This is a genomic window from Gluconacetobacter liquefaciens (assembly GCF_003350405.1).
In the GTDB taxonomy this organism is placed as follows: Bacteria; Pseudomonadota; Alphaproteobacteria; order Acetobacterales; family Acetobacteraceae; genus Gluconacetobacter; species Gluconacetobacter liquefaciens.
Genome location: NZ_QQAW01000001.1, coordinates 1 through 57,671, shown reverse-complemented (window position 1 = coordinate 57,671; position 57,671 = coordinate 1). Strand labels below are relative to the sequence as shown.

At 62.3% G+C, this 57,671-nt stretch carries 47 protein-coding genes and 1 pseudogene (1 of these 48 running past the window's edge); 29 read left to right on the top strand and 19 right to left on the bottom strand.

The genetic code is table 11. The features are described from left to right. On the bottom strand, nucleotides 1–102 hold the 5' portion of the coding sequence (locus tag C7453_RS18800; RefSeq protein WP_170143072.1) for a hypothetical protein. Its footprint begins 69 nt before the window's first position; 102 of the gene's 171 nt are visible here — the first part of the coding sequence; it begins with the start codon at nucleotides 100–102; its stop codon lies beyond the left edge, outside the window. 121 nt (nucleotides 103–223) lie between these two features. Between C7453_RS18800 and C7453_RS00225 the strand changes: the two genes are divergently transcribed. Continuing rightward, nucleotides 224–460, top strand: a complete 237-nt coding sequence (locus C7453_RS00225) for a helix-turn-helix transcriptional regulator (RefSeq protein WP_114724970.1) — start codon at nucleotides 224–226, stop codon at nucleotides 458–460. 71 nt (nucleotides 461–531) lie between these two features. Next, nucleotides 532–1,896, top strand: a complete 1,365-nt coding sequence (locus tag C7453_RS18585) for a hypothetical protein (protein ID WP_147280857.1) — start codon at nucleotides 532–534, stop codon at nucleotides 1,894–1,896. A gap of 137 nt (nucleotides 1,897–2,033) precedes the next feature. Here C7453_RS18585 and C7453_RS00220 read toward each other — a convergent pair whose 3' ends face one another. Then, the gene (locus C7453_RS00220) at nucleotides 2,034–3,314 is read right to left on the bottom strand and encodes a tyrosine-type recombinase/integrase (protein WP_114724968.1); all 1,281 of its coding nucleotides are present in this window, start codon (nucleotides 3,312–3,314) and stop codon (nucleotides 2,034–2,036) included. Between the two features lie 921 nt (nucleotides 3,315–4,235). On the opposite strand from C7453_RS00220, the gene C7453_RS00215 reads away from it, so the two are divergent. Beyond that, on the top strand, nucleotides 4,236–4,484 hold the full coding sequence (locus tag C7453_RS00215; protein ID WP_147280856.1) for a hypothetical protein: 249 nt from the start codon (nucleotides 4,236–4,238) through the stop codon (nucleotides 4,482–4,484). 289 nt (nucleotides 4,485–4,773) lie between these two features. Beyond that, nucleotides 4,774–5,130 carry a response regulator gene (locus C7453_RS00210; protein WP_211310997.1) on the top strand — a complete coding sequence of 119 codons (357 nt, stop codon included), beginning with the start codon at nucleotides 4,774–4,776 and terminating at the stop codon, nucleotides 5,128–5,130. Nucleotides 5,131–5,207: 77 nt separating this feature from the next. On the opposite strand, the gene C7453_RS00205 is transcribed toward C7453_RS00210, so the two are convergent. The 3 genes from C7453_RS00205 to gmk all read right to left on the bottom strand — a co-directional run bounded on the left by C7453_RS00205 (nucleotide 5,208) and on the right by gmk (nucleotide 8,189). Continuing rightward, a complete protein-coding gene (locus tag C7453_RS00205; protein ID WP_245948654.1) occupies nucleotides 5,208–5,843 on the bottom strand; it encodes a LysE family translocator in 636 nt (211 codons plus the stop codon). Nucleotides 5,844–5,904: 61 nt separating this feature from the next. Further along, the gene (locus C7453_RS00200; RefSeq protein ID WP_255318198.1) at nucleotides 5,905–7,428 is read right to left on the bottom strand and encodes a replicative DNA helicase; all 1,524 of its coding nucleotides are present in this window, start codon (nucleotides 7,426–7,428) and stop codon (nucleotides 5,905–5,907) included. Between the two features lie 98 nt (nucleotides 7,429–7,526). Next, nucleotides 7,527–8,189, bottom strand: coding sequence for a guanylate kinase (gene gmk, locus C7453_RS00195; RefSeq protein WP_114725921.1), 663 nt, complete (start codon nucleotides 8,187–8,189; stop codon nucleotides 7,527–7,529). A gap of 104 nt (nucleotides 8,190–8,293) precedes the next feature. Between gmk and C7453_RS00190 the strand changes: the two genes are divergently transcribed. The 3 genes from C7453_RS00190 (at nucleotide 8,294) to C7453_RS00180 (ending at nucleotide 13,875) form a co-directional block, all read left to right on the top strand. Continuing rightward, entirely contained in the window at nucleotides 8,294–9,112 is an 819-nt protein-coding gene (locus C7453_RS00190; RefSeq protein ID WP_114724960.1) for an SDR family NAD(P)-dependent oxidoreductase, read from the top strand. A 79-nt stretch (nucleotides 9,113–9,191) separates the two neighbouring features. Next, nucleotides 9,192–10,535 carry a purine-cytosine permease family protein gene (locus C7453_RS00185; protein WP_245948653.1) on the top strand — a complete coding sequence of 448 codons (1,344 nt, stop codon included), beginning with the start codon at nucleotides 9,192–9,194 and terminating at the stop codon, nucleotides 10,533–10,535. A gap of 37 nt (nucleotides 10,536–10,572) precedes the next feature. Next, nucleotides 10,573–13,875, top strand: coding sequence for an efflux RND transporter permease subunit (locus tag C7453_RS00180; RefSeq protein WP_114724958.1), 3,303 nt, complete (start codon nucleotides 10,573–10,575; stop codon nucleotides 13,873–13,875). Between the two features lie 79 nt (nucleotides 13,876–13,954). Here C7453_RS00180 and C7453_RS00175 read toward each other — a convergent pair whose 3' ends face one another. Next, nucleotides 13,955–14,941, bottom strand: a complete 987-nt coding sequence (locus C7453_RS00175) for a glycosyltransferase (RefSeq protein WP_114724956.1) — start codon at nucleotides 14,939–14,941, stop codon at nucleotides 13,955–13,957. Between the two features lie 11 nt (nucleotides 14,942–14,952). Beyond that, entirely contained in the window at nucleotides 14,953–15,852 is a 900-nt protein-coding gene (gene rfbA / locus C7453_RS00170; RefSeq protein WP_114725917.1) for a glucose-1-phosphate thymidylyltransferase RfbA, read from the bottom strand. Between the two features lie 209 nt (nucleotides 15,853–16,061). Between rfbA and C7453_RS00165 the strand changes: the two genes are divergently transcribed. The 5 genes from C7453_RS00165 to vapC all read left to right on the top strand — a co-directional run bounded on the left by C7453_RS00165 (nucleotide 16,062) and on the right by vapC (nucleotide 21,571). Beyond that, a complete protein-coding gene (locus C7453_RS00165) occupies nucleotides 16,062–18,206 on the top strand; it encodes a hypothetical protein (RefSeq protein WP_170143071.1) in 2,145 nt (714 codons plus the stop codon). Between the two features lie 14 nt (nucleotides 18,207–18,220). Continuing rightward, nucleotides 18,221–18,886 (top strand): histidine phosphatase family protein, encoded by a 666-nt coding sequence (locus C7453_RS00160; RefSeq protein WP_114724952.1) that lies wholly within the window; start codon nucleotides 18,221–18,223, stop codon nucleotides 18,884–18,886. A gap of 233 nt (nucleotides 18,887–19,119) precedes the next feature. After that, nucleotides 19,120–20,769 carry an NAD-dependent malic enzyme gene (locus tag C7453_RS00155; RefSeq protein WP_114724950.1) on the top strand — a complete coding sequence of 550 codons (1,650 nt, stop codon included), beginning with the start codon at nucleotides 19,120–19,122 and terminating at the stop codon, nucleotides 20,767–20,769. Between the two features lie 173 nt (nucleotides 20,770–20,942). After that, nucleotides 20,943–21,167: a type II toxin-antitoxin system VapB family antitoxin gene (gene vapB / locus C7453_RS00150; protein ID WP_114725915.1), complete on the top strand. Its 225-nt coding sequence runs from the start codon at nucleotides 20,943–20,945 to the stop codon at nucleotides 21,165–21,167. Beyond that, complete coding sequence (gene vapC / locus C7453_RS00145) at nucleotides 21,167–21,571, top strand: type II toxin-antitoxin system tRNA(fMet)-specific endonuclease VapC (protein ID WP_114724948.1); 405 nt, start codon at nucleotides 21,167–21,169, stop codon at nucleotides 21,569–21,571. Before vapB ends, vapC begins: the two co-directional genes overlap by 1 nt. A 244-nt stretch (nucleotides 21,572–21,815) precedes the next feature. On the opposite strand, the gene C7453_RS00140 is transcribed toward vapC, so the two are convergent. Continuing rightward, complete coding sequence (locus tag C7453_RS00140; protein WP_114724946.1) at nucleotides 21,816–23,060, bottom strand: PIN domain-containing protein; 1,245 nt, start codon at nucleotides 23,058–23,060, stop codon at nucleotides 21,816–21,818. A gap of 442 nt (nucleotides 23,061–23,502) precedes the next feature. On the opposite strand from C7453_RS00140, the gene C7453_RS00135 reads away from it, so the two are divergent. From C7453_RS00135 to C7453_RS00125, 3 genes are read left to right on the top strand one after another with little or no spacing between them, the layout of a single operon-like run. After that, a complete protein-coding gene (locus tag C7453_RS00135; protein ID WP_114724944.1) occupies nucleotides 23,503–23,799 on the top strand; it encodes an ArsR/SmtB family transcription factor in 297 nt (98 codons plus the stop codon). Nucleotides 23,800–23,801: 2 nt separating this feature from the next. Continuing rightward, entirely contained in the window at nucleotides 23,802–24,218 is a 417-nt protein-coding gene (locus C7453_RS00130) for a YeeE/YedE family protein (protein ID WP_114724942.1), read from the top strand. A 1-nt stretch (nucleotide 24,219) separates the two neighbouring features. Then, nucleotides 24,220–24,666 (top strand): DUF6691 family protein, encoded by a 447-nt coding sequence (locus C7453_RS00125; RefSeq protein WP_211310996.1) that lies wholly within the window; start codon nucleotides 24,220–24,222, stop codon nucleotides 24,664–24,666. Between the two features lie 288 nt (nucleotides 24,667–24,954). Here C7453_RS00125 and C7453_RS00120 read toward each other — a convergent pair whose 3' ends face one another. Then, entirely contained in the window at nucleotides 24,955–26,631 is a 1,677-nt protein-coding gene (locus tag C7453_RS00120) for an alpha-keto acid decarboxylase family protein (RefSeq protein ID WP_114724940.1), read from the bottom strand. Nucleotides 26,632–26,754: 123 nt separating this feature from the next. Between C7453_RS00120 and C7453_RS00115 the strand changes: the two genes are divergently transcribed. Continuing rightward, nucleotides 26,755–27,660 (top strand): LysR family transcriptional regulator, encoded by a 906-nt coding sequence (locus tag C7453_RS00115; RefSeq protein WP_220791121.1) that lies wholly within the window; start codon nucleotides 26,755–26,757, stop codon nucleotides 27,658–27,660. A gap of 194 nt (nucleotides 27,661–27,854) precedes the next feature. Here C7453_RS00115 and C7453_RS00110 read toward each other — a convergent pair whose 3' ends face one another. Beyond that, complete coding sequence (locus C7453_RS00110; protein WP_114724938.1) at nucleotides 27,855–28,319, bottom strand: winged helix-turn-helix transcriptional regulator; 465 nt, start codon at nucleotides 28,317–28,319, stop codon at nucleotides 27,855–27,857. A 122-nt stretch (nucleotides 28,320–28,441) separates the two neighbouring features. Between C7453_RS00110 and C7453_RS00105 the strand changes: the two genes are divergently transcribed. Next, the gene (locus tag C7453_RS00105) at nucleotides 28,442–28,993 is read left to right on the top strand and encodes a flavodoxin family protein (RefSeq protein ID WP_114724936.1); all 552 of its coding nucleotides are present in this window, start codon (nucleotides 28,442–28,444) and stop codon (nucleotides 28,991–28,993) included. A gap of 66 nt (nucleotides 28,994–29,059) precedes the next feature. On the opposite strand, the gene C7453_RS00100 is transcribed toward C7453_RS00105, so the two are convergent. Continuing rightward, nucleotides 29,060–29,503 (bottom strand): Rrf2 family transcriptional regulator, encoded by a 444-nt coding sequence (locus tag C7453_RS00100; RefSeq protein ID WP_114725909.1) that lies wholly within the window; start codon nucleotides 29,501–29,503, stop codon nucleotides 29,060–29,062. A gap of 82 nt (nucleotides 29,504–29,585) precedes the next feature. On the opposite strand from C7453_RS00100, the pseudogene hmpA reads away from it, so the two are divergent. Continuing rightward, nucleotides 29,586–30,796: pseudogene (hmpA, locus tag C7453_RS00095) on the top strand (NO-inducible flavohemoprotein). 66 nt (nucleotides 30,797–30,862) lie between these two features. After that, entirely contained in the window at nucleotides 30,863–31,231 is a 369-nt protein-coding gene (locus C7453_RS00090) for a DUF488 domain-containing protein (RefSeq protein WP_114724934.1), read from the top strand. A gap of 19 nt (nucleotides 31,232–31,250) precedes the next feature. Here C7453_RS00090 and C7453_RS00085 read toward each other — a convergent pair whose 3' ends face one another. From C7453_RS00085 to C7453_RS00075, 3 genes are all read right to left on the bottom strand, one after another. Beyond that, nucleotides 31,251–31,892: an HPP family protein gene (locus C7453_RS00085; RefSeq protein WP_114724932.1), complete on the bottom strand. Its 642-nt coding sequence runs from the start codon at nucleotides 31,890–31,892 to the stop codon at nucleotides 31,251–31,253. 93 nt (nucleotides 31,893–31,985) lie between these two features. Further along, on the bottom strand, nucleotides 31,986–32,888 hold the full coding sequence (locus C7453_RS00080; RefSeq protein WP_114724930.1) for a prephenate dehydrogenase/arogenate dehydrogenase family protein: 903 nt from the start codon (nucleotides 32,886–32,888) through the stop codon (nucleotides 31,986–31,988). Between the two features lie 13 nt (nucleotides 32,889–32,901). Beyond that, nucleotides 32,902–33,948 (bottom strand): lysylphosphatidylglycerol synthase domain-containing protein, encoded by a 1,047-nt coding sequence (locus C7453_RS00075; protein WP_114725907.1) that lies wholly within the window; start codon nucleotides 33,946–33,948, stop codon nucleotides 32,902–32,904. 197 nt (nucleotides 33,949–34,145) lie between these two features. Here C7453_RS00075 and hpnA point away from each other — a divergent pair, with 197 nt between their 5' ends. From hpnA to C7453_RS00025, 10 genes are all read left to right on the top strand, one after another. Then, a complete protein-coding gene (gene hpnA / locus C7453_RS00070; protein ID WP_114724928.1) occupies nucleotides 34,146–35,141 on the top strand; it encodes a hopanoid-associated sugar epimerase in 996 nt (331 codons plus the stop codon). Nucleotides 35,142–35,157: 16 nt separating this feature from the next. Further along, nucleotides 35,158–36,324 carry a glycosyltransferase gene (locus tag C7453_RS00065; protein ID WP_114724926.1) on the top strand — a complete coding sequence of 389 codons (1,167 nt, stop codon included), beginning with the start codon at nucleotides 35,158–35,160 and terminating at the stop codon, nucleotides 36,322–36,324. An 11-nt stretch (nucleotides 36,325–36,335) separates the two neighbouring features. Further along, nucleotides 36,336–37,229 carry a squalene synthase HpnC gene (hpnC, locus tag C7453_RS00060; protein ID WP_245948649.1) on the top strand — a complete coding sequence of 298 codons (894 nt, stop codon included), beginning with the start codon at nucleotides 36,336–36,338 and terminating at the stop codon, nucleotides 37,227–37,229. Between the two features lie 81 nt (nucleotides 37,230–37,310). After that, nucleotides 37,311–38,192 carry a presqualene diphosphate synthase HpnD gene (gene hpnD / locus C7453_RS00055; protein WP_114724922.1) on the top strand — a complete coding sequence of 294 codons (882 nt, stop codon included), beginning with the start codon at nucleotides 37,311–37,313 and terminating at the stop codon, nucleotides 38,190–38,192. Nucleotides 38,193–38,196: 4 nt separating this feature from the next. Then, entirely contained in the window at nucleotides 38,197–39,495 is a 1,299-nt protein-coding gene (hpnE, locus tag C7453_RS00050) for a hydroxysqualene dehydroxylase HpnE (protein WP_114724920.1), read from the top strand. A gap of 135 nt (nucleotides 39,496–39,630) precedes the next feature. Beyond that, a complete protein-coding gene (gene shc, locus C7453_RS00045) occupies nucleotides 39,631–41,556 on the top strand; it encodes a squalene--hopene cyclase (protein ID WP_245948731.1) in 1,926 nt (641 codons plus the stop codon). 53 nt (nucleotides 41,557–41,609) lie between these two features. Further along, the gene (locus tag C7453_RS00040; RefSeq protein WP_114725905.1) at nucleotides 41,610–42,236 is read left to right on the top strand and encodes a phosphorylase family protein; all 627 of its coding nucleotides are present in this window, start codon (nucleotides 41,610–41,612) and stop codon (nucleotides 42,234–42,236) included. A gap of 223 nt (nucleotides 42,237–42,459) precedes the next feature. After that, the gene (locus C7453_RS00035) at nucleotides 42,460–43,662 is read left to right on the top strand and encodes an acetate/propionate family kinase (RefSeq protein WP_114724916.1); all 1,203 of its coding nucleotides are present in this window, start codon (nucleotides 42,460–42,462) and stop codon (nucleotides 43,660–43,662) included. 49 nt (nucleotides 43,663–43,711) lie between these two features. Continuing rightward, nucleotides 43,712–46,093 carry a phosphoketolase family protein gene (locus C7453_RS00030; RefSeq protein ID WP_114724914.1) on the top strand — a complete coding sequence of 794 codons (2,382 nt, stop codon included), beginning with the start codon at nucleotides 43,712–43,714 and terminating at the stop codon, nucleotides 46,091–46,093. 224 nt (nucleotides 46,094–46,317) lie between these two features. After that, nucleotides 46,318–47,745 carry a glycosyltransferase family 2 protein gene (locus C7453_RS00025; protein ID WP_114724911.1) on the top strand — a complete coding sequence of 476 codons (1,428 nt, stop codon included), beginning with the start codon at nucleotides 46,318–46,320 and terminating at the stop codon, nucleotides 47,743–47,745. 100 nt (nucleotides 47,746–47,845) lie between these two features. On the opposite strand, the gene C7453_RS00020 is transcribed toward C7453_RS00025, so the two are convergent. From C7453_RS00020 to C7453_RS18580, 5 genes are all read right to left on the bottom strand, one after another. Beyond that, entirely contained in the window at nucleotides 47,846–49,042 is a 1,197-nt protein-coding gene (locus C7453_RS00020) for a hypothetical protein (RefSeq protein WP_114724909.1), read from the bottom strand. A 536-nt stretch (nucleotides 49,043–49,578) separates the two neighbouring features. Then, nucleotides 49,579–50,682 carry a glycosyltransferase family 61 protein gene (locus C7453_RS00015; RefSeq protein ID WP_170143070.1) on the bottom strand — a complete coding sequence of 368 codons (1,104 nt, stop codon included), beginning with the start codon at nucleotides 50,680–50,682 and terminating at the stop codon, nucleotides 49,579–49,581. 107 nt (nucleotides 50,683–50,789) lie between these two features. After that, entirely contained in the window at nucleotides 50,790–53,738 is a 2,949-nt protein-coding gene (locus tag C7453_RS00010; protein WP_141289128.1) for a glycosyltransferase, read from the bottom strand. 26 nt (nucleotides 53,739–53,764) lie between these two features. Further along, nucleotides 53,765–56,788 (bottom strand): glycosyltransferase, encoded by a 3,024-nt coding sequence (locus C7453_RS00005; RefSeq protein WP_170143069.1) that lies wholly within the window; start codon nucleotides 56,786–56,788, stop codon nucleotides 53,765–53,767. 7 nt (nucleotides 56,789–56,795) lie between these two features. Beyond that, nucleotides 56,796–57,212 carry a hypothetical protein gene (locus C7453_RS18580; protein ID WP_141289122.1) on the bottom strand — a complete coding sequence of 139 codons (417 nt, stop codon included), beginning with the start codon at nucleotides 57,210–57,212 and terminating at the stop codon, nucleotides 56,796–56,798. Nucleotides 57,213–57,671: the final 459 nt, after the last annotated feature.

The following is a 57,671-nucleotide window of genomic DNA, read 5'->3' as shown; positions in this document are numbered from 1 at the left end:
GGCCAGGGCGATCAGGAAAGGGGCGATCAGCGCCGCCAGAATGTGGGCGCGTGACTCCGCTGCCCGCGTTGGTGCGGGTGTGCTATGGGCGTGTTCAGCCATTGCCGAAAGTATCCTTCGGTTGTGGTTAGGTCCGGACTGAAGGTTCCAGCTTCAGTCCGGACCATCTTGATAGCCCTTGAGTCGTATGTCATGTTTCAAGACACTTTCAAGTGGAAATGTCATGAAAAAAGACATTACGCCCGCACAGCTGAGAGCTGCACGTGGACTGGTGGATTGGACCCGTGAGCAACTTGCTGATGCTGCAGGTACAACTGTCAGAACTTTGGCTCGCTTAGAGCGTGGCGAAACAGCCCCGAGGCTTTCGACGCTCTGTGCGATTCGTTCTGCATTCGAATCTGTAGGTGTGGTGTTTATACCAGAAAATGGAGGCGGAGTCGGTGTGCGACTAAAAAAATGACAAAGCGATAATATTTTATCGGTGATAAAGAATAAACGCCACGATAAATTTGCTATTTTGGAGAGATCTCAATGGAAAAATATTATGTTTTTATAGAAACTTCCGGAGAAAATGAAAATAATAAAATAATAAAATGCATAACATCTCAAAGTATTGAAAATATTTTAAGTGATATAGATAGAGAGGAAGTTGGTGGAGAGCAAAAAGTTATCTTGGAAAAAAACAACGATGAATTTCTTGATTTATATTTAAATTATATGAAATCTTCTCAAATACACTTGGATACATCCAGGCAGGTTATCTTTTTGCTCGAGTCGTTTAGGCGGGCTCGGGACGATAAAAAAATACGACGTTATGTAGAGGAGCATGGGGAGCAGGTTTGGATAAGTAAAGATAATGATAAAGAGGTGATTTATTCAGTAAATGAAGATAGTTTGATGACAATATCGCGTAATTTGAGAAAATCATTAGAAGATAAAGAAAAGGCGTCGCATTTTCCTGGAATGTTTCTTTCTGGCCTCATTAGTTCTTATGATGCATATCTATCAGATTTAATAAGAATAATATTAAATATCTATCCGAAAATAATAGATAAGTCAGAAAAAAATATAACTGCCGAAGAAATTTTTAGGTTTTCTAGTATAGATGATGTTAAAGTTTATCTAATCGATAGGCAGATCGATAAGCTAATGAGAGGAAGTCATAAAGATCAGATACGCTGGATATCCGACAAAATGCATTTCAAAATGGAAGATGAAATTGATGGATTGAAGGATTTTATAGAAATTTGTGAAAGAAGAAATTTATATACTCACACAAATTCTATCGTTTCGAGCCAGTATGTTGGTGTGTGTAAGGAGAATTCTATAAAAACAGAATTTAGTATTGGGGATTTTGCAAAAATAGATAGATTTTATTATAATAATTCAGTAAATGTAGTTATTTCGATTTTTATTTCCATTTTTTTTAATGTTTATTCGAAGATAAATAAAACAAAAATACCAGAATTATTTTCAACTATTGATGAAAGTGCGTATGAGCTGATGTTAGAAGGGAATATTAAAACTTCTTCTGCGATATATAGATATATAAATAAAAAAATAGAGAGCAACCCAACAATACCAGACTCCACAAAAAAACGTATCACAATAAATTATGCAAACGCATTGAAGCTCGGCGGAAAAAAAGAAGAAGCTGTTGAAATAATAAATAAAATAGACTGGGAAACTTCGACAGAAAACTATAAAATATGCGTCGCATCTATTAAAGATGATGTGGGCTATGTTATAAAAAAAATGAAAATAGCCGTAGAGTCATGTGATGATTTTGATTTGTCTTGTTTTAAAGAATGGCCAGTATTTAAGTCATTAAGAAAAAACGAAGAGTTTATAACTAAGTTTGAAGAAGTTTTTGGGGAAAAATTACACAATAAATAAAAATATTTTCATAATATAAATATTACGGAATATTCTTTATATTATAATAATATTCCGTAATTTAAATATTTATTTCGGTATATTATTTTTGTTTGTAGTATAGATTTTATTTATATGTGCACGTTATCGGTACCGCTTTACGCCGTTTCGGCCACGGCCTGGACATGCCGAGCCCAAGTATCGAGTGCCGCCGCCCGTTCGGCTTCAAACTCATGGCGCTGGTAGACCGCAGCCACCCCCTGGATCGTGCCCTGCACATGGTTCAGAACCCGGTCCGCAACATGCGGGCCGATCCCCAGTCGCGCCATGATCGTTACGCCCGTTCGCCGCAGATCGTGCAGCCGCCAGTCTGCCCTGGGCGGTGGGGCCGCTGGCTTTCTGGCCTTCTTTCCTGTCTGTTCGGCCCGCATGTCAGCTATCAGGGCTTCAAGCCGCTCCTTGGCGTCGGAAAAGCCGGAAATCGGGGTGCGCCCGTTGCTGGTGAAGACGTAGGGCGACAGTGCGCCAGTCTTCGGGTCGGCTTGACGTGGCAGGCCGGCAAGGATCTGGCGGGCAGGTTCGGCCAGATGGACGATATGCGCGCGGCCGTTCTTTGTCCGGTCGGCCGGGATCAGCCAGGCGGTCAGGTCCGGGGCCAACTCGGCCCATTTCATGTGAGCCACTTCGTCCCGCCGTTGCAGCGTCAGGGCCAGTAGCCGGAAGAACGGGCCAAAGGGGAATGGCTGGCGGCCGGCGGCGTTCCACAGCTCGGCCAACTCGGTATCTGTCAGCACGCGGTCGCGCGAGGTCTCCCGGCCTTCCACGATCACGCTGGCGAACACGTTGGCGGGCACGAACTGCCGTTTCTCGGCCCAGCCGAACATGGCCCGGCCATAGGCATGAATCCGGCGGGCCGTGACCGGGTGCTGTGCCGCTACCTCGTCCAGACGGGCTTGGACCTCGCCCGGTGTGATTGACCGTGCGGGCTGGCCCAGAAGGGCAGGGAAGCCGGTGCGGAGCCGATCCGGGGCTTCTTTACGATAGGACGCGCTCCGGTCCCTCAGTGCCCCGTCACGCCAGCGGTCTATCAGCGCATCCAGCGTCAGGGCATCGGCAGCTTCTTCCGCCTTCTGGCGGGCCATCTCGGCCTGAGCGGCCAGGGCGAGGGTCTTTCTTTCCCCGGCTGGATCGCCACCGGCCCGCACCCGGCCGCGCGCTTCCTCGGCTTCCTTCCGCGCCTGGGCGGGCGTGACCTCGCCATAAGGGCCGATGACCAGGCGCCGGATGCGGCCGGCGAAGCGATACTGGAACAGGAAGACCTTGGACCCGGCCTCGGTCACGCGGATCGCGAAACCCGGCAGCGAATCGTCCATGAACATGGCGTCGCGCTTACCCGGCGGGCAGGCCAGGGCGTCTATTTCCCGTTTTGTCAGCTTCATCCGGCGGTCTCGATTACACCTGTTACACCTTGAAAACCGAAAGGTGTAACCGGCTGGGGAGAGAAAAAGTCAATAAAAACAGTGTATAATATATGTGTGTTACACCTCTTACACCTTTACACCTACAAAAGTGTTTCCCAATGAATGCGCCAGCCCTCCGTCACCCTGTCTGGCGGGCTATCGGGTCGATTCTCCGGACTCTTTCCGGACTCATCTGAAATCGTAATCCCTGCGATTCGCTGCGTCTCGTTGCGTGAACTCTTCATCCAACCCACTGTTTAACCTGTTGTTATTTCGTGTCTTTGCGGCTCTTTGCATCTTACTGCCAATTCTGCCCTTGTGACTACGAATCTGGGGGTTAGAGGTTCGAGTCCTTTCGGGTGCGCCATTCTCCTTAAAATTAGATGTATTGCTTCCTGTTAAGGGGCAAAACTAGCGGATTTCGCCGGTCTCAGGACAGGTTCGTGTCCGGAAACGGCCGACGCGCGTATCCCGGCTTTGGAGCCTGGGTGGTGTCGCTTCCGCTGAGTTTGATCCTGGGTATGTTCTGTTGGAGGCCCAGAGACTGGTACATAGGGAAGCCCTTGTCGGCGCTGCCTTCTGATATGTCAGCCCGCCATTTTCGACGTTGTCGCTGATTTCGTGAATGATGCGGTACGGTGTCCGTTTCTGCGTGGATTACGCACTTGGATGCGATGCTACTGCGCTGCTCTGCGGGCTGACTAGGTAAGTCGCCGGATGAATGCATGTGATCATGCAAGGGCGAAACATTCCAAAATATTCAGGGATTTTTTGAAACAGATATCTGACAGGTATCGCCCTCGGCGTGTGTTGGAAAACGGTGGTAGAACAGGGCTGTGGTGCAGAGGTGTCATTGCTCTAATGAAATGTGTTGCAGTCTTTGTCATGGTCGGAGTCGCCTTGTCCGGCTGTGCCCATCCTGCTGCCCGGCATGATGATCCTCGGGCCGTTCTCTTTCGTCATGTCGGCGGTGATCCGTCGCTGGATGGGGAGGCCTACAAGCCTGACGACGGCAAGATGCATGGGCAGGTCACGGTGGGCGTGGCGGCAAGCCCTGGGCATGGGCGCGGCGCCGTGCCGATGAGTTCGGCCGATATCACGAATGTGCTGCCCGGCCTCAGCATCGGGGAAACGTCATGGGGACGATAGGGGGGGGCAGAGGGGTAGAGGTGGGGCGCTCATGGGGCGGTGATGGAGGCTTTCGGTGGTTGACTGATGGTTGAGAACCCCGTGATACCCCGGCGTGCGTACACCCAATGGGTGGCTCCTGGTGTTCTCGGAGCCCGGGCAGTGTCTGATCCGTGAGGCCTCCTGCCATTTTGATCTGGGGGGAGCGGTCTGGATATTTACCTGCCGTACGCTGCCATCGTGGAACATCTGCGGGCCGATGATCTTTCTTCTGCTGAAAAAGAAGAATGAAGCAGCGGAGCCTGCGACCGTGAAAGACCGGACCATCCTTGTGCTGGAAGACGAGTTCATCATCGCGATGGAGTTGGAAGACGTGCTGGGCATGGAGCATGGGGCGCATGTCCATATCGCGTCCACGCCTCAGGCTGCGCTCGATATCCTGGAGAGATATCCGGTCGATGGGGCCATTCTCGATGTCAATATTGCGGGCGAAAGTTCCTTCCCCGTCGCTCGGGTTCTGTCCGAACGGGGCATTCCGTTCCTGTTTGCCACGGGGTGCGAGGCGGCTTCGTCGGCGGTGGGAGCATTTTCGGAGGTTCCGGTGCTTGCGAAACCCTATACGATGTCAAGCGTTGTCGCCGCCCTGCGGGGCATGATGCGGGCGTGAGCCTTGTTATGCGCGATATACTGGTCTTCCGGATGGAATGGTGCGTCTTTCGATGTGTCCGTCACGTGGCGGCTCGTTCAATGTCGGTCGGTCAGGGCCAGTTTGAGGCCGAAGCCCATGAAAATGCAGCCGGTCAGGCGGTCGAGCCTTCTGACGACGGCGGGGCGTGACAGGATGTGGCTGAACGGAACCGTCAGGGCGACGAGCAGGGAAAGCCAGGACATGGACATGACGGCCTGAAGACCGGCCAGCAGCAGGGAAAAGAGAATCACGTTGACGCCGTGAGGAATGAATTGCGGCAGGAACGTGATGTAGAAAATGCCGACTTTCGGGTTGAGGATATTGCTCATGAACCCCTGCCGGAAGCCGGCGGCGGGAGACAGCCTGCGGGTTGCCGCCGTGGGGTCGCCCGAAAAAGCCGTGCGCGGGCGCAGCAGCATGCCGATACCCAGATAGAACAGATAGGCGGCACCAGCCCATTTCACGATATTGAAGGCGAGCGTCGATGCCGCCAGCAGCGCCGTCAGCCCGAACGCCGCACCGATGCCCCACACCAGAAGGCCGCCCGTGATCCCGAGCGACGCGCTCAGCCCGCTTTTCGTCCCCGATGTGGTCGAGGTGCGCAGGACGGTTGCCGTGTCCAGGCCGGGCGACATCGTGAAAATGGCTGCCGATGCCGTAAAGGCAGCCAGAGACATGGTGATGGTTTGCATGGACATCTCGGGAGGATCGCAGGGAGGAAGGCGGTTGCGGATCAGGTGCGGGTTCTGATGATCAGGAAGGCGGGTATCCGCCTTCATGCACCAGGTCGAGATCGCCGAAGCGGGTGAATTCGCCCTCGAAGAACAGATGCACGGTACCGGTAGGGCCGTGACGCTGTTTTTCCAGGATCAGTTCGGCGCGGTTGTGCGCCAGGTCCATCTTGCGTTGCCAGTCTTCCAGCGCCGTCTGGAATTTGTCGGTCGAATCGTAGGCCGTTTCCTTGGGCTGGCGCTGTTGCAGGTAATACTGGTCACGGTAGACGAACATCACCGCGTCGGCGTCCTGTTCGATCGAGCCCGATTCACGCAGGTCCGACAGCATCGGCCGTTTGTCCTCGCGGCTTTCGACCTGACGCGAGAGCTGGGACAGGGCGATGACCGGTACGCTGAGTTCCTTGGCGATCGCCTTCAGGCCCTGGGTGATCATGGAGATTTCCAGCACGCGGCTTTCCGGCCGGGTGCCGACCGACGGGCGCATCAGTTGCAGGTAATCGACCACTACCAGGCTGAGGCCCTTGGTGCGGGCCAGGCGGCGGCAGCGCGTGCGCATGGCCGACAGCGAGATGGCGGGGGTATCGTCGATATGCAGCGGCAATTGCGCCAGTTCGCGCGTGACGTGGACGAAGCGGTCGAATTCCTTCTGCCCGATCTCGCCCCGGCGGATGCGTTCGCCCGAGACGCTGGCCTGTTCGGACAGGATACGGGTGGCCAACTGCTCGGCCGACATTTCCAGCGAGAAGATGGCGACCGAGCCTTTGGGCTGGGTGCCCGGTGCGGCGTCCTGGGCCTCGCGCATCAGGGCGCGGGCGGCGCTGAAGGCGATCTTGGTGGCGAGTGCCGTTTTACCCATCGCCGGACGTCCGGCCAGGATCAGCAGATCGGAGGGATGCAGGCCGCCGGTCTTCTTGTCGAGGTCGCGCAGGCCGGTCGTCAGGCCCACCACGTCGCCTTCGCGGTGGAAGGCCTTCTCGGCTACGTCCAGTGCATCGGCCAGGGCGCGGTCGAAGCTGGTGAAGCCGCCATCCTGCCCCTTGTCGGTGGCCAGGCGGAACAGTGCTTCTTCGCCTGCCGCGATCTGGTCGACGCCTGTCAGGTCCGGGCGGGCGCCGAAGGCGTTGTTCACGACTTCTTCGCCGACTTCGATCAACTGGCGGCGCACCCAGGCGTCGTGGATCACCCGGCCGTAATCGCCGGCATTGATGATGCCGACCATCGATGTGAGCAGGCGGGCCAGATAGGCCATGCCGCCGACCGGCTCCAGCATGCCGGAATGTTCGAACTCGCCGCGCAGGGTGACGGGATCGGCCAGTTGACCGGCCTCGATCCGCCGGGCAATGGCATCGTAGATCCGGCCGTTGACCGCATCGGCGAAATGGGCGCCGGTCAGGAAGTCCGACACCCGCTCATAGGCACGGTTATTGGTCAGCAGCGCGCCCAGCAGGGCCTGTTCCGCCTGCATGTTGGCGGGGGGCTGGCGTTGGGTCAGGCCCAGCAGGGAGCCTTCTGCGGGGCGGGATTCGGTCTGGGAGGTATCGATCTGGTTCACGTTCCCATCCTAGCAGACAGGCGGGCGACGACACAGGGATTGCTGCCCGCGGGATGATGCGGGTGCATGGCAGGCAGGCTTGCCGTTATTCAGCCCTCGAAGCTGGCGACGAATGCGGGGAGACCCTTCTGGCGTGCCGTCTGGAGCCGGGCGGCGACCAGGATCGAGCGGGCTTCGGCAATCGCCTGGTCCAGGTCGGTATTCACGATGACGTGGTCGAATTCCTGCCAATGGGCGATTTCATCCCGTGCCGCCGTCATGCGCTTGGCGATTTCCTCCGCATGGTCGGAGGCGCGGCCATGCAGGCGGCGTTCCAGTTCGGCCAGCGAGGGGGGCAGCACGAACAGGCTGATCACGTCGTCGGGCAAGGCCGCGCGGATCTGGCGATGGCCCTGCCAGTCGATATCGAAGACCATGTCGCGCCCTTCGGCCAGGGCGGCTTCGACCGGGCCGCGCGGCGTGCCGTAGCCCCGGCCGAACACGGTCGCCCATTCCAGCAGGTCGCCGGTCGCGGCCATCTGCTCGAACTGTTCCATGGTGCGGAAATGATAATGCACGCCCTCGCTCTCGCCCGGACGGGGCTGGCGGGTGGTGACCGAGACGGAGTGCAGCAACTGGGGCTCGGCCGCGCGCAGGGCGTTGGCGATGGTGGATTTTCCGGCACCCGAGGGGGCGGAGATCACCAGGCAGACCCCGCGCCGCGCAACGTGCGGCCGGACGGATGGGCCATGTCGTTCCCTGCTGGGCGTCATCGTCGGCATATCCCCCGTCTATCCTGGTCTGTAACCACTACCGTTCCGCACCGGCCCGGCGCGGATTTGCGGTCTTTTATCAGGCAGTCTCTATTCTGGCGAACATGAAACGGGACATGATTCTGATTACCGGCGCGTCGTCGGGCATCGGGCGCGCGATCGCCCTTCATCTGGCGGCCCCCGGAGTGCTGCTGCACCTGGGCGGGCGCGATCCGGACCGGCTGGAGGCCGTGGCGCGGGACTGTGCCGCGCGTGGCGCGCGGGTGCTGACGCGGCGCCAGGACGTGCGCGACGTGGAGGGCATGGCGGAATGGATCGGCGGTGCCGGGCCGCTGGACCTGGTGTTTGCCTGTGCCGGCATTACGGCCTCCACGGCTTCGCGTGCCGCCGGCGCGCCGCGCGAGGCGCCGGGGCAGGTGCGGCGGGTGCTGGATGTGAATGTGGGCGGTGTGATCAATACCGTACTGCCGGCGCTGGAGACGATGAGCGGGCAGGCGCGGGATGGGCGGGGCGTGCGGGGGCGGATCTGCGCGATTGCCTCCGTGGCGGGGCTGGTCGCGTTTCCCGGCACGCCGTCCTATTGCGCGTCGAAGGCGGCGGTGGACCGGTTTATGGTCGCGACGGGGGGCAATACGGCGCGGGACGGTATTCTGCTGTCCAGCGTGTGCTGTGGCTTCGTCCGTACGCCGATGGTGGCGGCCAATGATTTTCCGATGCCGGGCCTGACCGAGGTTGATGACGCCGCCGCCGCGATCCTGCGCGGGGTGGCGGCCGGACGGCGGCGGATCGTGTTTCCGTGGTGGCTGGTGGCCGGGTCGCGGCTGATGGACCTGCTGCCGCCGCGTCTGGCCGAACTCTATTACAGCCGCCAGCCCGCCGGGCAGGCCGGCTCGATGCCCGAGACGGGGGGCATGTCGTCCTGACGGACGGCTTGCCAGCGGTGAGGGTTCGCGCCACGATTACTTTCGACGTCATCATGATCGGGGGTCCGGACTGTTGCCGATGTCCTTTATGCGTCCCCCGGCGATGGAGGAGCTAGGCGCCGCCGCCGTGTCGCGCCCGGTTCCGGCCCAGCGCAAGACGATGAAGCTGGACCGGGTGTTCTGGAGCCATTTCTCGCCCAATCTCGGCCCCGGTGGCTGGGTGACGGGGGCGCTGCTGGTTTCGCTGGGGCTGGATTTCCGCTTCGGGCTGCTGGCGATCGTGATCGGCAATGTGATCGGGGCGGTGCCGGTGGCGCTGGCGGCCGCGATCGGCCCGCCGACCGGGCTGACGCAGATGGAGGCTTCGCGCCGGGCGCTGGGGCGGCTGGGTATCCGGCCGCCGGCCTTTCTCAACTGGATCTACTGCGTCGGATGGGATGCGGTGAACAATGTGCCCGCCGCCACGGCGCTGATCGCGTTTCTGTCGATCGTGGCGGGGGTTGCGCCGCCGTTCTGGCTGGCGCTGGGCGTGCTGGCCGCGGCACAGATGGTGGCCAGCATCTACGGCCACGACGTGGTGCAGGCGTTGCAGAAATATCTCGGCGCCGCGCTGCTGGCGGCCTTTGCGGTGATCGGGCTGCAATCGGCGTGGCATGGCGTGGCGCTGCCGCATACGGCGCATCCGCCCACGCTGGCGACCATGCTGCTGGCGGTGGCGATCCTGGCCAGTTTCAACCTGTCCTGGGCGTCCTATTCCTCGGACTATACGCGCTATCTGCCGGCCGATACCGCGCCGGGGCGGGTGGTGTGGCTGGCGCTGGCCGGGTTGCTGGGCTCGGCGGTGCCGTTTCAGATCCTCGGCCTGCTGACGGCGGCCAGCATTGCCGAGCCGTCGCCGACGGCGGTGATCGCCAGCCTGCAACATGCGGCGGGGCCGCTGGGGCCGATGGTGCTGGCCGTGATCGCGCTGTCGTCGGTGACCGGCAATTCGTTCAACGACAATACCGCCAGCTACAGCCTGATTTCGGCCGGCGTGCATATTCCGCGCGTTCTGGCCGCGATTATCACCGCATCGCTCGGCTATGGGCTGGCGGTGGCCGGGGCCGGGCGGTATGCGGCGCTTTATACCGATTACCTGGTGGTGACGATGTACTGGATCGCGCCCTGGATCGGCATCGTGCTGGCTGACTGGTATTTCGGCGACCGTACGGTGCATCCGGTCCCTGCCGGCTGGACACGGGGGGCGACGATCTTCATCGTCGTTTCGGTGGTGACCATTCTGCTTTTCTCGACCAGCCAGATTTATACCGGTCCTGTCGCCCGCTGGCTGGGTGGGGCCGATATCGGCTATTATGTGGGCTTCTTCGTCGCGGCGCTGTGGTACGGTCGGGGCGGGGTTCGGACGGGCGTGATGGAAAGCTGATGCACAGGCCGTTGTCATCCGCTATGCGCATTTCCGTATGAACCCCTGCCGTCCTTTTATTCTGCGCCCGGTCACGACAACGCTGATTGCGGTTGCGCTGGTGCTTGCGGGCCTGTTTGCCTACCGCGCGTTGCCGGTGGGGGACCTGCCGAACATTTCGGTTCCTGTGATCTATGTGGTGGCGACCCAGCCGGGGGCCTCGCCGCAGCAGATGGCGACCTCGGTGACCACGCCGCTGGAGCGGCGGCTGGGCCAGATTGCCGGGATCAGTTCGATCGAGTCGGATTCGACCGACAGCACCGCCTTCATCCTGCTGACGTTCGACGACAGCCGGAACATCGACGGTGCGGCCAATGACGTGCAGGCGGCATTGCGGGCGGCGGCGCAGGACATGCCCACCACCTTGCAGATGGTGCCGCAGTACTGGAAGGCCAATCCGTCCGACAATCCGATCATGATCATGGCGCTGACATCGGACAGCCGGCCGATGTCCGAACTGTACGATGTCATGAAGACGCATCTTCAGCCGATGCTATCGCAGATCAAGGGTGTGGGCTGGATCGAGATCGCGGGCAGTTCGGCCCCCGCCGTGCGGGTGGAGATGAACCCGTATGCGCTGTTCAAATACGGTATTGGTTTCGAGGATATCCGCTCGGCCCTGGCTTCTGCCAATGCCAACACGCCCAAGGGTTATGTCGATGTGGGGCCGCAACGCTACACGATCGCGACCAATGACCAGGCCCGGCGGGCGGAGGAATATCGGGACCTGGTGGTGGGATACCGGTCCGGGCGGCCGGTGCGGCTGGCCGACGTGGCCTCGGTGGCGAACGGGGTGGAGGACGAGCGGCAGACGGGCTATTTCAGCGGGCATCGCGCGGTCATGGCCGTGGTGCGGCCGCAGCCGGGCGCCAACGTCATTCATGTGATGGATGCGATCCGCGAGCGTATTCCGAGCATGCGGGCGGCATTGCCCTCGGGCGTGACGCTGACGCCGGGCATGGATCGGTCGATCACCATCCGTGCCTCGCTGGCCGATACGCAGTTGACGCTGCTGATCTCGGTGCTGCTGGTGGTGGGGGTGGTGCTGGTGTTCCTGCGGGCGCCGCGTTCGACCCTGATCCCGGCGGTGACGGTGCCGATCTCGTTGGCTGGCACGCTGGCGGTGATGTACCTGCTGGGCTTTTCGCTGGATACGCTGTCGCTGATGGCGCTGACGATCGCGACCGGCTTCGTGGTCGATGACGCGATCGTGGTGGTGGAGAACATCGCCCGCCACATGGAAGACGGGATGCCCCGCCGCGAGGCCGCGCTGCTGGGCTCGGGCGAGATCGCCTTTACCGTGCTGTCGATCACCATCGCGCTGGTCGCGGTGTTTCTGCCGCTGCTGCTGATGCCGGGGACGCCGGGCAAGATCTTCTTCGAATTCGCCATGACGCTGGCGACCGCCGTCACGGTTTCGCTGTTCCTGTCGGTGACGCTGACGCCGATGATGTGCAGCCTGCTGCTGGATGTGGCGCACGGGGCGCCGCTGCCCGCCGGTGCGTCGGCCCTGCGGCGCGGCCTGCGCCGCCTGGGCGATGGCTTCGAGTCCGTGTTCGAGGCGGTTCTGAATGGTTATGTCCGCTCGCTGGACCGGGCGCTGCGGCACCGGTGGCTGGTGCTGGCGACCCTGCCGTTCAGCCTGCTGGCGACCGTGGGCATTATCATCCTGATGCCCAAGACCATTATCCCCAAGGAGGATGTGGCGCTGGTCGTCGGTTATTTCCGTGGTGACGAATCCGGCTCGTTCCAGAAGATGAACCAGAAGATCCAGGCCGTGAGTGCCGCGATGATGGCCGACAAGGACACGGAATCGGTGGCGGCGTTTTCGGGCGATACGCGGGTGGAGGGGCAGGCCTTCGCGCAGATGGTCGGCAAGCATGCGCGCGGCGACGGACCCGACGAGATGATCGCCCGCGTGCGCGAGCGTCTGAAGGGACTGCCGGGCGTGCGGCTGTCGCTGTTTTCGGCGGGAGATGTGAATGGCGGCGGCGGGCGGCAGCAGCAGGGCGCCTATCGCTACGTGCTGCGCAGCGACAATGCCGAGCAGATCTATGAGTGGACGCCGCGCATCGTCGAGGCCCTGAAGGGCAGCAAGGTGATGACCGACATCACCACCAACCTGACCGGTCACGGGGTGGCCACGCATGTCGATATCGTCCGCGATACTGCCGCGCGCTATCTGGTGACGCCGCAACTGGTCAGCCAGGCGTTGTATGACGCCTATGGCCAGCGCAGTGCCTCGAACATTTCCACCCCACTGGCCACCTATCATGTGGTGATGGAGGTTGCGCCGGTCTATCGCCAGTCGCCCGACATCATGAAGGCGTTCTGGGTTTCGACCTCGGGCGGGACCGCCGGAGGCGGCACGGCGTCCAACACGGTGCGCGTGCCCACGCCCAGCAGCGGCGATGCCTCGCGGGTCACGACGCTGAGCCAGCAATCCTTCCGCAATGCCATCGCCAACCGGCTGGCGGGCGGGGCGGGGGCTTCGAGCGGGTCGGCCGTGTCGTCCAGCATCGAGACGATGGTGCCGCTGCCGGTGGTGGCCGCGATCCATGAACGCCCGACCTCGATTTCGGTCGGGCATCGCGATGGCTTCGTCTCGGGTGCCATTTCCTTCAACCTGGCCGCGGGGCGGTCGCTGGACGAAGCGACGTCGGAAATTCGCGATGCGATGGTGCGGCTGCATGTGCCGGGGTCGATCCAGGGCGGCTTTACCGGGCAGGCGGAACAGTTCCAGACCGCGATGATCAACGAATTGCTGGTGTTTCTGGCCGCGCTGGCGACGATGTATGTCACGCTCGGCATTCTGTACGAAAGCTATGTGCATCCGCTGACCATTCTTTCCACCCTGCCGTCGGCGGCGGTGGGGGCGGTGCTGGCGCTTTGGATAACCGGCGAGGAGTTCTCGCTGATTGCGATGATCGGCGTGATCCTGCTGGTCGGTATCGTGAAGAAGAACGCGATCCTGATGGTGGATTTCGCGCTGCATGCCGAACGTGACGGCAGCATGTCGCCTGAGGAGGCGATCCGCGAAGCCTGCGCCAAGCGTTTCCGGCCGATCCTGATGACGACGCTGGCCGCCGCCTTCGGGGCCGTGCCGCTGATCGTCAGCAGCGGTTATGGGATCGAACTGCGTCGCCCGCTGGGCATTGCTGTGGTTGGTGGACTGGTGATGAGCCAGTTGCTGACGCTTTACACGACGCCGGTCGTCTATCTGCTGCTGGAGCGCATCCGGGCGTGGGTGACGCGGCAGGCTTCGCGCCGCTGGCGGGGCCATATGCGGCCGGCCGGATAGGAACATCGCATGTCCCCAGCACAAAATTTCTGAAAGAATCAGAGTTTTTTGGTTCTTTTTTGCAAAAAAGAACGAAGACTTACGCCCCTGCGATAAAACGCAGCCGGAAAATCATGTTTTCCAACCATCGGGGCCGGTGCAGCCCCGGCATGGTCCTGAGCAGCCGCAGGCGGTCGCGGCGGCGGCCGTCGAGGACGGCTTCGATGCGACCGAGATCGCTGCGGGCCGTTGCGGAGAGCAACCCTTCATGGGCCAGCAACTGGCGGACATTCCGGCGGAAGGCCGTCATGAAACGATCGGGGCCGTACTGGTGTAGCCCCCCGCGATGCCGACGGTGCAGCACTGTGGGGTGTGGATCGACCCGCACCGTGCCGCCGGCGGCCAGTACCAGCAGGCAGGCCCACCAGTCGTGGGCGACGGGTGCGTCGGGCAGGGTGCTGGACGTGGCCAGGGCGCGTGCCGCGTCGTTCATCATGACGGTGCATCCGGCGGCCGCGTTCTGCGCCAGGGCCGCGAGCAGGCCCGGTCGTTCGGTGCGGGGTGACGACAGGCCGAGCGGGCGCAGGGCGGAATCCACCAGGATCTGCCGGCCGCAATAGAGCGCGGGGCCGTCCGCCTGCATGTCGGCCAGGCAGGCCAGGCCGCGTGCGAGTTTCTCGGGCAGCCAGACATCGTCCTGCTCGGCGAAGGCGATGGTCGAGGCGGGCGGTGCCGCGCGCAGGAGCATCTGGTAGGAGGCGGCGATGCCCAGATGGCCGCCGCCGGGGGCAATTTCCCGGCAGCGCCCGGCCCCGGGGCCGCTCTGGAATTGCCGCATGATGGCCACCGAGCCGTCGACCGACCCGTCGTCGCGCCACAGGAGCATCCATTGCATCCAGTCCTGCGCCAGGATCGAATCGAGCATGGCCTGAAGCCAGGACGCGCCGTTGAACGTGGAGAGCAGGATCGCGACCCGGGGGGCGCGGCGTGCGGGGCGGGGGAGAGCGGCCGGCCAGGCCGGTGCCGCCTCCGGCCCGCTTGCGGACCAGGGCGGCGGGGCATCGGAAGACGGAGGCAGGATGTCCATCGCGTGCCGGTTTATGCCGAGATCGGCATGGGGGTGGATGGCGCGGCTGCCTCGGCCACGTCGTGCAGGTGCCGGCCGAGTTCGGTCTTGAAAACGCTGCCGGCGATCGTGCGGAGCTGCGCGGCGTCGATGAAGCCCATGCGGAAGGCGACTTCGGCCGGCGAGCCGACCAGCATGCCCTGGCGGGACTGGATGGTCTGCACGAACATGCCGGCCTGGAGCAGAGCGTCGGGCACGCCGGCATCGAGCCACGCACAGCCCCGGCCGAGTTTTTCGACCTGGAGGGAGCCTTCTTCGAGATAGATGCGGTTCAGGTCCGTGATTTCCAGTTCGCCTCGGGGCGAGGGGCGGATCTGGCGGGCGAAGGTGCTGACGCGGGCATCGTAGAAATACAGCCCCGTGACCGCCCACGGGGAGGCCGGGGTGGCGGGCTTTTCGACCAGCGAACTGGCGCGGCCCTCGGCATCGAAGCTGACCACGCCGTAGCGTTCGGGGTCGCGCACCTGATAGGCGAAGACGGTGGCCCCGCTGTCGCGTTTTGCCGCGCCTTGCAGCAGCGTGCCGAGATGGTCGGCGAAGATCAGGTTATCGCCCAGCGCCAGGGCGCAGGGGGCGCCGGCCAGCCAGTCCTCGGCGATCAGGAAGGCCTGGGCGATGCCGTCCGGGCTGGGCTGGGTACGGTAGCTGAAGCGTGCGCCGTATTGCGCCCCGTCGCCCAGCAGGCGCTGGAACTGCGGCAGGTCGTCGGGGGTGGAGATGATCATGATATCGCGGATGCCGGCCAGCATCAGCGTCGAGAGCGGATAATAGATCATCGGTTTGTCGTAGACCGGCAGCAACTGCTTGCTGGTGGCCAGCGTCATGGGGTGCAGCCGGGTGCCCGACCCGCCGGCCAGGAGGATGCCTTTCATCGCGGGTGCGGTCGTGCGGTCGTTTGCCGCAGGCGCGTTCGCGCGATAGGGGTGCAGGTGCGACAGGTTGGTCATCGGGGTGGGGTCCGATCCTGGGGTTTGCATGGGTCGCTCCTTTCCTGATGGTTCGTGATGGTCCGTCGGGGGGCGGGGCGATTGCCGCGCCGGGGGCCTGCGCGCATAATGATGATGGCAACAGGGATTTTTGCGTGCTCGCCGAACGATTGACCCATGACCTGGCCTGCGTCCTGGAACGCCCCGACCTGCGCGTGATCGCGGGTGGGCGGCGCATCGGGCTGGATACGGCGCTGGAGCGGGCGTTCGTGGTGCGGGCCGACGGCATGGTCGTGCTGGGGGCGCCCTGCCTGCGGAGGCCGGCCTGCGCGCCGGTCGTGCTGCGTCATGCACTGGAACTGGCCCGGCTGGTCGAGGCCGTGCCCGAGGATGGCGTGCTGGCCGGGCTGTGCGCGGCGCGCACCGCCGCCCTGTTCGCGGAACTGGATGGGCCGGGTGGGCCGCCGGGGCCGTCGCCGGGGCCGTGGTGGCATGCCGACATGGCCGCCGTGGCGTCGCCCGGTGCCGACCGCTTGCGGCAGATATGGGCGGAACTGGCGGGCTTGCAGCCCCCGGTTGCCGCCGGGTGCGCCGATGCGGGCGCATTCGACCGGCTGGTGGTCCGGCTGGAGACGCTGTGGCCGCTGTTGGGGCCGGCGGAGCAATTGATGGCCGAGGGTGGCGATGCCCGGCTGGCGATCGACCCGGCGACCGGGTTGAATCACTATGGGTCGTCTCATCGGCCGCGCCCCTGGGCTGTGACCTATGCGTCCTCTACCGCGTCCTCGGTCTCCGAACGGGGTTTCGCGGGGGCCGAGGCGGCGCGCGTGCGGCTGGTGCTGGGCGGGCTGACGGGGGATGGGGCGCGGGTCCGGGCGGAGATGGTCGCGGAGGTTCGCCGCCGGATCGCGGACCATTACGGGATGGCCGGGACCCAGGGCGTCGTGCTGGCGCCATCGGGGACCGATTGCGAACTGTATGCCCTGGCGCTGGCGATGCTGGGTTCTGATGGCCATTCGGTCAGCAACATCCTTCTCGCCCCCGAGGAAACGGGGAGCGGCGTACCGTTAGCGGCAAAAGGTTGCCATTTCGCGAATGACACCGCGCTGGGCGCGCAGGTGGCCAAGGGCGGGCTGATCGACGGATTTCCGGCGGACACGCTGCTGCTGGCGGTGCCGTTGCGCCAGCCGGACGGGGCGTCGCGCGCGCTGGCCGAGATCGACCGGGATTGCAGCGCACTGGCGAGGCGGGCCTGGCAGGCGGGGCGGCATGTGCTGCTGCATCGGCTGGACCTGTCCAAGACCGGGCTGCTGGCGCCGGGGCTGGAGATGCTGGACGGGCTGGCCGAGGCGGCCCGTGCCGATGGCGTGCCGGTGCCCGATATCGTGGTGGATGCCTGCCAGGCGCGGCTGGACCCGGCGCGGGTGCGCGATTACCTGGACCGGGGCTGGATGGTGATGATCACCGGTTCCAAATTCTTTACCGGCCCGCCTTTCTGCGGCGCGCTGCTGCTGCCCGAGGGGGTGACGGCGCGGTTGCGGGATGGGGCGTTGCCGGCGGGGCTGGCGGATTACTGCCATCGGGCCGCGTGGCCGGCGCTGCCGGCGGCGCAGGGGCTGCCGGCGGGCGAGAATGTGGGGCTGATGCTGCGCTGGTATGCCGCATTGGCCGAGATGACGGCGCTGCGGGAGGTGCCCCGGCCGGTGGTGCGGGCGCGGCTGGCGCGGTTTCTGGGCGCGCTGGAAGCGGCGATCGACACCGACCCCGACCTGCGGCGGCTGGCGGTGCCGCATCCGGCGCGGCCGCCGCTGGCCGATGCGTGGGACGATCGCGGGACCATCCTGAGCTTTTTCGTGCGCGACCCGCTGGCGTCGCCCCCCTGTGGGGACGATTCCGTGCCGCCGGGGTTCGTACCGTTGGGGCTGGAGCCGGCGCGGGCGCTTTATCGGTGGCTGAATGCCGACCTGTCGCGCGTGGTGCCGGAGGGGGCTGACCGGGCGCTGGCCGGGCAGTTGTGCCATGTCGGCCAGCCGGTGCCGTTGCCGCACCCGATGCTGCCGGGCGGGGTGGCGGGGGCGCTGCGGCTGTCGGCCGGGGCGCGGCTGGTTTCGGGCGAGCCGTCGCATGACGGGCTGGTGCCCGATCTGCGCATGGATCGGGAAATTGCCGATGCGCAGCGTGTTCTGGCCAAGATCGGGCTGATCCTGCGCTATTGGGAGAGGCTGGCGGCGGCCGACCCGGTACAGACCTACGCGCCGCTTCCGGCTATGGATACCGGACCACCCGTTATCCTGCCCTGATTGGACCGGCTTGCATGAACCAGAATCACGGTCACTTCCTCGACACCCCCAAGCTGACGGACGGTGTCACCCGTTTCTGGCTGATCCGCCATGCGGTGGTCGAGGAAAATGCTCGGATGCGGGTGTATGGCACGCTGGACGTGCCGCTGTGTCCCGACAGCCTGGTGGCGCAGCGCGGCATGTACGAGGCGCTGGCCGCGCGGCTGCCGCAGAACGCGCAATGGTTTACCTCGCCCCTGGGGCGCACGCAGCATACCGCGCGGACCATCCAGGAGGCCGGCTATGGCGAGCGGGACTGGGCGGTGGAGCCCGGATTTCTGGAGCAGTCGCTGGGGGCGTGGCAGGGGTTGCGCCACCATGAATTGCTGGACCAGCTGAAGCTGGCGCCGCATCTGTTCTGGTCGGTCGCGGCCTCGGAACGGCCGCCCGGCGGCGAGAGCATGCTGGATGTGTGCGCCCGCGTGGGCGAGACGATGGACCGGATGGCCGAGGTGCATGCGGGTCGGAACATGATCGTGGTGAGCCATGGCGGGGCGATCCGCGCGGCGCTGGCGCATGCGCTGCGCGTGCATGCCGATACGGCGCTGCATTTCTCGATCCAGAATCTTTCCCTGACGATTATCGAGCGTTTCCCGGAAGCGTGGCGCATCGTCGCCGTCAACGAATTGCCGGGCGTATGAAAACCTGCCTGGAGATGCGCGCTGGCGGCGGGCCGATGCGTGTTTCCTGTGCTCCGATGCCCACGGCCATTGAGGCCGCTCCGCTTCGGTGCTGAGAAACCCATGACGGGCGCGGCGTTTTGCGGCGCTCTCGCTCGCCAGCGCGCATCTCCGGGCAGGTTTTTGAGGATTATTGCTGAAATGACCCGGTAGGGCGGCTTTGGCCGCTGATCAGTGCATGGAGGACCCCGAACATGACGTCATCCGACCGCCAGAGCCTGCGTGGCACGGCTTTGCTGACCGATCCGTTCCTGAACCGTGGAACCGCCTTTACCGCTGACGAGCGGCGGGCGCTGGGGCTGGAAGGGTTGCTGCCGCCGCAGGTGGAGACGCTGGAGCGGCAGGCCGAGCGGGTGATGGCGCATCTGGACGCCAAGCCGACCGATCTGGAGCGGTATATCTACCTCTCCGCGCTGGTCGATCGGAACGAGACGCTGTTCTACAAGGTGCTGATGTCGGACCCGGCGCGTTTCGTGCCGATCGTCTATGCGCCGACGCTGGGCGAGGTGTGCAAGTCGTTCAGCCATCTGTACCGTCGGCCCCGGGGCATGTATATCAGCCTCGATATGAAGGGGCGCATTGCCGAGGTGCTGCGTAACTGGCCGGCGCCGGATGTGCGCTTTCTGTGCGTGACCACCGGCGGGCGCATTCTGGGGCTGGGCGATATCGGTGCCAACGGCATGGGTATTCCGATCGGCAAGTTGCAGCTTTACACCGCCTGCGGCGCGGTGCCGCCGCACACCACGCTGCCGGTGCAGTTGGATATCGGCACCACCAATGCTGCCCTGCGCGCCGATCCGCTCTATCTGGGCCTGCGGCGGGAGCCGCCGCCGGAGGCGGAACTGGATGCGTTCGTCGAGGAATTCGTCGCGGCGGTGCAGGAGGTGTTTCCGGCCTGCTGCATCCATTTCGAGGACTGGAAGGGCACGGATGCGATCCGGTATCTGGAGCGGTATCGCGACCGGGTGCTGTGCTACAACGACGACATTCAGGGCACGGCCTCGGTGACGCTGGCGGGGCTGGTGACGGCGCTGCGCATCAAGGGCGAGCAACTGGCGGACCAGACTTTCCTGTTCCTCGGTGCCGGGTCTTCGGCGCTGGGGACGTCGGACCTGCTGGTGACGGCGATGGAGGCCGAGGGGCTGACGGTGGCGGAAGCGCGGTCGCGCATCGTCATGATGGATGTGAAGGGGCTGGTGGAGCCTTCGCGCACCGACCTGACCGATGAACAGCGGCGCTATGCCCATGCGGCGGCCCCGACGCGTGACCTGCTGGAGACCATCCGCCGGGTGCGGCCCAGCGTGCTGATCGGGGTTTCCACCGCCGGGGGGGCGTTTACCCAGCCGGTGGTGGAACTGATGGCCGAGATCAATGCGCGGCCGATCATCTTTCCGCTGTCGATCCCGCGCCCGGAATGCACGGCGGAGCAGGCCTATGGCTGGTCGGACGGGCGGGCGCTGTATGCGGCCGGCATCCAGTTTCCGCAGGTGATGCGGGGGGACATGGTGTTCCGGCCTGGGCAGGCCAATAATTTCTATATCTTCCCCGGTCTGGGGCTGGCGGTTTATGCCACGCGGCCGCATCTGATTACCGACGGGCTGATTATCGAGGCCGCGCATGCGCTGGCCGATCAGGTTTCGCCCTCGGCGCAGGCGCGGGGGATGCTGTATCCGCCGCAATCGCAGATTCTGGAAGTTGAGGTTACGTCGGCCTGCCGGCTGGCGGAGTACCTGTTCGCGAACGGGATGGCGGCGGTGGCGCGCCCGGATGACATTCGGGCGTGGATCGAGGGGATGTGCTACAGCGCGGAGTATGGGGCGATTGAGGCGGTGGCGGGAGGCTGAGGCGGGCCTTCCGGCTTCTGCTTTGCCGTAGGCTGCTTGCCTGAGATTTCTATCCTGTAGGAATTTCAGGACTTGCCCTGTTCTGCGAGCAGGTGGACAGCGAGCCTGCGGATTTCATTGATTATGGGTGCTGAATTGGATATACAAAGTGTATATCCAATATGGAGCGTGTCATGCTGGCCCGTACGACTCTGTTCCTTTCAAATCGTTCCCAAGCCGTACGTTTGCCCAAAGCGGTGGCTTTTGATGGTGATCTGAAAGAGGTGGTCATCATTCCCGATGGTGCGCGCCGGATTATCGCGCCGGCGGATGCTGCGTGGGATGATTTTTTTGCCGCGCCCGGCATTGATCTGGCGTTGCGTAATCAGCCTGCGATGCAGGAGCGTGACAGCTTCTGATGCTACGTTACCTGCTGGATACGAATTTCTGCATCCGCGTGCTGCGTGACCGCCCGAAGGGGTTGCGTGAGCGGTTCAACGACAATGCGGAAGCACTCTGTATTTCCGATGTCGTATTATATGAACTTCTGTATGGGGCTGAAAAATCTTCTGAACCCGTCAGGGTCCGGCGGCAGGTGGAGCAGTTCGCGGCGCGCCTGTCCGTTTTGCCGTTTGATGATGAAGCGGCAGTGCACACGGCGGACATCAGAGCCGATCTGGAGCGCCGAGGCTGTGTGATCGGTCTTTATGATCTGATGATTGTGGGACATGCACGCAGCAGAGGACTTGTTGTTGTGACCAGTAACTCCCGTGAGTTCATGAGAGTTGAAGGATTGCGCGTCGAGGACTGGATGGCAAGTTAGGGGGGAAAGCAGAATGTCGGTTATCTGAAAACAATAACCGAAAGCAGCCACTTCGCATTCTATGTCTTTTCGATCGGTGTTACTTAGAAAGCCGCCCACGATATTGCCGCATCGGAGCCCCGAGACCAGATGTCCGTTCATTCGGCGGATCGGACTTTGATATCCGTAATTTGGTCGCTAGCAAAAGAGCTGGTGAATGAAAATTCAAGCTAGCTGGCGCGGATTAAGTTGAAAAAATAATATCTCATAACAAATCATTATCAGAAGTTGATTGAGATTCACGCAGTGAACCAATTTTTTTGAGAAAAATTTCAGAATTATTTAGATTTTCGGTTATAGATTCCTTTTTAATTTTTAGGTTATTTATCATTTTAACCGCATTCATTTGAGAAATTATTCCATCGCGCTCCATATTTCTGACGAGTTCTATCTCATTGTCGATATTTTTCATTTCATTACGAAACCGTATGTATTGTCCGATCCCTGGATTCGGCTCAACAGAGATTCGATTGGAAGCGGACGATAGCGGTTTTTTCTTCTTGATTTCAACGACGACCCGTTTGCGTTGTTCCAGTTTCTGAACCTGCTGGACTACCTCCTCATTAGCTTTGAATACACTGAGCAGGCCGGACAGAGGCACCAAATGAATAGACTTACCATCTGATGCGCGACGATATTCGTCGATTAACTCAGGGCGAGGCTGAAAAGTGCCATGTCGTTTAACCCACCAATCGGGTTTCTCTTCCTCAGTGACAAAGATGCAGTGAGCCTTACGCTTCTCGCCCTCGTGCAAAATTGACTTCCAAACGAGATAGTCACCTATCCCGCCATCTTCTTTTTGCTGATCCTTGTAACCCGGCGCGATTTTCAAACGAGCACGGCGAGCGACTTCTTTGCTAATGGCTTGGCGATCATCTGGTTTAACCTCAAAGTCAGAAACGCAGTCGCCAAGCAATGTACGGTAGAGCAGGGAAACGCGATCCCCCCCAATCTCATCCTTTAAGCGCTTGTTGACTATCTCTAGCTTCAAAGCGATTTCCTGACCCAGTTTTACCAACTCCGCTCCTAGTGCGCGAGCCTTGAGGTAATCAGCGTCGGATTCTAGAAGTGGAATAGTTTTATCGAATATCTGTTTCTTTGCTTTAACTATAGAGGCATCGATGGCGTCAGCAATAACCGTGATTTTATTGCTTCGATTTTTATAAAACTCACGTGCTGCCTGACCCGGCACAACCAAACGCTTAGAAGAACACAATTCCCTATAGACTCTTTCTACCTCTTTAACGGAAGCAGATGTAAATTCAAATGGAAGTAGCAGAACGTTAGCATCAAGAACCACAATGGATTCTTTGCTGGCAAAATCTAAGCTAACTTGCTCGTGCCCGAACAAGGCCTTGGCGTCGGGATACAAGTCAGAGAGCCAAAAGGCATCGTCATCCTTGAGAGGCACAATCGGCTCGGGACCACCCCGCTTGCTAGCATCCGACATAATTATTCGTTACACCTCAACTCGATAGCTATAACTTTATGGTGTAAAACCTAGATTGTAATTGTAAAAAACGTCAAGACAGTTTCGGATTTCGTATGAGTTGAGAGCAATTAGCCGATACACGTCTCACAACCTGACCGCTAAGAGACTCTACAAACTGTCAGTTTCGGCATTGCCCGCAGTTTTCCGTATCAATGGTGATCGGCAGGAAAGTCCTAAACGCAATCTACGGCAGTTCGCCTAAAAATGTCGGCTTTCAGGCAACCACCATCACCACCTCGGCGATCGAGATGAAGGCGAAAGCAGACGGTCCTTTGACGGGAGCGAAGTGCGAGCACGCGACAGCCACATATTTCTCCATGCAACAATTTGGTTGACTCTATGAGACGATATCTATTTATCGATAAAACGATAATTTTGTGGTGGTGCAGAGATAGAGATAATGGACGATTTGCAGGCCAATGTGTTTCGTGTGGCGGAATTGCTGAAAACATTGTCGCATTCCGATCGCCTCCTTATCGCCTGTGCATTGGCTCAAGGGGAGATGTCGGTTGGGCAGATACAAAGCGAGCTGAGTATATATCAACCCAATCTGTCCAGGCATCTGACAGTCCTGAAGGCGGCGAGAATAGTGACGTTCCGAAAGGAAGGTCTTTCTGTTTTCTACCGTCTTTCAGATGAGAAGGCAGGGCAGGTTATCGCCGCTCTTCATCATATCTATTGCGAGCGGAAGGAATAAAGATGTCCCCGATATACTGGAACAGTCTTGCGGGAGGAAGCCTGATCGGTCTGGCTTGCTCAGCCTATCTGCTGCTGAACGGCCGCATTGCCGGCATCAGCGGATTGCTTGCTCAAACACTTTCGGGGAGAAATATCTGGCCGGGAGCCGCTTTGCTGTTGGGGCTGGTCAGTGGTCCGCTGCTCTGGCGCCTTATGACCGGTGTATGGCCTGAAATGACAATCCGAGCGCCTTGGAGTGTTGTCCTCATATCCGGCTTTCTGGTCGGTTTCGGCACGCGTTTGGGAAATGGCTGTACCAGTGGTCACGGCGTGATTGGACTGGCTCGTTTATCACCACGCTCAATAGTGGCTGTAATCTGTTTTCTCGGAACGGGAATGGCAACTGCTACAATCGTTCATCTTTTGACGGGGACTTAACATGTTCGCGGTTATGAGAACTATTGCAGCATTTCTATGTGGGATCGTATTCAGTCTCGGGTTGATTCTGGGCGGGATGCTTAATCCTTCCAACGTTCTGTCTTTTCTGAATGTTGCCGGGCATTGGAATCCTGCTTTGGTATTCGTTCTGGGGAGCGCCGTCTTTGTGACATTCTGCGGGTTCTGGCTGAAAAAGAATCTGTCGCAGCCACTTCTTGGTGCTACCTTTCAAATCCCGGCATCGAGACAAATCGATAAATCGTTGATCGTAGGAAGCTGTTTGTTTGGATTGGGTTGGGGATTGACCGGTCTGTGTCCCGGACCCGCCATTGCGTCGTTTTTTATTTTTCAGCCAAAGAGTTTATTGTTTCTGCTGGGTCTTATCGTGGGGACAATCGTTTTTTCTTATCGAAATGGTGTGTGGCGATATTTGCTCCGCTCCCGTTGAGCGAAGAGCGTGGGTTGTGGGATGAGTGGAGTGCGTGCTGTAGGACACGATCTTTCTTAACCAGATACACAAGAACGCTTTTTGTGATCATCAGAACATTGAGGGATTTCCCTCGTGTTTCTTGGTCCTGATGCTGTCTGTAAGCCGTTGCATGCCCTGTTGCCAGTCTATCACAGGCGGTTGGCTTCTCGTCTGATTCTTTTTTGGTTTCTGGCGGAACAATCCGCCAAAAACCAACGAATAAAAGTCTTTTTGCTTCTTTTTCTTCAGAAAAAGAAGGTTCTTTCTTCAGTTCACCTTGGGCGCACGGCTGTTGGCGGCGGCGACTTTGGTGCCCCATTTGACCAGGGTTTCGGTGCAGTCCGAACGGTCCAGGTCGCATTCGATCAGGGTGGGGCCGCGCGTGTTGGCTTTGGCCTGTTCGATGGCGCCCGCCAGTTCGCCGGCGGTGGTGGCGCGGAGGCCGAGTCCGTGTCCGTCTTCGGCGTTGAAGGCGGCGATCAGGCCGGCGTAGTCCCAGTTCTTGATGTAGTTGTACGGGCCGTCATGGATCTTGATTTCGATGACGTAGCCGTGATTGTTCACGAGGAAGATGATGATCGGCAGTTCGTAGCGCACCATTTGGGCGACTTCCTGCGCGGTGAGCTGGAACGAGCCGTCGCCGACCATCAGGACGTGGCGGCGGTCGGGGGCGGCCAGGGCGCCCCCCAGCGCGGCGGGGACGGACCAGCCGATGCTGCCCCACTGCATTTCGCTTTCGACCTTCGCGCCGCCGGGCAGGTCCATGCGGACGGCGTTGAACCAGCTATCGCCGGTTTCGGCCGTCAGTGTGGTGTTGCCGTCGACCAGGGCGTTGATCTGGCGGGTCATCTCGTCGTTGGTCAGGCGGGCGTCGCGGGGGGCCGGGGCGATGGTGGGCAGAGGCTGGCGCGGGGTTTCGGCGGAGCCGGCGCGGCGCGGGGCGCGGGCGGACAGGGCTTCGAGATACTGGCGGATGGAGAAGCCTTCGAAGACGCGGCCGTTGACGGTGATGCCGTGCAGGTCGGCCAGAAGGGTGTTCTCGGGCTTGAGCGTGGCGCGCCAGCCGACGGTGGCGTAGTCGTTGAAGATCGGGCCGAGGCAGAGGATGCCGTCGGCGCCTTCGACGATCTCCTGCGCGCCGGGGGAACTGACTTCGCCCCAATAGACGCCGCGATAGGCGGGGTGGTCTTCGGGGAAGAAGCCCTTGGCGGCGGCCATGACGGTGACGGCGCAGCCCATGCGGTCGGCGAGGGCGGGCAGCAGGTCGATGACGCCGGAGGCGCGCATGCGGCTGCCGACCAGCAGCACGACCTTGTCGCGGGCGTAGAGGAAGCGGCCGGTTTCTTCCAGCGCGGCCTCCAGGCTGGCGGGGTCGGCGGCCGGTTCGGACAGCAGGCTGCTGACGGGGCCGGGAGCGGCGCAGGCGGCGTTGGCGAGGTTGCAGGGAATTTCGATATAGGCGGGCTTGCGCTCGCGCAGGGCGGTGCGGATGGCGTTGTCGATCTGCTGCGGGGCGTTGTCGGCGGAGAAGATGACTTCGGTGGCGCAGGTGATGTGGCGCATCATCTCGGCCTGATAGCCGTAATTGGTGTTGCCCAGCGTGTGGTGCAGCAGGTGACCCGAACCGTGATCGTTGGTGTTGGGGGCGCCGGAGACGATGATGACCGGGACGTTTTCGGCGTAGGCGCTGCCGATGGCGTTCATGGCCGAGAGGGCGCCGACGCTGAAGGTGACGACCATGGCGGCGGCGCCGTTGGCGCGACCGTAGCCCTCGGCGCTGTAGCCGCAGTTCAGCTCGTTACAGCTATAGATCTGTTTGGTGGAGCCTTCGGCGAGCAGTTCGTCGAGCAGGATGAGGTTGAAATCGCCGGCGACGGCGAAATGGTGCTTCAGGCCGATCTGGCCGAGGCGGGCGGAAAGATACTGGCCGACTGTGGTGGTCATGGCGTGGACTCTCCCGGAGGTGTCCGGGGCGACCCGTTCGTCCCGGCTGCGTTGGGGGCAGACTGGGAGGCGAATATTCTTCTGTCCAATATATGCGAGCACCGCTATCCATATGTCTGAGATATGAATATCGAATTCCGCCATCTGCGCTACATCGCCGCGATCGCCGAGCATGGCAGCTTCACGCATGCGGCACGGGCGCTGCACATGGAACAGCCGCCGCTAAGCCAGCAGATCCGTGCGCTGGAGCAGATGCTGGGGCTGAAGCTGTTCGTGCGTTCGCGGCAGGGGGCGGTGCCGACCGAGGCGGGGGCCGAACTGGTGAAGCGGGCGGGCATCCTGTTGCAGATGCGCCAGGAGTTCGTGGAGGTGGCGACGGGGCTGGGGCGTGGCGAGCGCGGTAGCCTGCGCGTGGGCTTGGCCGGCGCGGTGTCGCTGCTGCCGTTGATTCCGGCGGCGATCCGGCAATTGCGGCTGGCGCTGCCGCATGCGGTGATCACGATGGAGGAGAGCAACACGCCGGCGCTGTGTGCGGCGCTGACGGAGCGGACGATCGACGTGGCGATTATCCGGCCGCCGGCGCCGGGTGGGGTGTTTACGATCGAGACGCTATTCGACGAGCCGACGCTGCTGGCGGTGCCGGTCGGGCACAAGGCGGCGGGGCAGGCGCGGGTGGCGTTGCAGGATGTGGCGGGGGACCCGTTGATCCTGTTTCCGCGTGCGCTGGGGCCGGGTTTTTTCGATGCGATTCTGGCGGCGTGCCAGAATGCGGGGTTTACGCCGCAACTGGGGCAGGAGGCGCCGCAGATTACGGCGGCGGTGCCGCTGGTGGCGGCCGGGCTGGGGGTGTCGATCGTGCCGGCGAGCCTGGACCAGATCCATGCCGGTGGGGCGGTGTTCCGGCCGATTGCGGGGACGGCACCGCGGGCAACGCTGGCGGTGGCGACGCGGCCGGAGCCGCCGACGCCGCTGCTGCGGCGGTTTGTGGAGACGGTGCGCGAGCAGGTGCGGGCGACGGCGCTGGTGTGAGCGCCTGACCGGGCGGGCGTGCCGGTGGCGGTCCGATGCGTGTTTCCTGCGCTTCGGTGCTCATGGCCATTGAGGCCACGCCGTTCCGAGCGAGGCCCGGAGACACATGTCGGGCGCGGTCCTTTGGGCGGCTCTCGCTTGCCAGCGCGCATTGCAAGGCAGGCTCCGGGAGGGAGCGACGCAAGGGCGGCTGGTCAGGGGGCCGCGTTGGCCATGCGGTCATCGTACAGGCGCTGGGCGTGCTGGATCTGTTCCATATGGCTCTCGGCCCAGTGGATCAGGCTGGTGGCGGCCTGGGTCAGGGTCTCGCCCAGCGGGGTGAGGCTGTAGGTGACGGCGACGGGGACGGTGGCGTGAACCGTGCGCAGCACCAGCCCGTCGCGTTCCAGGTTCTTGAGAACCTGCGAGAGGACTTTCTGCGAGATGCCGCTGATGTCGCGCCGGATGACGTTGAAGCGCGCGGCCTCGTACCGCAGGCGGCCGAGCACCAGAAGCGCCCATTTGTCGCCGATGCGGTCCAGCACCATGCGGGCGGGGCAGGCGCTGGCATAGACGTTGAAGGCGGGGATGCCGGTCTCCGGCTCCGGTGTCGTCCGCGCGCCGGTGGGCCGGTTGGTGCCGGCGGTCGGGCAGGGCGGCGGTTTCCTTGGTGTAACCATGTTTCGGAAAAGTGCCTTCTTGCTGGCGGTGGCGTCGGTGCGTATCAGGAATCGAAACCTGGTTTCAATATGAAACCTGGTTGGGACGGATCGCAATCCGCGTCAGCGCGAGGGAACGAGACATGAGCAAGACGGTCGTTATCTATCATTCCGGCTATGGCCACACGAAGACTGTTGCCGAGCATGTGGCGCGCGGCGCCGAGGCGCAGATCATCGCGATCGATGCGCAGGGCGAGATTGCCGAAGCGGACTGGGATGCGCTGAATGCGGCGGATGCCATCATTTTCGGCACGCCGACCTACATGGGCAACGTGAGCTGGCAGTTCAAGAAATTCGCCGATGCGACCTCGAAAGTGTGGTTTACGCGCGGGTGGCAGGACAAGGTGTTCGGCGGCTTTACCAACTCGGCTAGCCCGAACGGCGACAAGCAGGTGGCGCTGATCACGTTGCAGACGCTGGCTTCGCAGCATGGCGGGATCTGGGTGAGCCTGGGCGTTCTGCCCTCCAACACCAAGGCCGCGACATCGGACGATCCGAACAATCTGGGTGGTTCGGTCGGTCTGCTGGCGCGTTCGCCGGCCGATGCGGGGGCGGATGAGGTGCACAAGGGCGATCTGGAGACGGCCGCGCTTTATGGCAAGCGGGTGGCCGGGATTGCGGCGCGGTTGAAATAGGCGCTTTCGCGGGGCTCTGCCCCGCACCCCGCCAAAGGCGGTGCCTTTGGAAACCGCTTTATGCGGTCAGGGGGTGTTCAGCCTGCCGCGTTCGAAGGGGGTGATGACGTCGGCCAGCGTGTGACGGTCCAGGACCGTGGTCATGGCCTGTAACGCCTCGCCCAGGACGCCGCGCAGGCGGCAGGCGGGCATGAGCAGGCACTGGGCGCGGGGATCGGTATCCGCATTGGCGCCCATGCAGGCCAGCAGGGCCATGTCGTCTTCCATATAGCGCACGACGGCGCCGATATTGATGTCGGCGGCCGGGCGGGCGAGCCGGATGCCGCCGTTGCGGCCGCGAATGGTGTCGATGAAGCCGGCCATGCCCAGACGGTGGATGACCTTGACCATGTGGGCTTCGGAAATGCCGTAGGCTTCCGCGATCTCGCGGATCGAGGACAGGCGTTCGGTCCGGCTGCCGAGATAGATCAATGCGCGCAGTGCATAGTCGGTTTGCAACGTCAATTTCATGATCGGAAAGATGCGCGTTCTTGACAGGTTTTCCAATGCGTCCGAAAAGGTGTATTGAAAATAAACCTTAAAGGATGGACCCATGTCCGCTCCTCTTGACGACGCGACCCGTGCGATCATCCGTGCCACCGTCCCCGCGCTGAAGGCGCACGGGGTGGATATCACCACGGAAATGTACAAGCGCCTGCTGGCGCATCCGCAGATCCGCGATCTGTTCAACATGTCGCATCAGCGCGACGGCGAGCAGCCGAAGGCGCTGGCGCTGGCGGTGCTGGCCTATGCCGAGCATATCGACCGGCTGGGCGCGCTGGGCGGCATGGTCGAGCGGATCGCGGAGAAGCATGTCGGGCTGAACATTCTGCCCGAGCATTATCCGTATGTGGCCGAGGCCCTGCTGGGGGCCATCGCGCAGGTGCTGGGCGATGCCGCGACGCCGGAAATCCTGGATGCGTGGGGCAAGGCGTACTGGTTCCTGGCCGATATCCTGATCGGCCGGGAAAAGCAGATCTATGACGCGCATGAGGCGGAGCCGGGCGGCTGGGTGGGCTGGCGTGCGTTCCGCGTGCGGGCGCGCAGGCAGGAGACGCCGGTGATCGTGTCGTTCGAACTGGTGCCGGTCGATGGCGGGCCGATCGCGCGGCATAAGGCGGGGCAGTATCTGAGCTTCAGGCTGGATGTGCCGGGCCATGGGACGCAGCGCCGCAATTACAGCATTTCCTCGGCGCCGGGGGCGGATCATTACCGGATCAGCGTCCGTCGGGCCGAGGGGGGCGTGGTCTCGCCGTGGTTGCAGGACAGTGTGCGGGAAGGGGCCGAGCTTCAGGTTGCCAATCCGGCCGGCGATTTCGTGCTGGACGAGGCGGCGGATGGTGCGGTGGTGCTGCTGACGGCCGGTGTGGGCCTGACGCCCGCGGTCTCGATGCTGGCGGAACTGGCGGCGAAGGCCGGGCGGTCGGTGCGGTATGTGCATGGGTCGGACACGCCGGAGACGGCGGCCTTCGTGCCGGATGTGTGTGATCTGGCCGCGCGCGGCGTGCTGACGGCGGATTTCTTCTTCGCCCATGCCGATGGGGCGGTTCAGGATGGCGGGCCGGGGGTGACGCGGCATGCCGGGCGCATCGGCACGGGCTGGCTGCGCGAGACGCTCGACCGGGGGGGGCGACCTATTATATCTGTGGGCCGGACTCGTTCATGCGGGACATGGTGGGGACGTTGCGGGCGGCGGAATTGCCGGCGGCGCAGATCCGCTATGAGTTCTTCGGGTCGGCGGTTGATCCGGAACTTGTCGTCTGATCGATGGTCGTACGGCTGTCCGGAGGGATGCCCTTCGGACGGCCGGCGCGAACGGAGGGGGCGGCTATGGTGAGGGAAGATCATCGGTCCGAAATCGGGTTGAAGCGCGTGTATGACGCGCCTGAACCCGGCGACGGGGTGCGCGTGCTGGTGGATCGACTGTGGCCGCGCGGGGTGCGCAAGGACGCGCTGAAGATGGATCTGTGGCTGAAGGACGTGGCGCCCAGCCCGGATCTGCGGCACTGGTTCGGGCATGATCCGGTGCGCTGGGAGGAATTCCAGGCCCGGTATCGCCGGGAACTTGAGGCTGGAAATCCGGAGATTGCGCAACTGGGGGCGCTGGCGGGCAGGGAAAAGGTCACGCTGCTGTATGCGGCACATGACCTTGTGCATAACCATGCGCTGGTGTTGAGGGATTTTCTGCGCGGGGCGTGATGGCCCGCGTTGACGGATCTCAGCGGCGGCTGCGGCGTGCGGCGGCGGCCTCTTCAGCCAGGACCAGAAGCTGTTCGATGTCGCCGGGAACCACGTCGAGCGGGTCCGGCATGCGGTCGAGCGCCGTCTGGATGTCCGTATGGGTGAAGTGCGGTGTCGGGGTGGTGGGAGCCGGCACGGGCACATGCGGATAGACGTGGCCTGTCGCGCGATGGAAGGCGATTGCGGCTACCGTCAGGATGATGGAATTCAGCGCGACGGGAAGGAAGGGGAACAGCAGCGCGCCGGCGAGGCCGTGGGCGGCGGGGTGGGCCAGCACGGCCGTCAGGGCGGCAGCGCCCCCCGGAGGATGAAGGGTGCGTGTGGCGGACATGGCGGCGATGGCCAGCATGACCGCCAACCCGGCCGCGAGTGCGAGAGGCAGGCCCGGCAGGCAGGAGACCAGCGTGCCGATGGCTGCCGATAGCGTATTGCCCAGAATGATGGCGCGCGGCGTGGCCAGAGGGCTGGATGGTACGGCGAAGGCCAGGACGGCCGATGCGCCGATCGGTGCCACGATGGCGGCTGCCCCGGCCGGGGCAAGGGCGATGCCCGCGAGGCAGGACAGCGTGATTCCGATCAGGCTGCCGGTGGCGGCGCGGAGGGACTGGCTCTGGCTCATGCGTGTTTTCAGGTCGTTACGACCGCCCAATAAGATATATTTTTTATGCATCTTATTGGGCGGGGCTTCAAGCGTCGTATCGCGCGCCGGTCTTCAGGCCTGGCGGTTTTCCAGCAGGCTGCGGCGGATATGGCGGCCGCGTTCGATGCGGTCGACGATGAAATCCTCGTCGCCCCAGCGGATGGCGCGGGCCATGGCCTGGGCGTCTTCCATGAAGCGGGCCAGCATTTCCAGCAGGGCTTCGCGGTTGTTCAGGAAGATGTCGCGCCACATCACCGGGTCGGATGCCGCGATGCGGGTGAAGTCGCGGAAGCCGGAGGCCGCGAAATCCAGCACTTCGGAGCGCGTTTCGTCTGCCAGATCGTCGGCGGTGCCGCAGATGGTGAAGGCCAGAAGATGCGGCAGGTGGCTGACGATGGCGCAGACGCGGTCGTGATGGGCCGGGTCCATGATGCGCGTGCGTGCGCCCAGGCGGTGCCACATCGTTTCCACCAGCGCGGTGGCGGCCGGGTCGGTGTCTTCCAGCGGTGTCAGCAGGCACCAGCGGTCGTCGAACAGGGTGGCGAAGCCAGCATCGGGGCCGGAATATTCGGTGCCGGCCATCGGGTGGGTGGGCACGAAGGGGATATCGGGCCGCAGGGCGGGAGCGATGGCGTTGATGATCGACTGCTTGGTCGATCCGACCTCGCTGAGGATCGCGCCGGGTTTCATGACCGGCAGGATCTGGGCGCCGACCGTGGCGATGGCGCCCACGGGCACGCAGAGGATGACGCAGTCGGCGTCGGCGGCGGCATGGAGGGGATCGGCCTCCACGCGGTTGGCGATGCCGAGTTCCGTGACGCGCTGGCGGACGGCGGGGTCGATGTCGCAGGCCACCAGCTCGCGGGCGATGGTGCCGTCGCGTTGGGCACGGCGCAGGATGGACGAGCCGATCAGGCCGGGGCCGATGACGGCGAGCGTGCCGAACAGGGGAGAGACGGTCGGGGTATCGGTCATGGCGCGGGTCGGTTTAGCGCGAGCGTTCGGAGGCGGGGTAGGGGCCGTCCTCGGGGGTGGCATTCGCGCGGCTGCCACGCAGGCGGCGCACCTCGGCGGCCTGCCACAGGAGCAGGACGGGGATGCCGATGACCAGGTCGCGGCCCCGGCGCAGCAGCGACAGGCCCAGCGAGATCGAGGGGTCGATGCCGAAGGCCGAGCCCAGCGCGATGTAGGCGGCTTCCTGCACGCCCAGGCCGGCGGGTACCAGGAACGAGGCGGACATGATGCCGCAGGCCACGCCCTCGATCGCGATGGCGCCGCTGAGGCTGAGATGCGCGCCGAGGAAATAATAGCCGACCCAGATGGCGGCGGCGCTGCCGATCCAGGCGATGAGATGGACCGCCGCGGCCTCGGCGATGCGGCCGGGGTGCGACCACATCTCGTCCAGTTTCTCCTGCAATGTGTCGGCGCTGCTGAGCATCGCGCTGTGCCATTGCGAGGCGATGTTGCGGCTGAGTCCGCGCGCCATGCGCTTGAGGATGGTGCCGCCGTGCTGCTGGGTCCAGATGAAGCCGCCGATGCCCAGGGCCAGCAGCAGCGTGCCGATGATGACCGGCTTGGCGAACGGGCTGGATTGCTGGTGTGCGACCAGGAACACCACCGCGATCAGCACGAACACGATCTGGCCGAGCACCTCGGTCGTCAGGTCCACGATATTGGCGCTGGCGGCCTCGGGCCAGTCGATCGACCGGCCGCCGGTGCGCGGCGAGGCCTCGGCGCCGGTGGCGCGGATGCCGATCAGGATGCCGCCGAGCTGCGAGAAGGGCAGGCAGGTCGCCGCCGCGTCGCGGACCATGCGGGCCATGGTCAGGTGGGCCAGCCCGATCTCGCGGCAGGCCGCGTGCCAGGCAACACCCAGGATTGCATCCACTGCAAGCTGGGCGAGGATGGTGGCGCCGAATCCGACGATGCCGATGGACAGGACCGCCTTCAGCACGGACCCGGCGCCAAGCCATGCGGTGCATCCGGTAATCAGGGCCAGTCCCAGGAAGGCCAGCAGGATCGTGAGTTTTTTCAAGGATTGACCGCACTTCGTCTGCCGCGCCATGGCCACTCCGCCAGGAGGGGGCCGACGCATGGGTTGGGCCTGACTTACACCAGAGGAGGGTCTGGCGCCACCATGTGGTGTCGGGATAAATGGTGCCCCGCCTTCCGCCGTCCGGTCGGCCCCCCGGGGTCGTGCGGACGGGACCTTCCGGAGCATTTGATCGGATCATGACTGCCCCCACGCTTGTTACCGGCGCGACCGGATTCGTCGGTTCGGCCGTTGCCCGCACGCTATTGAAGCGGGGGCACAGCCTGCGGCTGATGGCCCGCAAGGGCGCCGACCTGAGCAATATCCGCGACCTGCCGGCCGAAATGGTCGAGGGCGATCTCTCCAACCCCGCGACGTTTGCCGAGGCGGTGCGCGGCTGCCGCTATGTGTTTCACGTCGCTGCCGACTACCGGCTGTGGGTGCCTGACCCGGCGCCGATGATGACGGCGAATGTGGAGGGCACGCGGCGGCTGATGCTGGCGGCGCAGGATGCGGGGGTGGAGCGGATCGTCTATTGTTCCTCGGTGGCGGCGCTAGGGCTGATCGGCGACGGCACGGTGTCGGACGAGGCCACGCCGGTGCATGAGCATGCGGTGATCGGCATCTACAAGCGGTCGAAATACCGGGCGGAGCAGGAAGTGCTGCGCCTGGTGCGCGAGCGCGGCCTGCCGGCGGTGATCGTGAACCCCTCGACGCCCGTGGGGCCGCGCGACATCAAGCCTACGCCGACCGGGCAGATGATCCTGGATTGTGCGGCGGGCAAGATGCCGGCCTATGTCGATACGGGCGTGAACCTCGTCCATGTCGATGACGTGGCGGAGGGGCATGCCCTGGCGCTGGAACGGGGACGGATCGGCGAGAAATACATCCTGGGCAGCGAGAACCTGGCGCTGCGCGACCTGTTCGCCATGACGTCGCAGATCGCGGGCGTGAAGCCGCCGCGCGTCAGCCTGCCGCAGGAGGTGATCTGGCCGGTGGCGGTGGTGTCGGAATGGCTGTCGCGCGGGTTCGGTATCGCGCCGCGCGTGACGCGCGAAATGCTGGCCATGTCGCGGAAGAAGATGTTCTTCTCCTCCGACAAGGCCGAGCGGGAACTGGGCTATGCGCCGCGTCCGGCGCGTGACGCGGTGACGGATGCGGTGGCGTGGTTCCGCCAGAATGGCATGCTGAAATAAGACGGATGCCAAGACGATGGTCCTGCTGCTGACGGCGTTGCTCTGCGCCCTGGTCTGGCTGGTTCTGATCTGTTTTCATGGTCGTTTCTGGCAAGGTGGGCCGATTCTGGACCCGGTTGCCATTGCCGGGGACGATTGGCCGCCGGTCTGCATCGTCGTCCCGGCCCGCGACGAGGCCGGGTCGGTGCAGGCCTGTGTGGCGTCGCTGCTGGAGCAGTCCTATCCCGGCCCGCTGTCGCTGGTTCTGGTGGATGACAACAGCACCGACGGGACCGGCCATCTGGCCCGCGCGGTGCCCGACCCGTTGCGCCGGCTGACCGTCGTGACCGGTGGCGAGCGGCCTTCCGGGTGGAGCGGCAAGCTGTGGGCGGTGGCGCAGGGCGTGGCCGAGGTGCGGCGCCAGGTGCCTGCGGATTCGGGGTATGTGTTCCTGACCGATGCCGACATCACGCATGACCCGGCGCATATCGCGACCCTGGTGGCCAAGGCCCGGACCGACGGGCTGGACATGGTGTCGGAGATGGTCGCGCTGAACTGCGCCAGTGTTGCGGAACAAATGCTGGTGCCGGCCTTCGTCTTCTTCTTCGCGCTGCTCTATCCGTTCGCGCGGGTCAATGATCCGGGCAGCCGCGTCGCCGGGGCGGCGGGTGGGTCGATTTTGATCCATCGGGAGGCGCTGGCGCGCATCGGTGGCATCGAATCGCTGCGCGGGGCCCTGATCGACGATTGCACCCTGGCCATGCATGTGAAGCGCAGTGGGGGACGGCTGTATCTCGGGCATAGCCGGCTGGCGCGTTCGATCCGGCCCTATCCGCACCCGGCCGACATCTGGCGCATGGTGGCGCGGACCGCCTATGTGCAGTTGCGCTATTCGCCGCTGATGCTGGTGGGCACCGTGCTGGGCATGGCGCTTGTCTGGATCGCGCCCGTGCTGCTGGCGCTATTCGGCCACGGGTTGCCGCGCCTGCTGGGGGCGGTGGCGTGGGTCGTCTCGATGGCGTCCTTCGTGCCGACTCTGCGGCGCTTCCGTCTTTCGCCGGCCTGGGCCCTGCTGTTGCCGCTGGTCGCGGTGTTCTATACCGCCGCCACCATCGGGTCGGCCATCGACCATCATCGCGGGCGCGGCGTGGTGTGGAAAAGCCGCGCCTATCGCGAACCGAACGGGAATGCCCCGCCAAAATGACAGGACAGCACGTGAACGCGACCCAGAACCCGCAGGATACCGCCGCGCAGACCGATCAGGACGTGTGGGGAACCGAGGATGTGTCGTCCGGCAAGGGGGCTTCCGACGAGAATTTTCCCGTCGGCTCACTGCTGATCAGCCGGCGGCTGCGACCGCACGTGCATGCCTATTATGATTTTGCGCGGGTGATCGACGATATCGTCGACAATGAGCGGTTGACGCCCGAGGCCAAGATCGCGCGGCTGAATGCAATGGAAGACGTGGTGCGGGGCCGGCGCGAGGCCCCGTTGCGCCGTGACGCGCAGACGGCGGTGCGCGTGGGGCGGACGCTGGCGGTGACCGGGGTGTCGGTCGAAACCGCGACCGACCTGATCGTGGCCTTTCGGCAGGACGCGGTGAAGAACCGCTATGAGTCCTGGGAGGAACTGGCCGATTACTGCCGGTATTCCGCCAATCCGGTCGGGCGTTTCCTGCTGGAACTGCATGGCGAGAGTGCTGCGACCTTCGGCCCATCCGACGCGCTGTGCACGTCCTTGCAGGTGTTGAACCATTTGCAGGATTGCGCGGATGATCTGCGCACGCTGGATCGCTGCTATCTGCCGCTGTCCTGGCTGGCGCGCGAGGGAGCATCGGTGGACGATCTGCGGGCGGGCCATGCCTCGCCGGGGTTGCGGCGGGTGATGAACGCCCTGCTGGACCGCGTGGATGCATTGAATGATGAGGCCGGGCGGCTGTCTGGGTTGGTGCGTGACCGGCGCATGCGGCTGGAATGTGCCGTGATCGTCGGTCTGGCGCGCCGCTTGGCGGCGCGGTTGCGGCGCCAGGACCCGTTGGCCGGCCGGGTGAAACTGACGCGGGGTGATGCCGTCGGCGCGCTGGTGGGCGCGCTGCGCGTACTGCCCTGATGGATGGGGTTTTGTCTTGGGCGCCAATCCGCCCTAAACCCTGCTGCGGTGTGAACGGATGATGGAAGCGGGAAGGCGGGAATGGAATTGACGCGGGCACGCACGGTTCAGGCGCCTCCCCTGGGATGCGATCCGGCCGATCTGGCGCAGGTCGAGGCGGTGGTGAGCGCGTCGGGAACCTCGTTCGGCAAGGGGATGCGTATCCTGCCGCCCGACCGGCGCTACGGTATGTATGCCGTTTATGCCTTCTGCCGACTGGTGGACGATGTGGCGGATGACGAAGGCGCGGTCGATGACAAGGAAGCGCGGCTGGAAGCCTGGCGGCAGCGGATTGCCGGGCTGTTTGAAGGCCGCACCGACGATGCGCTGGACCGGGTGCTGGCGGTGGTGATCGCCCGTTTTTCGCTGCGGCAGGCGGATTTCGACGCGGTGATCGACGGGATGATGATGGATGCGCGCGGCCCCGTCGTCGCGCCGGACGAGGCGACGTTCGACCTGTATTGCGACCGGGTGGCCTCGGCGGTGGGGCGCCTGTCGGTGCGGGTATTCGGCGATGCGTCGGAAGAGGCCGACCGTGTGGCATACCATCTGGGCCGCGCCTTGCAGATTACCAATATCCTGCGTGACGTGGCGGAGGATTCGCGGCTCGGCCGGCTGTATCTGCCGCGCGAACTGCTGACCCGCTTCAATGTGCCGCTCGACCCTGCGCGGGCGCCGCGCGCCCAAGGGCTGGAAGGTGTGTGCCGGGTGCTGGCAGGGCGGGCGCGCGACCATTTCCGCGCCGCGCATCGGGCAATGGCGCGCTGCAACCGACTGGCGATGCGCCCGGCCCGGCTGATGGGGGCGACCTACGGCGCCATCCTGACGGCGCAGGAGCGGCAGGGCTGGCGCCATCCGGAACGGCGGGTGTCGCTCTCGCGGCCGCGCAAGCTGCTGATCGCCGCCCGGGCCCTGGTTGGATAGGACGATGGCGGGGCATGTCCATATCGTCGGTGGCGGCCTGGCCGGCCTGTCGGCGGCGGTTGAACTGGCGGGCAGCGGCGGGCGGCTGACGGTCTACGAGGCCGGGCCGGCCTGTGGCGGGCGGGCGCGGTCCTATCACGACCGGCATCTGGGCTGCCGGATCGATAATGGCAACCATCTGCTGCTGTCGGCCAATGATGCGGTGTTCCGCTATCTGGGCCTGATCGGCGCGGAGAAGACGCTGGTCGGTCCTGATCGGCCGATCTTTCCCTTCGTCGATCTGGGGGATCGCTCGCGCTGGACGCTGGATCTGTCGCGCGGGCTGATCCCGTTCTGGCTGCTGTCGAAGCACCGGCGGGTGCCGGGCATGCGGCTGGGCGAGATCCGGTCGCTGACCCGGCTGATGCAGGCGACGCCGGAGCAGACGGTGGCGGAGCGCCTGCTGCCGGGCATGCTCTCGACCCGGCTGCTGGAGCCGTTCGCGATTTCGGCCCTGAACACGCTGTGCGAGACCGGCAGCGCCGCCCTGCTGGGGGCGGTGATCCGTGAAAGCCTGGCCAAAGGGGGGCGGGCCTGCCTGCCGCGTTTCCCTGCCGTCGGCCTGTCGGAGAGTTTCGTCGATCCGGCGCTGGACCATCTGGCGCTGATGAAGGCGGAGGTGCGTACCGGGTGCCGCGTGTCGGGCGTTACGACCGCCGATGGCCGTGCCACCGGCTTGCGCCTGCCGGACGGCGAAGTGACGCTGGATGAGGACGATAGTCTCATCATGGCCGTTACGGCACCCGTGGCGGCCGATCTGCTGGGGAGTGTGCTGCCGGACTTGCGCGTGCCTGATGCCTTCGAGAGCATCGTCAACGTCCATTTCCGGCTTGATCCGGCGCCTGTGGCCCTTGGGGCGCTGGAGCGTGCCCGCTTTATCGGTGTCGTCGGCGGGATCAGCGAATGGGTGTTCGTGAAGGACGATATCCTGTCGGTGACCGTCAGCGCCGCCAACCGCTATGCCGACCGGGACAATGACGAACTGGCGGCCGTGATCTGGAACGAGGTTCGCGCGGCGGTGGAACCGGCCCTGGCGCGGCCTCTTCCGCTGGACATGCCCCCCATGCGCATGGTGCGTGAGCGGCGCGCCACCTTTGCCGCAACCCCGGCCCAGGAGCGGTTGCGGCCGCCGGTGCGCACCGCGCTGGACAACCTGTTTCTGGCTGGGGACTGGACGGCGACGGGATTGCCCGCGACAATCGAAGGTGCGATCAGGTCCGGCGTGACCGCGGCCCGGGCCGTCCGCGACCCTCTCCGGCGATGAGCCAGCCGCCGGAATTGTGAATGGCTGGCATTTTGGACAGGTCCCGCCGATGGGGCGGGAGACAATGGAATGATGGTGAACGCGACCGATACCCTTGAACGTCCTTCCGCCGGTGCGGCGGACCCGGTGGTGCCGATGATCGAAATCGACCAGGCGGTCGATTCCGCCCATGCGGCACTGGGTCGTCGGCAGAACGATGACGGGCACTGGGTGTTCGAGCTTGAGGCCGATGCCACCATTCCGGCGGAATATGTTCTGCTGGAGCATTATCTGGACCGGATCGAGCCGGATCTGGAAGCGCGGATCGGCGTCTATCTGCGGCGTATCCAGGGCGATCATGGCGGCTGGCCGCTTTATCACGGCGGCCGGTTCGATCTTTCGGCGACCGTGAAAGCGTATTTCGCGCTGAAAGCGATCGGCGACGACATCGATGCGCCGCACATGGCGCGGGCGCGGGCGGCGATCCTGGACCATGGCGGGGCGGAGCGCAGCAACGTCTTTACCCGCTTCCAGCTTGCGCTGTTCGGCGAGGTGCCCTGGCACGCGACGCCGGCCATGCCGGTGGAACTGATGCTGCTGCCGCGCAAGGCGCTGTTTTCGGTCTGGAACATGTCCTACTGGTCGCGGACGGTGATCGCGCCGCTGCTGGTGCTGGCGGCGCTGAGGCCGCGCGCGGTCAATCCGCGCGACGTGCATGTGCCCGAACTGTTCGTCACCCCGCCTGCGCAGGTGCGGGACTGGATCCGTGGCCCTTACCGGTCGGCGCTGGGCCGGGTGTTCAAATATGTGGACAAGGTGGTGCGGCCCGGCGAGCGGCTGATCCCCGAGGCGACGCGGCGCCGGGCGATCAAGGCGGCGGTCGACTTCATCGAGCCGCGTCTGAACGGGGTGGACGGTCTGGGCGCGATCTATCCCGCCATGGCCAATTCCGTGATGATGTATCGCGCGCTGGGCGTGCCCGACAGCGACCCGCGCGCCGCGACGGCGTGGGAGTCGGTGCGGCGGCTGCTGGTGGAGAATGGGGACGAGGCCTATTGCCAGCCCTGCGTCTCGCCGATCTGGGATACCGGTCTGGCCGGCCATGCGATGATCGAGGCGGCCTCCGGCCCCGATGGCATCCGCCCTCACGAGACGAAGAAGAAGCTGGCCGCCGCGGCGGAGTGGCTGCGGAGCCGGCAGATTCTGGACGTGAAGGGTGACTGGGCGATCAATTGCCCCGATGTGGCGCCGGGTGGCTGGGCGTTCCAGTACAACAACGATTATTACCCGGACGTCGACGATACGGCCGTGGTCGGCATGCTGCTGCATCGCGAGGGCGATCCGGCCCATCATGATGCGATCGAGCGTGCGCGCCAGTGGATACTGGGCATGCAGAGCACCAACGGCGGTTGGGGCGCGTTCGATATCGACAATAATATGGATTTTCTGAACCATATCCCGTTTGCCGATCATGGCGCGCTGCTGGACCCGCCGACCGCCGACGTGACGGCGCGCTGCGTCTCGTTCCTGGCCCAGCTTGGCCACCCCGAGGATCGGCCGGTGATCGAGCGGGCGGTCGCTTACCTGCGCTCCGATCAGGAGGCCGAGGGGTGCTGGTTCGGCCGCTGGGGCACCAACTACATCTATGGCACATGGTCGGTGCTGTGCGCGCTGAACGTGGCCGGCGTGTCGCATGACGATCCGGCCATCGTACGGGCGGTGGACTGGCTGCGCTCCGTCCAGCGCGAGGATGGCGGTTGGGGCGAGGATTGCGCCACCTTCGAGGGCGCGACGCCGGGCATCTATACCGAGAGCCTGCCGTCGCAGACCGCATGGGCGACGCTGGGCCTGATGGCCGCCGGCCTGCGTGACGACCCCGCCGTGGCGCGGGGCATGGCCTATCTGGCCCGGACCCAGAAGGAAGACGGGGAATGGGACGAGGAGCCGTATAATGCCGTCGGTTTCCCCAAGGTTTTCTATCTGCGCTACCATGGTTATCGGCAGTTCTTCCCGCTGATGGCGCTGTCGCGTTACCGCAATCTGGAATCCAGCAACACCCGCCGCGTCGCGTTCGGTTTCTGAGCGTGACCGGGCCTGAGGTGCCGCCGGCCGCGTGCCTGGGTGTCGTGGTCGGGATGGAGGCTGAGGCCGCTCTGGTCCGGGCCGCGATGCCTGCCGCACGGGTCGGCATCAGCGGTGCCACGGCCGAAGGGGCGCGCGCCGCCGTCGATGATCTGGTGCGGCAGGGGGTGGATGCGCTGCTTTCCTTTGGGCTGGCGGCTGGTCTTGACCCCGATCTGCGGCCCGGTGCGGTGCTGGTGCCCCGGCATGTGCGGCTGCCCGATGGGCGGCTTCTGGCGGCGGCGCCCCGGCTGCTTGCGTGGCTGGGCGATGGACGGCCCGACCGGGTGAGCACCGATCTGCTGCATAGCGACGATATCGTGGCGACCGCCGGGCGCAAGGGCGCGTTGTTCCGCAGTACCGGTTGCGCCGGGCTGGATATGGAAAGCGGTTTTGTCGCCGAGGGTGCGGAACGGGCGGGTCTGCCGTTCGCCGTGCTGCGGGTGGTGTGCGACCCGGCCGGGCGTTCGTTGCCGCCGGCGGCGGTGCTGGCGTTGCAGCCTGATGGCGGGATCGGGCTGGGGGGTATTCTGCTGAGTGTGCTGCGTCGGCCGGTGCAGATTCCCGCGTTGATCGCCCTGGGGCGTGATGCGGCGCAGGCGCGGGCACGGGCTGTTCGGGTGTTGCGGGATGTTGCCTAAGGTCTTCTTTTTCTGAAGAAAAAGAAGCAAAAAGACTTTTGCTCGTTCAGGGCCTTCGTATGGCTCAAGCACATGGCTCCTGACCGAATAAGAGTTTTTTGGTTCTTTTTTCAAAAAAGAACAACAACGCGCCCCTTGGGAATCTTGATACGAGTCAATGATCCTCGCCCCTGTCGGACGTTAGGATGCGCGGCTTGACGGACAACAAGGGAATGGGGCTTCCATGGCGACGGCAATTCTGGCGCTCAATGCCGGTTCTTCCAGCGTAAAGTTCACCCTGTTTCATCAGGAGCCGGGAGCCGAGGCGCGCCGTATCGCGCATGGGCAACTGGAAGGGTTGAACACCCATCCGCATTTTCGGGCCACCGGTGCCGATGGTGCGGTGCTGGTCGACCAGACGTGGCCGGCGCCCGCCCCCGAAGGTGAAGACCCGCATCACGGCCCGGTAGCCTGCCTGCTGGACTGGGTGACCTCTCATCTGGGCGATGTGCCGCTGTTGGGGGTGGGGCACCGTGTGGTGCATGGCGGGGCTGAATTCGCGGCGCCGATCCGCATCACACCCGAGACGCTTGCGCGGCTGGAGGCGCTGACGCCGCTGGCGCCGCTGCATCAGCCGGCCAGCCTGGGGCCGATCCGTGTACTGCTGGCGTTGCAGCCCGACCTGCCGCAGATCGCCTGTTTCGATACCGCGTTTCACCACACGCTGCCCGACACCGCGACGCGCCTGCCCCTGCCGGCCAGCTATGGGGCGAAGGGTGTGCGGCGCTATGGTTTCCATGGCCTGTCCTACGAATATATCGCCTCCTGCCTGCCGGGCCTGTCGCCCCGGCTGGCGGCGGGGCGCACGATTGTCGCGCATCTGGGCAATGGTGCCAGCCTGTGCGCCATGGCGGCGGGGCGCAGCACGGAAACCACGATGGGGTTTTCGGTTCTCGACGGGCTGGTGATGGGCACGCGCTGCGGACAGATCGACCCCGGTGTGCTGTTGTACATGATGCGCGCCGAAGGGCTGGATGCGGCGGGGATCGAGAAGGTGCTGTATCATCAGGCCGGCCTGCTGGGTGTGTCGGGTGTATCCAGCGACGTGCGGGACCTGCAGGAGCGCGCGGCGGGCGATGCGGCGGCCCGCGAGGCGCTGGAGATGTTCACTTATCGGCTGGTGCAGCAGATCGGGGCCATGATCCCGGTGCTGGGCGGGCTGGACGGGCTGGTCTTTACTGCCGGGATCGGCGAGCATGACGCCGCCATGCGGCAGGCGGCCTGTGCCCGCCTGGCTTGGCTGGGCGTGCGGCTGGACCAGGCCGCCAATGATGCCCATGCGGCCGTGATCAGCACGCCGGACAGCACGGTGGAGGTGCGGGTGATCCCGACGGATGAGGAAAGCATGATCCGGCGTCACGTCGCGGCCAGTCTCATGCAGGCATAGTCCGGCACAGGCATGATGCCGCCGGCAACGTCAAAGGGAAGGAACGAAAATGAACGAGCCCCTTTCGGAGGTTCCGTCGGTCGCGCCTCTTTCGGAAACTGAACTCGCCCTGTTCAACCGCTGGTGGCATGCCGCCAACTACCTGTCCGTCGGCCAGATCTATCTGATGGCCAACCCGCTGCTGCGCGAACCGCTGCAACTGGAACATACCAAGCCGCGCCTGCTGGGCCATTGGGGCACCACGCCGGGGCTGAATTTCCTCTGGCTGCATCTGAACCGCATCATCCGGGCGCGCGAGACTTCGGTGCTCTTCATTGCCGGGCCGGGGCATGGGGCGCCGGGCCTGATCGCCAGCACCTATCTGGAAGGCACCTACAGCGAATATTTCCCTGAGGTGTCGCAGGATCTGGACGGGCTGGGACGGCTGATGAAGCAGTTCTCGTTCCCCGGCGGCATTCCCAGCCATGCGGCAGCCACCACGCCGGGTTCGATCCATGAGGGTGGTGAACTCGGTTATTCGCTTTCCCACGCCTATGGCGCGGCGTTCGACAACCCGGATCTGGTCGTCGCCTGTGTGATCGGTGATGGCGAGGCGGAAACCGGGCCGCTGGCGACTTCGTGGCACAGCAACAAATTCGTCGATCCTGCGACGGATGGCGCGGTGCTGCCGATCCTGCATCTGAATGGCTACAAGATCGCCAATCCGACGATCCTGGCCCGTATTGCGCCGAGGGAACTGGCGGCGCTGCTGCGTGGCTACGGCTATGATCCGATCTTCGTCGAAGGGCATGACCCCGACCCGATGCACCAGAAGATGGCGGCGGCCATGGATCTGGCGTTCGACCGCATTGCCGCCATCCAGAAGGCGGCGCGCGAGGACGGCAAGACGGAACGCCCCGCTTGGCCGATGATCGTGCTGCGCAGCCCCAAGGGCTGGACCGGCCCCAAGGAGATCGACGGGCTGCGGACCGAAGGCTATTGGCGCTCGCATCAGGTTCCGTTCTCCGACCTGACGCATCCGGGGCATCTTCAGGCGTTGGAGACCTGGTTGCGCAGCTACCGGCCGGACGATCTGTTCGACGAGTCAGGTCGGCTGTTCCCCGAGATCGCGGCCCTCGCGCCTTCGGGCACGCTGCGCATGAGTGCCAATCCGCATGCCAATGGCGGCCAGTTGAAGCGTCCGCTGCGGTTGCCCGATATTGCCGATTATGCGGTTGCGGTCACCAGTCCGGGGCACGAGACCGGCGAGAGCACGCGCGTGATGGGCGAATGGCTGCGCGATGTGATGAAGCTGAACCTCGAGGCGCGCAATTTTCGGGTGCTGTCGCCGGACGAGAACAACTCCAACCGTCTGAATGCGGTGCTGGATGTCACCAACCGAGCGTGGAACGCCGAGACGTTCGATTATGACGACCATCTGGCGCGCGATGGCCATGTGATGGAGATCCTGAGCGAGCACACCTGCCAGGGATGGCTGGAAGGCTATCTGCTGACCGGGCGGCACGGCTTCCTGTCCTGCTACGAGGCCTTCATCCACATCGTCGATTCGATGGTGAACCAGCACGCCAAATGGCTGAAGACGGCGGCCGAAGTGCCGTGGCGCCGGTCGATCGCGTCGCTGAACTACCTGCTGACCTCGCATGTCTGGCGCCAGGACCATAACGGCTTCAGCCATCAGGACCCTGGCTTCATCGACCATGTGATCAACAAGAAGGCCGAATTCGTCCGCGTCTATCTGCCGCCCGATGCCAATACCCTGCTGTGGACGACGGCCCACTGCCTGCAAAGCTGGGACCGCATCAACGTGATCGTGGCCGGCAAGCAGCCCGAGCCGCAATGGCTAGGGCTGGATGATGCGATCCGCCATTGCGAGGCGGGCATCGGCATATGGGAGTGGGCCAGCAACGACAAAGGTGGCACGCCCGATGTGGTGATGGCCTGTGCCGGCGATGTGCCGACGCTGGAGACACTGGCGGCGGTGAAGCTGCTGCGCGAGCATGCGCCGGACCTGAAGGTGCGCGTGATCAACGTCGTGGACCTGATGACGCTGGATTCCCCCAGCCAGCATCCGCATGGGCTGGACGATGCCAGTTTCGATGCGCTGTTTACCCTCGACAGGCCAGTGATCTTTGCCTTCCATGGTTATCCGCAACTGATTCACAAGCTGATCTATCGCCGGGCGAATGCGCGGAATTTCCATGTCCACGGTTTCCGCGAGGAAGGATCGACCACGACGCCGTTCGACATGGTAGTGCGTAACCATCTCGACCGGTTCCATCTGGTGTCGAACGTGATCGACCGCGTGCCGGGGCTGGCCACACGGGCCGCCTATGCCAAGCAGGCCATCCGCGACAAGCTGGTCGATCATAGCCGCTATATCGCGGAACATGGTCGTGACCTGCCGGAAATCGAGGCCTGGCGCTGGTCGTAAGGCCGGTAGGCGGCGTGGCGTCTTGTTGCCGCGTCGCCGCCTTAGCGCAAACTGCTGAGCTGTTTTCCACCATATCCATCTGATACGGGCTGGTTATTCCGGCCCGTCCCCTCGGTCGCAAACCATTTGTAAAGATGAATCTGGTTTGAATGCCCGATCTGTTCCGGTCCGCCGGGCAGGTGGAATCCGCCCCGATTCCACGGCGATGACGGAATGTGTGATGGATGGATGACATGAAACTGGTCGGCGTAACAAGAACCTTGAACGAAAATGATATTATCGAATCCGTCATTCGGCATCATCTGGCGCTTGTTGACCATGTTATTGTGATGGACGATGGAAGTAATGATAATACGGCGGAAATTGTCTATTCACTGATCGAAGAAGGATTGCCCGTTTCCATTATAGAGAGGCGGTGTGTGATATTTGATGAAGGAAATAGAAATACCGTATTATATAATCTAGCAAAAAATAAGTTTTGCGCTGACTGGGTTCTGTTTTTCGATGCGGATGAATTTGTGGATGTCAGGCGCGTCGACAATGACCTGAAACGCTATCTGGAGGGGATTCCGGAGAATTTCGATAGCGTTTCACTGGATATGTTCAATTATACCGACAGTATTTTTGACGACGGTAATGAAAGAAACGTTCCACGCAGGCTTTTGTGGCGGACAAAAAATCCTCTCGATGTCTTCAAGGTTATCGTCAGAGGGAATCTCGAAGGGGTGGTTTCCATTCATGCGGGAAACCATTGCGGATATCTGGATGGCGTACCGATGAACTCCTTGAGGTCGGACAATGTCTTTATCTCTCATTATCCCAGGCGGTCGGGATGGCAGGATATCTATAAGTGGGTGATAGGACGGCTGAAAATTACCGCCGCAGGCCGAGCGGAAACAGAAAAGGGGACGGGAAGCCATTACATCCATCCATTCAATGTCTTGGTTAATAATACTGAAGCTATATTAAAAAATAATGATTTTTTTTTCGTCAAGCCGAATCCGAATTTATTCGAAAAAGACTCCGGTTTTTATCTGGGAATTGAACTGAAATATACCGAAATCGTGGACTACAAGGATAAGTGCATCCAGATGGTGCTTAAATACACGATGGAGCTAGCTAGGGATTTTGGAAAAATAATAGACGAATACCCTGATATCTCGAATCGGGTTCGAGGAGATCATTTCCAGAGAAGAGAGATATATGGAGAGATGCCTGCATTGCCGGAATATGAAGGACATATCGAGACATCGCAGAGTTCCGTCGATCCTGTTTGGGCAATCAGAAAAAATACGAAGGATGATTCTTCTCTGCTGATCAATGGTTCGATGAGACCAGACAATTACAACCACACTGCCAATCAGGACACTCCATGGTGGAGTGCCGATTTCGGTCAGGGCATCGCCCTGAAGGAAATAGTAGTCGTCAATCGCTTCGATCAGGAGGGTGTTAAGGACAGGCTGTTTCCGTTCGATATCATTCTTGAAGATGGGAATGGCGAAACAACTGTCCGGTCTATTGGCAGTGGAACGACAGCCAGCAGGGAATGTGTTGCGATAAAAGGAATAGATAAAAACGTGAGAAAAATGACGATATCCCTTCCGGGATGCGGTCGGTATCTCAGTATTTCGCAGGTGCGGTTCTTTCTATAGGGCTCGCACTCCGTTCGATCATCGCTTTCAGTTCGTGGGACCGCCCGTTATTCCTACTGTCACTCTATACGGGCAGTAATCTAAAAAATCCGAAAATGTTTTACCTAAGATGATTGTTCATGGCATCCGTCCACGTCCGGATATCCAGATGGTAGACGGCGAATACGCCTTTCAGCTGGTTGAGCCGGCAATCGGAGCAGAATGCGATGGTTCCGTCCGGCACCGATCGGACAAGAAGCTCCCTTTTTCTGTGCGTGCCGATATTGATGTAGCCGGTGGCGCTGATATCCCCGCGTGCCGCCATATCTCCGTTGGTGTGGATATCTCCGATCGACGAGATGCCCTGGCTTCCGAACTTGGCGTCACGACGAATACCAACTTCTGGATCGGTATAGGTATCGTAGAAAAAATGACTTTCGTGCGTCGCAATGACCGCGCCGGAACGCAGGGAGGCTACAATCAGGTTGCCGTCTCCGTCGGTGGTGATGCGCCCGGTGTCGAGCGCGGATGAGCCATCGACCTTCAGGTTTTGTCGAATTTCGGCATTGGCATTCCGATCGAACGACAGGGCCATCAGATTATTGACAATCCAGTCCAGTCGAACGGTTTTCTTGTTCAAACCGAAATATGTATCCTGTCCCTGATCCAGGACGATTCGCTGGTTGTCGCCAAGCCAAAGGCCAGGAGCACAGGTGCCGAGATCGTTCGGATCTCGGCAGGCTGGGGTGGCCGCCCATGATGCGAAGGCCGCCTTGTTGAATTTTCCCGATATATTAACTGGAAAATTGAAAGAATTCTGACCTGCGGCGATCTCGAGACCCTCGTTCACCGTCATGCCTGCTTCCGATTTTACACCGCCGATCGTGATCATCTGGACCATGCGATTTTGATGAACGTCCTTTCCATCTGCATAGAGATCGACTTCCATGCCCAGCATGCCGCCGCCATCCTCTGAACCGGTCTCGTCGCGAACACCGATATCGGCGCCATTTATGAGGTTTCGACGGCCGTTGCCATCTGCCAGCGCATCGGATGGCCGTATAGCGAAGAAATTGCCTGCCGAATTATTGTCCCAACCCGCATAGCCGCGCGCGATCATGATCGAATTGACACAATAGTAAGGTTGTCTGGTTTGCATCGCGCTCTGGTCACACTCGGCCTTGAGCGCATTGCTTCCGCTGCCATTCGTTGCATCCATCGGATGGGTCATGTGATGATGCAGGAACATGACGGGTGACTCGTCCTGCCAGTTGTTGGAACGATTGACGTCCAGGCCTCCGTTATCGTTCGAGATCATCAGGGTCTGGCTATCAGGGCCGGAGGCAGGTATTGGGCCCTGCTGCCGTATTGAGCCGTCCTGATGGATGAGAACGTCATGTCGGCCGTCTGGTCGGGACCCCGGACCACCGGGGTGTGTTCCCAAGGTGCCCGATGCCGCGGCGAGGGTGCAGGACGATAGCCCGACGATGAGGATCATGTCTCTGAAACGCGTGTGTTTCATTACTTGCAACCATCCCTGATAGAGCGGGAGGCGTCTTGCGAAGTCATCCTGCCGGCATGTCCTTCGCGCGCCCCTCGCCCGAGGATCAGAAAGACACACCGGGCGTAAAGCGGCGAGGCGTCCTCGCTCGGCTGGACCTTTCAAGCAGCCTTGGAAGCTGGATGATCGGGCAAGGATCTTAACGAATGCATATCGGACGGTAGGACTGATGCTGCTTGTCGCAAAATTTCGCAGTTGAGCGATTCACTTGGCAGAGAGTCTGCCGGGGACATTGCGATGCGAAGGCTCAGCAAGCCCTTTGCCGGGTCGGGGCATGATGGAAGAATATGCCTTTAGGACAGATACTGACTTGTTATTCTTTCGATATTCCGGATGTCGATCTTGGTTCCGTGTTCAGCACCATTCAGGTAGTAGGCTATTGTATGCCCTCTCAAGTTGGAAATGTAGGATTGGATTGCGTTCAGCCATCCGATACAAAGCACTTTTGCACCTCTGGGTGAGAAGATGGTATTGTGAAGACCGGAACCGAAGACACCTACTATTCTTGTTGCACGACAAAAAATGTAGATTTGCTCTTTGGGGGTAAGTTGCTCGGGGTATATGATCTGGTATCCGATGCCGGAATAAAAATATTCCAATTCAGCTTCGTTCTCGACAGCGCGTTCGCTGGCACGTGCCAGTCTTCTGGATAAATAGATTTTCTTATTTTCTTTGTTGTGAGAAATAGTTTGTATTTTACGAATCGATTCGCCGACTAAGCAATTCATTTCCGGATGGAAGATATATCCTCGATTGAGAGTCGAGATCATGATAAAGGATCTTGCTTTAATGACGACGTTTTCGTGATCGTAGTATATTATATCACCTTTATTTATGAAAAGATCAACAAAGTCATGCATCCATATGGGAATGGATTTGGGAATGGCGACTTTGAAGCGTATGCCTATTTCCTGAAGTTTGGTATAAGCATAGATTTTCGGAAACATTTCCAGAAGAACATGTCCGTAGACGAAAGGATAATTGATCAGGATTACGATGGGTTCGTCATGGAAGACCGGTTCGGAACTTTTATTGAAAATGGATCCTCGCCAGCTCTGCGGAAGAGAATCAATAATGGCACCGGAGACGAATGTGGAATAAATATTTGAATTTGAGAAAATATAGTTGGATTCATTTCTTATGAATCCTGCGCTACCCAGGGTGAGATTTTTGCCGGGAAGGCAATAATACTCTATACCGGGAACAAAATCCCGTCTGTGATGACTGTCGATGATCGTCCTGTCCCCGATGCTATCCTCATTTAAAATGGCAGGGGTGGGCGCACTCAGAAGAGGGTTTCCGTAGGCAATTTTATGGGGCTCCGGCAGATATCCGAAATCTTCCAGCCTGTCCGTGGGGTGGAAATGTATGTCGAACCACCCGTTTTTCTCGGTCATTGCAGGTCTCTCGTCTTTAAGAAATGGCTCTTGCATCTGCTAATGTGTGGAAGCTACGGCATGGTGTCGGGAGAGCCCTGTGAGGTAGGGATGGACGGATTCTGTCTTCAGTCGAGGAGCGATTCCAGAATGTCGAGAGATGTACTCTTCCTGTTTTCCATGAAGATTCGGTGAACTGCATTTCGTCGCAGCGTGTTCCATAACGCTTCGTCCGTGTAGCTCTCATTCATGGCAGCCGCGAACGTGCCTGGGGAATTGCTCGGCGCGCAGGCGAGATCCGATCCGGCGGTCCAGCCGATCTGCTGGCAGAGGAGGTCGGTGGCGACGATGGGAAGGCCATGGGCGGCGGCTTCGTGAATCTTGTAGGGAATCCCCGCCGCGAAGCGGGTCGGGGCGATGAAGACGCGGTGCGATTCATAGAGTGGGCCCAGGTCTTCGACGAAGCCGAGCAGGTCGAAGCGTGGGTGCGTCAGGATCGAAGCGAGGTCGATGCCCTCCGCGAGATGGCCCGCGACGCGGATTCGGGCCTCGGGGGGAAGAAGGTGGCCATATTCGGGTAGAACTTGGTCGTTCAGCCATGTCAGCGCGTCCAGATTGGGGGATTGCGGGTTCTGGATCGCGCCGACGAACAGGAAGTGTGCGCGGGCGGCGAAGGGGCGGGGCTGCGGGGAGGGCGTTTTGACATGGCCCAGTACCGCGACCGCGCAATGCACCTCCGGGGCGAGCAGGTCGGCTTCGGCCTGGCTGACGGCCACGAACCGGTCGATGAAATCGGTGGCGCGGAATTCATGGCGCAGCATGGTCGCCAGCGTGGGCAGGTCCGGCCGGTTCTCCAACTGCATCCGGCCCCGTTCGCGTAGCGAGGCGATGGCTTCGGTGTCGAGAATGATGCGGCAGTCTGTGAGCGCGGCGCGGCAGGCGGCGATGATCGGGCGCAGACGGGCGGCATTATGGGTCCGGCCGATCCACAGGACATCGTAATAGTCCGATCGGGCGTGCAGGAAGGCGTCCAGGTCGGCGATTCCGCGGTCCCAGATGATTTCCGCGCGGTCGGGCAGGTCGCGATAACGGCCCGCCGGGGCCTCGCGCGGCGGGAAGACCGGATAGACGGTCACATGCAGGCCCAGATCCTCGACCATCAGGCGCACGATGTCGTTCGAGCGGGGAAAGCCCGCGCCGATGGCCGGTTGGGGCAGGTAATCTTCGATGAACAGGACGTGTTTTTGCGTTCTGGTACTGGTGCGTGCCCTCAGCAGGTTCGCGCTGTCCCGCGTGTAGTACCCCTCGATCTCGTCGCGGTGTCTGTGGAAGAACCTGCCGATATTCCGGCCCAGGATGGTGTCGATGTCCGCCGGATTGCCGCTGCCGGACTCGTAATGCAGTACGGCTACGTCGGGGTCGTAGAGCACGTCGAAGCCTTGCTGGCGGATCCGGACGCAGAGGTCGGTGTCCTCATAATAGGCCGGGCTGAAATGCGGATCGAAGCCGTGCAGTGCCTTCGCCAGTTCGGTACGGACCATCAGGAATGCGCCGGAGCAGAAATCGACCGCCCGCGCGTAATTGGCTTCAGGGCAGAACGGGGAGGCGTCGCGCAGATAGCCCGATGTGGTGCCGTCATTCCAGATGATGCTGCCCGCTTCCTGAAGCTGGCCGGTGGTGCGGATCAGCTTCGCCCCGACGGCGCCGGTGCGGGCCTCCTGCCGCAGGCGGTGTAGTGCGGCCGCGATCGCGCCTGGGAAGACCTCGACATCGTTGTTCAGGAACAGCACATAGGGTGCGGCGACCCGTGCGAGTCCGGCGTTGGAGCCGGCGAGGAAGCCGATATTGTCGGCCAGCCGGACGATGTCGAGCCCGTGGACATATCGTTCGATCCGGCTGGTCTCGTCTCGCGAGGCGCCATCGATCAGGATCACCTGCATCGGCCCCGGATAGGTGGCCCGCAGCGAGGACAGCGCCGTCATGGTGAAGGCGAACTGGTTGTGGACGACCATGACGACGCTGAAATCGGGAAGATCGCAGGAAAAATCGAGAGGGCGGGCCATCAGGGTGCTGGTGCGTACATCGGCCAGCAAGCGAAAGGCGCGGCGGCAATGCAGTTCGGCGCTTTCCGCAGGTTTCTTGCCGTCCGGCAGTGTGCCGGAGAGGGCGGCATAGGCGGCGAAGGGGGTAGGGTAGCCCCCCAGGCCGATCGCCTCGATTACGCCGGGGTCCTTTGCATAGGCGGCGAGATCGACCTGCGGATGGGGGCGGCGTGCTTCCTGCTGGCCGTATTGCAGAAAATGCGCGTAGCCGTTGCGGAAAGTGCCCGTCGCAACGGCATGGGCCACGTCCGGATGGCTGGTTGCATAGAACCGTTCGGAGAAGAACGGCAGGGGATCGAAAGCGGTTGGCGTCGTGGTGATCAGGTAATGGCGCAGGGGGTGCCCCCACTCCTGTATCTGGTCCGAGACGGTGGGATAGGCCCGCAGATACCAGACGGGATCGAAGAACCAGGATGTCCGGCGGACGGCGTTCTCTGGCGCGTGCAGGTTTTCCATGAAGGCGATGAATGGGCCGAGCCGCGTGTCATGGAGGAAATCCGGGTTTTCCTTGAGGAAGAGCGCGGTGGAAAAGAACAGAGAGGCATCCCGGCCTTCCCCGGCGCCGTAGGACAGGAAATGATCGTAGCCGTTGCGCAGGCCGTGACGTTCGACCTCTTCCAGCGACAGGCCGAGCTGGGTTTCCCGATAGAAGAGTTCGTCGAAGAAGCCGTTCGGATTGCGGTCCCTGAAGCCTTCCGCGCAATAATGGGCGAAGCCCGACGGGACCTGGTGTGTGCGAATAGCCTCGTCTATGTCGGCATAGGCTTGGCGATACCATTCCTCGTCGAAGAACGGGTTGGGGGAATGACCCAGGGGTTCGCCGCATTCCTTGTAGAAGGCCAGGATGTCCGCCTCATCCCGCAGGTCGGCGATGGCGGGGATGAAGGCGTAGCGGCGACGATACCACGCGGCGTCGAACCGCCACCAAGCGGGTTTCGAGGCCGGTTGTTCCGCCGGCTGGTCCATGGGCGTCATGATCGCGTCCTTGTCGTCGGCCTGGGTCAATGGATGCGGAGCAGCCAGGGTGTCAGCAGCACGGTGGCCAGGGAGGCGATGGGCAGGTGCAACGGCACGGTCAGGCCGGTGCCCGTTGCCCTGACGCGTGCGGCCGGCGCGCCGATATCGAAGGTGATGACCGGCACATTCTGCCGCCAGAATTCGGTCAGGATATAGGACCAGGTTTCCGGCCAGATCGCGGGCAGGAAGCCCCAGTCGCACGGGTGGCGCCGGATCAGGGCGGCCAGTTCGTGCTCGCCATAGCGGCCGGTGATCTCGACGACGCCGGTGGCCAGCAGCCTTGGATCGTCACAGGTGTAGCCGATGATGACGAAGCGCATCGGCAGGGCGTGGTCCGCGACATGCCGGGCCAGCGCGAGCAGGATATTATAGCCCTTCTCGATCCCGATGGCGCCGATCAGGAGGATGCGCCGTATCTCGTCCGGCGCCTTCGGCAGGAAGGTCGCGGGGCGGGTCGGGACGGGCGGCTCCCATTGGCCCAGGGTGATCGGGGTGTCGATGTGGCGGCGATAGCGGTCCGCGACGTCCTGGCAGGAGGCGATGATGGCGCCGGCGCGTCGGAACAGATCGTCGCTCAGGTCGCGCAGCAGGTCCAGGGGGGCGTCGTCGCTGTTCAGGGGCCCCAGATCGGCGATGCAGCGCTGGCAGACATCGTGCGCCGGCTCGCCGCAATAAAGATTGTTGTGCGACACCAGCGTGATGCGTGGGCAGAACCAGGAATAATCATGCAGATACACCGCATAATCGATGCCGCTGCGCGAGACCCAGTGCACGTCGCGGATTCCGGACCCGATATAGCTGTGGATTTCGATCCTGTCGCATCCCAGATCGAGCAGCAGCGTGCGCAGCTCCGCGCCCTTTCTCGGCGCGGTGATGTTCGGATAATCCTCCGGCAGGAAGGGGATGATCGTCCAGCCCGTGTCTCCGCTGCCTGAACGGTGGGGCGAGAGGATCAGCGGCACATGGCCGGCGGCCAGGTTTTCACCCGCGCGCTCGGTCACGAAACGCTGGACGCCGCCTTGGCGGTCGTGGGTCAGCAGCGCCACGACGGGGCGCCCGGCGATGGCGTGGCGCAGGCGGGAAAGATCGAGATCCCGGCGCAAGGGGCGTAGCGGATCGCGCGCCTGCCAGACCTGGACCATCCGGTCATATCCGGGGTGCAGGCCGTTGAGGGTTGCCAGGTTACGGCGGATCAGGTCGTTTCGGACGGCGCTGAAGGACTGTCCTTCCGCATGGCCGACGAAGGTTTGCAGGCAGGCCACATGCCGCCAGCCCAGGGCGGCGGCGCGGCGGCTGAAGTCATTTTCCTCGCCATAGCCTTGTGCGAAGACGTCTTCGCGCAGCAGGCCGGTCTGATGCAGGCAATCGGCGCGGATATACATGCAGTAGCCGTGCGCGGTCGGGACGTCGATCAGGGCGTCGTTCTCGCATGCCGCGAGGCGCTCCGCCGTCTCGATGACCTCTTCATAGGCCGGTACGGGATTCTGGCCGTGCGCATTCGGGTAGCTGAAAATCGTTGCGGCGTTGGAGAGCGGTGTGGCGGTGCCGATATCGGGCGCGCGATAGACGGTGCGCCGCAAGGCCGCGATCCAGTGCGGGGGTGGCAGTGTGTCGCTGTTCAGGAGAATGGCGTCTTCATCCCGCTCCACGGCGCGCAGGCCGCGATTGGCGGAAAAGGTGAAGCCGCCATTGCGGGCGTTAGTCAGGACCGTGACGCCATCGAGCCCGGCCAGTGTGTCGAGAAAGGCGATGATCCGTTCATCAGGAGAGCAGTCATTGACGATGACTATCCGTTCGTTCGGCCCACGATGCTGGAGGACCAGCGTGATGCATGTGCGGGTGACTTCGTAGCCGCGATAGACGGGAATGATGACCGCGACCTGACGGGCAGGGATGGTGGGAGCCGCGGCTTCGGGCACTGTGAAGAGGGGGGTGTAGAGGGTCGGGAAGGGTTGATTGAAACTGGGCCGTACTGCCGTGGGATGTGCGCTGGGGAACAAGGAGGCGACCCATTCCGCCTGGGTGCGGGCATAGCGCCCGCCGGCGAGGGGGTCGAGCGGGCTGCCGTAGAAGGCGCGGCCGAGGCGGTCTGTGACCTTGACCGCCGGTGTCCGGGCGCCCAGGAGGGCCTGCCACGGAATGACAAAGTCCGTGCGCGGCTTTTCGGGCTGGAGCGTTTCGTCGTCGGGCAGCCCGACTGTTGCATCGAACAGCATGTGGTCGTCTTGAACGGCGCGCACATGGATCTGGTCGGCGGCTCCCGGATTGTTGGGGTAGCGGCACCATCCGCTCAGTCCCTCGGCGGTGCCCTCAATGAATCCTTCGAAGGCCCAGACTGTCCGGCTATCGATGCCGCTACCGAGCAGGTCGCGGCCCTCCTGAAGGATGTCGATGCGCGGCAGGTGGGGCGGCAGGATGAAGTTGCCGATTGCCCAGACCTGATAGCCGGATAGCCGGGTCAGCAAGGCCAGGTCGGCGGGGCGTTCCTTTCCGTCATGGCGCAGGATGAGGTCGTGGGCGGCATGATCCGGCAGGCCGACGACGAGGCGCCCGTCGGGCAGCATGGCGCACCAACCCGAACAGCGATTGGCTTCGGCGACGGCGCTGAAAAGGGAAAAGGCGATATCGGGAAAAATGACGGCGGTTTCACGCAGGAGAGCCCGCAGTTCGACAAAGGCGCGATCATGGGCGCCGAAACGCATGCGGGTGATCAGCAGGAAAAATCGCGCCAGTGGCGAGGGGGTGACCGAAGAGAGAAATTCGAAAGCCTCCGAAGCGCGTGGCTCGTGCAGTGCCAGGCGGCAGAAGCCGATACCCAGCGTGATGTCGCGCGTGCTTGGATGCGATCGTTGCAGATATTCCAGCCGGGGCAGGATGGATTCCGGGGTTTGCGGAATGCCTTCCAGTTCTTCGTAGCGAGACGAAAGAACGTCGCCGTACCGGGCGGCGATGTCCCGCACGAAGCCGTCGATCGTCGTCTCCATTATGCGGTCGGCTTGTTCGGTCATGGGGACGTCAGGCGGCGCAGAAGCCACGCCAGGTGTCATAGACCGGTTCCAGCGTCTTGGAGGGGGCCCGTAACTCGGCACGGCCGACATTCAGCCAATGCATTTTGCCATTGGTCCATTCGCCGCGTAGGACGGAGGCGGCGACATCGGGGTTATTCTTCAGGTACCATTTTTCGTCGAATTCCTTGCCGTCGGTGTCGCGGCCTTCGAAGAAACCGACCTGGATAAAATGGTCATGGCCGTTTTTTAGTTCGCCGCGATGGATCGCGGCATCCACATCGGGATTCGCCCGTAGATAGGCTGCTTCGTCGAACGGTACGGTCTTGAGGTAGGCGGTTATCAGGAATTTGAAAACATCTTCTGGAATAAGAACTTTTCCATTTTCAGTTTTCGTTAAACGTTTAACTGAAGAATAAAGAATCACGATATTTCTCCAGAGAAAGAGTCCGTAAAATGGATATTTCTTTTTCTGGATACCGACTTGAAGTAAATATAAGGTAAAATTTTTCACCATTCTGCGCATAAGGCCGGATATCTGCCGGCATTTTCATGCGGATAAAGAGTGAAGATTTAATAAAGATATGGTTTTTATTTCTTCGCGGCTATGTGAAGAATGGGGCGTGCGTCAGCCTGGGGTCTTTTGTGCAAAAACAAGGGCGATGTCATTATGCTGGATAATCAAGCTGACACCGGGGCTGAACGCAAGGGGAGCGGCATGTTCGGTCGGCCTTTCTTCCTTGTCAGGACAGAAAGAAAGGCGATCCGATTACTCCTTGAAGGCGCGGGCGAGGATATTCTGCTTTTCCAGCGAGACGGGCAGCGCGGTGGCGGTAACGGCCACACCCTGCCAGCCCGCCCCCATGGCGGTGTAGAGATTGACCGC

What these genes read in the sequence shown, in the direction of transcription:
- C7453_RS00130 (WP_114724942.1), top strand. Translation starts at nt 23,802, where the DNA reads ATGTCCCCGATATACTGGAACAGTCTTGCGGGAGGAAGCCTGATCGGT.
- C7453_RS00225 (WP_114724970.1), top strand. Translation starts at nt 224, where the DNA reads ATGAAAAAAGACATTACGCCCGCACAGCTGAGAGCTGCACGTGGACTG.
- C7453_RS00120 (WP_114724940.1), bottom strand. Translation starts at nt 26,631, where the DNA reads ATGACCACCACAGTCGGCCAGTATCTTTCCGCCCGCCTCGGCCAGATC.
- C7453_RS00190 (WP_114724960.1), top strand. Translation starts at nt 8,294, where the DNA reads ATGAAACGGGACATGATTCTGATTACCGGCGCGTCGTCGGGCATCGGG.
- C7453_RS00090 (WP_114724934.1), top strand. Translation starts at nt 30,863, where the DNA reads ATGGTGAGGGAAGATCATCGGTCCGAAATCGGGTTGAAGCGCGTGTAT.
- hpnD (WP_114724922.1), top strand. Translation starts at nt 37,311, where the DNA reads ATGGAATTGACGCGGGCACGCACGGTTCAGGCGCCTCCCCTGGGATGC.
- C7453_RS00015 (WP_170143070.1), bottom strand. Translation starts at nt 50,682, where the DNA reads ATGACCGAGAAAAACGGGTGGTTCGACATACATTTCCACCCCACGGAC.
- C7453_RS00220 (WP_114724968.1), bottom strand. Translation starts at nt 3,314, where the DNA reads ATGAAGCTGACAAAACGGGAAATAGACGCCCTGGCCTGCCCGCCGGGT.
- hpnA (WP_114724928.1), top strand. Translation starts at nt 34,146, where the DNA reads ATGACTGCCCCCACGCTTGTTACCGGCGCGACCGGATTCGTCGGTTCG.
- C7453_RS00030 (WP_114724914.1), top strand. Translation starts at nt 43,712, where the DNA reads ATGAACGAGCCCCTTTCGGAGGTTCCGTCGGTCGCGCCTCTTTCGGAA.
- vapB (WP_114725915.1), top strand. Translation starts at nt 20,943, where the DNA reads ATGCTGGCCCGTACGACTCTGTTCCTTTCAAATCGTTCCCAAGCCGTA.
- C7453_RS00175 (WP_114724956.1), bottom strand. Translation starts at nt 14,941, where the DNA reads ATGGACATCCTGCCTCCGTCTTCCGATGCCCCGCCGCCCTGGTCCGCA.
- C7453_RS18585 (WP_147280857.1), top strand. Translation starts at nt 532, where the DNA reads ATGGAAAAATATTATGTTTTTATAGAAACTTCCGGAGAAAATGAAAAT.
- C7453_RS00135 (WP_114724944.1), top strand. Translation starts at nt 23,503, where the DNA reads ATGGACGATTTGCAGGCCAATGTGTTTCGTGTGGCGGAATTGCTGAAA.
- vapC (WP_114724948.1), top strand. Translation starts at nt 21,167, where the DNA reads ATGCTACGTTACCTGCTGGATACGAATTTCTGCATCCGCGTGCTGCGT.
- C7453_RS00125 (WP_211310996.1), top strand. Translation starts at nt 24,220, where the DNA reads ATGTTCGCGGTTATGAGAACTATTGCAGCATTTCTATGTGGGATCGTA.
- C7453_RS00085 (WP_114724932.1), bottom strand. Translation starts at nt 31,892, where the DNA reads ATGAGCCAGAGCCAGTCCCTCCGCGCCGCCACCGGCAGCCTGATCGGA.
- C7453_RS00115 (WP_220791121.1), top strand. Translation starts at nt 26,755, where the DNA reads ATGAATATCGAATTCCGCCATCTGCGCTACATCGCCGCGATCGCCGAG.
- C7453_RS00155 (WP_114724950.1), top strand. Translation starts at nt 19,120, where the DNA reads ATGACGTCATCCGACCGCCAGAGCCTGCGTGGCACGGCTTTGCTGACC.
- rfbA (WP_114725917.1), bottom strand. Translation starts at nt 15,852, where the DNA reads ATGAAAGGCATCCTCCTGGCCGGCGGGTCGGGCACCCGGCTGCACCCC.
- C7453_RS00105 (WP_114724936.1), top strand. Translation starts at nt 28,442, where the DNA reads ATGAGCAAGACGGTCGTTATCTATCATTCCGGCTATGGCCACACGAAG.
- C7453_RS00100 (WP_114725909.1), bottom strand. Translation starts at nt 29,503, where the DNA reads ATGAAATTGACGTTGCAAACCGACTATGCACTGCGCGCATTGATCTAT.
- C7453_RS00140 (WP_114724946.1), bottom strand. Translation starts at nt 23,060, where the DNA reads ATGTCGGATGCTAGCAAGCGGGGTGGTCCCGAGCCGATTGTGCCTCTC.
- C7453_RS00005 (WP_170143069.1), bottom strand. Translation starts at nt 56,788, where the DNA reads ATGACCGAACAAGCCGACCGCATAATGGAGACGACGATCGACGGCTTC.
- shc (WP_245948731.1), top strand. Translation starts at nt 39,631, where the DNA reads ATGATCGAAATCGACCAGGCGGTCGATTCCGCCCATGCGGCACTGGGT.
- C7453_RS00020 (WP_114724909.1), bottom strand. Translation starts at nt 49,042, where the DNA reads ATGATCTCGAACGATAACGGAGGCCTGGACGTCAATCGTTCCAACAAC.
- C7453_RS00010 (WP_141289128.1), bottom strand. Translation starts at nt 53,738, where the DNA reads ATGACGCCCATGGACCAGCCGGCGGAACAACCGGCCTCGAAACCCGCT.
- C7453_RS00180 (WP_114724958.1), top strand. Translation starts at nt 10,573, where the DNA reads ATGAACCCCTGCCGTCCTTTTATTCTGCGCCCGGTCACGACAACGCTG.
- C7453_RS00040 (WP_114725905.1), top strand. Translation starts at nt 41,610, where the DNA reads ATGGAGGCTGAGGCCGCTCTGGTCCGGGCCGCGATGCCTGCCGCACGG.
- hpnE (WP_114724920.1), top strand. Translation starts at nt 38,197, where the DNA reads ATGGCGGGGCATGTCCATATCGTCGGTGGCGGCCTGGCCGGCCTGTCG.
- C7453_RS00025 (WP_114724911.1), top strand. Translation starts at nt 46,318, where the DNA reads ATGGATGACATGAAACTGGTCGGCGTAACAAGAACCTTGAACGAAAAT.
- C7453_RS00110 (WP_114724938.1), bottom strand. Translation starts at nt 28,319, where the DNA reads ATGGTTACACCAAGGAAACCGCCGCCCTGCCCGACCGCCGGCACCAAC.
- C7453_RS00035 (WP_114724916.1), top strand. Translation starts at nt 42,460, where the DNA reads ATGGCGACGGCAATTCTGGCGCTCAATGCCGGTTCTTCCAGCGTAAAG.
- C7453_RS00080 (WP_114724930.1), bottom strand. Translation starts at nt 32,888, where the DNA reads ATGACCGATACCCCGACCGTCTCTCCCCTGTTCGGCACGCTCGCCGTC.
- C7453_RS00065 (WP_114724926.1), top strand. Translation starts at nt 35,158, where the DNA reads ATGGTCCTGCTGCTGACGGCGTTGCTCTGCGCCCTGGTCTGGCTGGTT.
- C7453_RS00160 (WP_114724952.1), top strand. Translation starts at nt 18,221, where the DNA reads ATGAACCAGAATCACGGTCACTTCCTCGACACCCCCAAGCTGACGGAC.
- gmk (WP_114725921.1), bottom strand. Translation starts at nt 8,189, where the DNA reads ATGACGCCCAGCAGGGAACGACATGGCCCATCCGTCCGGCCGCACGTT.
- C7453_RS00205 (WP_245948654.1), bottom strand. Translation starts at nt 5,843, where the DNA reads ATGCAAACCATCACCATGTCTCTGGCTGCCTTTACGGCATCGGCAGCC.
- C7453_RS00185 (WP_245948653.1), top strand. Translation starts at nt 9,192, where the DNA reads ATGTCCTTTATGCGTCCCCCGGCGATGGAGGAGCTAGGCGCCGCCGCC.